Origin of the sequence: Nocardioides panzhihuensis (assembly GCF_013408335.1) — a bacterium.
In the GTDB taxonomy this organism is placed as follows: Bacteria; Actinomycetota; Actinomycetes; order Propionibacteriales; family Nocardioidaceae; genus Nocardioides; species Nocardioides panzhihuensis.
Genome location: NZ_JACBZR010000001.1, coordinates 1,078,351 through 1,134,683, shown reverse-complemented (window position 1 = coordinate 1,134,683; position 56,333 = coordinate 1,078,351). Strand labels below are relative to the sequence as shown.

Below are 56,333 nucleotides of genomic sequence, written 5' to 3'. Positions count from 1 at the left end.
GCGTGGAGTTGACGTCGGAGGTGAGCGTGGTCGTCATCGACTGCACGGAGATGGGGCTCTCGCTGCCCACGCCCACCGACCCGACCTTGATCTGGCGGGTCTTGCGGCGAGGGGCGAGCACCGGGGCGGGTGCCTCCGGCATACCAAGGGGGATCGACGTCATGGGGTCAAGATTACTTTCCGGTCAGGCTTGCAGATGAAGTGGGACGACGAGGTCGGCGACGATCAGGACAACGCCCATCACCAGGAGCGCCGAGGCCACGACGTACGCCACCGGCAGTAGCTTCGCCGGGTCGGCGTGCCCCGGGTCGGGCCGTCGGAAGAGCTTGGCGAACGCGCGGCGTACGCCCTCCCACAGCGCCGTCGCGATGTGGCCGCCGTCGAGCGGCAGGAGCGGGACGAAGTTGAAGATGCCGATGAACAGGTTGAAGCCACCGACCAGGAACGCGAAGCTGGCGACCTTCTCACCGACGTCGAGGCCCTCGTGGGCGGCGATCTCGCCGGCGATGCGGCCGCCACCGACGATGCTGACCGGACTGTCGGCCGAGCGCTCCTCGACACCGACGATCGCGAGCGCGACGTGCCAGACCTTGACCGGGAGCCGCACCAGCGCGTGGACGGCGTTCTCGGCCATCACGCCCATCTCCTTCAGCGCGTAGACCGGCCCCTCCTTGGTGGTGACCACGTGGGACTCGGGTGACATGCCGAAGAAGCCGACCTTCGCGGTCTCGGGGTCGGCGCTGGTGTCGTCGAGGTCCTTGACCCGCTCCTGCACGACGGTCTGGGTGCGCAGCGTCATCCGCTCACCGTCGCGCTCGATGACGATCGTGGCCTCGCCGTCCATGTTGTCGCGGATCAACTTCTGGGCGACCGGCCACGAGGTCAGCTCGGTGCCGTTGAACGAGATCAGCTCGTCGCCCGGCTTCAAGCCGGCGTCGGCGGCCGGGGTCGGCCTGTCGCTCGGACGGCACTCACGGCCCTGGTCCTCCCAGGTCAGCAGGCACTCCTGCAGGCTCGAGACGACCGGATGTCCCTCGTCGACGACGTTCTCACGGACGCCGTAGATGCCGAAGACGCCCCAGAACACGAAGAACGCGATCGCGATGTTCACCGACGGCCCGCCGGCCATCACGATGACCTTCTTCCACCACGCCATCTTGTAGAAGAGCCGCGGCTCGTCCTCGGGACGGATCAGCTCCCACTCGGCCGAGCGGGCATCGCTGATCAGCTGGGTGAACATGCCGGTGTTGGACTTGCGGATCTTCAGGGCGCCGTCGTCGGTGCGCTCCCCCAGCTGGTCGGCGCCGGGCGGCAGCATGCCGACGATCTTGACGTAGCCACCGAGCGGGATGGCCTTGAGGCCGTACTCGGTCTCGCCGACCTGCTTGGACCACACCGTCGGCCCGAAGCCGATGAAGTACTGCGTCACCTTCCCGCCGAACGCCTTCGCCGGGATCATGTGGCCGAGCTCGTGGAGCCCGATCGAGACCAGGATCGCGACGACGAAGCCGATCACGGCGAGCGTGTAGAGCAAGACACTCATTTGGTGGTCTCCAGGATGCGGGTGGCTTCTTCGCGTGCCCAGGCGTCGGCGGCGAGCACATCCTCGATCGAGAGGGTGCTTTCAGAGCGTACGCCGTGATGGGCTGCCATGACCTCCGCAATCGTGTCCACGATGCCGGGGAACGGGATCCGGCCCTCGTGGAAGGCGTCCACGCAGACCTCGTTGGCGGCGTTGTAGACGGCGGGATGGGTGCCACCGCGGGTCCCGGCCTCACGGGCCAGCCGCACCGCGGGGAAGGCCTCGTCGTCGAGCGGCTCGAAGCGCCAGTCGGCGGCTTTGGTCCAGTCGATCGGGGTCTCGGCGTCCGGCACCCGCTCGGGCCAGGCCATCCCCATCGAGATCGGCACCAGCATCGTCGGCAGCCCGAGCTGGGCCACCACGGCGCCGTCGGTGAACTCGACCATCGAGTGGATGTACTGCTGCGGGTGGACGACGACCTCGATCCGGTCGAAGGGTACGTCGAAGAGCAGGTGTGCCTCGATCACCTCGAGGCCCTTGTTGACCAAGGTCGCGGAGTTGGTCGTGATCACCCGGCCCATCGCGAAGTTGGGGTGCTTGAGCGCCTGCGCCGGGGTGACCTGGGCGAGCTCGTCGCGGGAGCGGCCGCGGAACGGGCCGCCGGACGCGGTCAGCACCAGCTTGCGCACCTCCTCGACGCGGCCGGCGCGCAGGCTCTGCGCGATCGCGGAGTGCTCGGAGTCGACCGGAACGATCTGTCCCTCGCCCGTGACCCGCTTGACCAGCGGCCCACCGATGATCAGCGATTCCTTGTTGGCCAGCGCGAGGGTGTTGCCGGCCTCCAGCGCTGCCAGCGTCGGGCGGAGACCCACGGCGCCGGTGATCCCGTTGAGCACCACGTCGGCGGGCTGGGCGGCCGCCTCGATCGAGGCCTCCTCACCCAGCCCGGAGAGCTTGGGCTTGAACTCGGCGACCTGGGTCTCGAACAGCTCCTTGTTGGACCCGCCTGCGGTCAGCCCTACGACCCGGAACCGGTCCGGGTTGGCCCGCACCAGGTCGAGTGCCTGCATGCCGATGGACCCGGTGGAACCGAGGATCACCACGTCGCGTGGTCGCTGCTCATTCACCCGCTCATCCTCCCAGCAGAGGCTGAGAAGGCGCCAAACGGATGCCGATGAGGAGCGGGGAGAACACCGGAAATAGCAACAGCCCCGGACTCCCCCACGGGTCCAGGGCTGCGCATGAAACGTTTTGCAACGTCTGGCCACAATTAAGCCACAACATGCACGCGAAAGCAAATTCCAGGACGCGCGTCCCAGTTAAATCTGCGTCAGATCAGCGGTGCCAGGAGGACGCCCAGGCGCGGGGCGATGTGCCGGACCCAGGACTCGGTCAGGTGAGAGGAGTCGTAGTAGGTGACCTTCTCCCCCACGACCAGCGGGCAGCGGTCCTCGGCACACACGAAGCGCTGGGGGTCGACGTACGCCGCCGCGGTGCCCACCAGCGCCGCCCTCGTGATCTCGTTGCTGCTGGTCTCGCGGGAGTCGGGGTCGCTGAGGCAGGACCGCTGGTCGGCGTCCGGGGCGCTGATGCAGTCGGCGGGCTCGTGGTCGACGGCGGGCACGTCACCGAGGACCACCACCTTGCGGGAGATCTCTCGATAGGCCTCCGCCGTGCTGCGTACGGCCTGGGACCACTGCTCGTCACGGTCCATCCCGGCGTAGCTCTTGGGCATGAAGAGCTGGCCGCGGGCGGTCGAGACGATCGCGTCGGGCTCGAGACGCTCGAGGCGCTCTGCCGACCAGTCCCGGAACTCGTCGCACTCGGCCTGGGTCATCTTCTTGCCCCGGTGCTGGACGGGGTAGGGAGCGCAGCCGACCTTCACCAGCGGCACGACCCGGAAGTCGTTCTCCTTGCCGAGGTCGTCGAAGGCGGTCAGCCACATGCCGGCGTGGGAGTCGCCGACGACGGCGACGGTCTTCTTCGCGTCGGTGTCACCCAGGGTGCAGTGGTCGGCCCGGGTGTCTCCGTAGTTGGCGTAGCAGTCGCCGTACGTCTTCTGCCACCTGTCCTCGGTGATCTCGGCGCCGAGCACGGCCGGCGGGATCGGGCCACCACGGTCGGCGATGTCGAGAGCCGCGCGTAGCTCGCGCTGCACCTGCGGCGCACCGCCGGTCTCGGCAGCGGTGTCGGGGACCTCGTTGGCCGCGAACCACGCCTGCGCCTGGACGGCGCGCTCCTTCTCGGCGTACGCGGCATAGCCGGTCGTCAGCCACCCGCTGCCGACCGCCAGGACGAGCGCTGCCGGCCAGAGGGCCAGCGAGCGCAGCCCGTGGGAGAGCACGGGCACCTGCTTGCGCAGGAACGGGAGCTCGACGAAACGGTGGCTCAGGGCGGAGAGGAGCAGCGCGGCGGCGACCGCGACCGTCATCTCGAGAGCTTCGTTGCCGAGGTGGAGAACCTCGGGGGCGAGCACCATCAGCGGCCAGTGCCACAGGTAGAGGGAGTAGGAGATGTCGCCGACGTACCTCAGCGGCTTGACCGCGAGCAGCTTCGCGGTCGGGGCGTTCGCGCCCGAGGCGAGCAGTGCGACCGCGCCGAGGGTGGGCACCAGCGCCTGCCAGCCGGGGAACGGGGTCGCCTCGCTGAACGCGACGGTGGAGACCACGATCGCCGTGGCTCCGCCGAGGCCGGCGGCGATGCTCGCTGCGCCCTTGAGCCGGCCGCCCCAGCAGGCCAGCAGCGCGCCGGCGGCGAGCTCGTAGGCGCGCGCCGGGGTGGAGAAGTAGGCGGCCGTCGGGTTCTCGGCGGTGGCGTAGATCGACCACGCCAGGCTCGCGACCGCGATCGCCGCGGCGACGATGGTGAAGCCCTTGCGCCCGAGCCTGGGGATGAGCAGGAGCGCCAGCACCGGCCAGACCAGGTAGAACTGCTCCTCCACCGACAGCGACCAGTAGTGCTGGAAGGGCGATGGCTCGCTGGGCTGGAAGTACTGCACCCCCTCGGCCGCAAAGTGCACGTTGGCCAGGAAGAACGCCGCCCAGGTGCCGTCAGCGGCGGCGTCGGTCAGCCGGGTGGCGGGCAGCTGCCAGGCGGCGTACGCCAGGACCACCAGGATCACGAGCGTCGCGGCGGGGAGGATGCGCCGGGCACGGCGCGCGTAGAACTGCGGGATGCTGACCGTTCCCGACGTGTCCGCCTCGCGCAGCAGGAGCGTGGTGATCAGGAAGCCGGAGAGGACGAAGAAGACGTCGACGCCGACGAAGCCACCCTCGGTGTGCGGGACGCCCGCGTGGGCAGCGACGACCAGACCTACGGCAATGGCCCGGAGACCTTGGACATCTGTCCGCCATTGCTTGGCTGACATGTGGGGTGCACCTCGTGTGGGGGATCGACTGCGTCCATTGCTGGCACCGCTTCACGGAGGTACGCGAAACGGCACCCGATGCTTTCACGGACGCCATCGGCCCGCACATCGAGGGTCGCACCCTTGAGTGTTTGTCTAGCGGATTACTCGCCGATGAAGGACATGACGTGCTTGATCCGGGTGTAGTCCTCGAACCCGTAGACGGAGAGGTCCTTGCCGTAGCCGGAGTGCTTGAAGCCGCCGTGAGGCATCTCGGAGATGTAGGGGATGTGGGTGTTGATCCACACCACGCCGAAGTCGAGGCGCTTGCTGACCCGCAGCGCGGTGCCGTGGTCCTTGGTCCATACGCTCGACGCGAGGCCGTAGTCGACGTCGTTGGCGCATCTGAGCGCCTCGGCCTCGTCGGCGAAGCTCTGCACCGTGATCACCGGGCCGAAGATCTCCTGCTGGATCTGCTCGTCGTCCTGGCGGAGCCCGGCCAGGACCGTGGGCTGGTAGAAGTAGCCGTTCTCGCCGCCTTCGACCCTCGCCGGCGCGCCGCCGGCCGCGATCGTGGCGTGGTCGGGGAGACGGTCGACCATGCCCGCGACCCGGGCGAGCTGGCCGGGGTTGTTGAGAGCGCCGACGTCTCGGTTGTCCCCTGGGAGCCCGACGGTGGTGTTGCGGGCCGCCTCGGCGAGCGCGGCGACGAACTCGTCGTGGATGCCCGCCTGCACCAGCACGCGGGTCGCGGCGGTGCAGTCCTGGCCGGCGTTGAAGTAGCCCGCCGCGGCGATGCCGGCGACCGCCTTGTCGATGTCGGCGTCGTCGAAGACGATCACCGGCGCCTTGCCGCCGAGCTCGAGGTGGACGCGCTTGAGGTCCCCTGCCGCGCTCGCGGCGACCTCCATCCCGGCGCGCACCGAACCGGTGACGGCGACCATCTGCGGCGTCTTGTGGCGGATCAGCGCGCGGCCGGTGTCGCGGTCGCCGGTGACGAGGTTGAGCACGCCGGGCGGCAGGAACTCCTGGGCCAGCTCGGCCAGCAGCGACGAGGCGGCCGGAGTGGTGTCGGAGGGCTTGAGCACGATGGTGTTGCCGGCGGCCAGGGCCGGGGCGATCTTCCACGACATCATCGCGAGCGGGTAGTTCCAGGGCGTGACCTGCCCGATCACGCCGATGGGCTCGCGGCGGATCCAAGAGGTGTGGTCGGCGAGGTACTCCCCCGCGCTCTTACCCTCCAGCGTCCGGGCGGCGCCCGCGAAGAACCGGAAGTGGTCGATCGTCGGCGGCAGCTCCTCGTCCAGGGTCAGCTGGTAGGGCTTGCCGGTGTCCTTGACCTCCACAGCGGCCAGCTCCTCGACTCGGGCCTCCATCGCGTCGGCGATCCGGAGCAGAGCCAGGCTGCGCTCCTGGGGTGTGGTCTCGCCCCAGGCCTCGAAGGCCGATGCGGCCGCGGCGTACGCCCTGTCGACGTCCTCCTCCCCCGACATCGGCGCCTGCGCGTAGACCTCGCCGGTGGCGGGGTCTACGACGTCGTACGTCGCGGCGTCGGCTGCCTCGCACAGCTCGCCGGCGATCACGTTCCTGAAGATCTGGTCGGCCATGGGCAAGAGACTAACTCCTTTCCGTAACACTGATGTGACAACCGAATCCGAAGTGATATTGCGCCTAGACTACGGATTCGCTTGCGAAAGCGAGATGCATTGGGCGACCATTGGGGCATGACCGGCAACTACGAGCAGCTTCAGCGCGACGCCAAGGACCATCTCTGGATGCACTTCACACGGCATTCGAGCTACGCCGAGGCCGATGTGCCGATCATCGCCAGGGGCGAGGGCGCCTACATCTACGACATCGAGGGCAACCGCTACCTCGACGGTCTCGCGGGGCTGTTCGTCACCCAGGTCGGCCATGGTCGCGCCGAGCTCGCCGACGCGGGCGCGGAGCAGGCCAAGCAGCTGGCCTTCCATCCGCTGTGGTCCTACGCGCACGAGCCGGCGATCGAGCTGGCCGCACGACTGGCCGCGCTCGCGCCTGGCGACCTGAACCGGGTCTTCTTCACCAACTCCGGCTCCGAGGCCGTCGAGACGGCGTGGAAGCTCGCCAAGAACTACTTCAAGCTGCGGGGCAAGCCGGGCAAGCACAAGGTGATCGGGCGCAACATCGCCTACCACGGCACCACCCACGGGGCGCTGTCGATCACCGGGCTGGCCGACATCAAGGCACCCTTCGAGCCGCTGGTCCCCTCGACCTTCCGGGTGCCGAACACCAACATCTACCGCGCTTCCGAGATCACCGGCGGGCTGATGGACGGGAGCGACCCGGAGGCGTTCGGCCGCTGGTGCGCCGACCAGATCGAGTTCGTGATCCAGGCCGAGGGGCCGGACACGGTCGCCGCCGTCTTCCTGGAGCCGGTGCAGAACTCGGGCGGCTGCTTCCCGCCGCCCCCGGGCTACTTCCAGCGGGTGCGGGAGATCTGCGATGCGTACGACGTGCTGCTCGTCTCCGACGAGGTCATCTGTGCCTACGGGCGGCTGGGCACGATGTTCGGCTGCGAGCGGTTCGACTACGTGCCGGACATCATCACCTCGGCCAAGGGGCTGACCTCGGGGTACGCGCCGCTGGGGGCCGCGATCATCTCCGATCGGCTGATGGAGCCGTTCCTCTCCGGGGACCAGACCTTCTACCACGGCTACACCTTCGGCGGTCACCCCGTCTCCACCGCCGTGGCGCTGGCCAACCTCGATGTCTTCGATGCCGAGGACCTGCTCGGCAACGTACGCCGCAACGAGGCCGCGTTCCTGGCCACGCTGTCGAAGCTGAAGGACCTGCCGGTCGTCGGCGACGTGCGCGGCACCGGCTACTTCTACGGCATCGAGCTGGTCAAGGACCGCGAGACCCGCGAGACGTTCAGTGCGGAGGAGTGCGAGCGGATCCTCTACGGGTACGTCTCCAAGGCGCTGTGGTCCGAGGGCCTCTACTGCCGCGCCGACGACCGCGGAGAGCCCGTCATCCAGCTCTCCCCGCCGCTCACCGTGGGCCAGGCCGAGTTCGACGAGATGGAGCAGATCCTGCGCCGGGTGCTGGAGAAGGCCTCGACGATGCTCTGAGCCCGCTCATGCGGGACGGGTCAGCCGACGACACGGACCTCGCTGCCGAGCACGGCACCGTCCTGGAGGGTCAGGTGGTCCCCGGACCAGAATCGTCCCGGGTCGTAGTAGTTGGTGGGGCGCTCATCGTCGAGCAGGCCCATCTCCTGGTAGGTGGCCGCGACGACCTCGGCACAGAAGACCTGCTCGAGGCCGGCCTTCGAACGGACCCGGCCGCGGGCCCAGCGCCCGGCCAGGGCGGCGGTCGAGGGGAACGGGGTGCCGTCGAGACGCGCGATCGTCCTCAGCAGGGCATCCTCGCGCTTGCGGTCGATGTCGGCGGTGAGCTGACGCAGCCAGACCTGCTGCTCATAGCGGCCCGCCCACTGCTCGACCGCGGCGCGTAGGTCGTGGAGCTGCACGCCGCGGTGGTGAGTGCCGGTGTAGAGGTCCAGCAGCCCTTTGCCGAGCTCGGCGTGCCACATCAGCGGCGGCAGGTCGTCGAGCACGACCGCCATCCCGACATGGTTGACCGGCGCGTTGCTGAGCATCCGGATCGCACGGTCGGCGACCGAGCGGCCGCGGAAGAGCCACAGATCGCCGGTCCGGGTCTGGTCTACGGCGTCTTCGAGGGAGATAGTGGTGTCGTCAGACATCTCGAGCAGGGGGTCCTCATGGGTTTCGGTAGTGCACGCGTGTGGAAGATCGTCGGCCTCGCAGGCCTGGCAGGTGTCACCGCGACCGGTGCCATCATTGCGCGCAACCACCGCCAGCGTACGCAGCGCACGCCGGAGGAGATCCACGCCAAGCTTCGCGAGCGGGTCGCGGAGGCTTACGAGCATCCTGCGGCTTAGGTTCTCGCCGCCATCCCCGCTGGTCGAGCTTGTCGAGACTCTCCCCGCTGGTCGAGCCGCCGGAGCCGCTAGGCGGAGGCGTGTCGAGACCAACACAGCTCCCTGCCGGAACGTCCCACCCGAAGGCTGGTGTGGGCCGCCGACCCGGCTTCGAGGGTCTTCTTGACCTGCCCCGGAGTCAAGGACGCCCTCCGGGCGCCGGCTGCGCCGGCCGCTTCGCGGTCCTTGACACCGGACCAGGTCAAGAAAGATTTGGCTGGCTATCGGGGCGGCGGCCCGGGTGTGGCGCAGCGGAATCTTGCTCCGGAACGGTGGAGTCCGTGGGGTGGCAGAGGTGGCCCTGCGGGCCACTTATCATCCACAGGTTTGAGGCCGTTCGCTCATCGCGAAAACAGGGGTCTGACCTGCGAAGATAAGTAGATTCGGCTGGTCGAAAGGAGTAGAATAAGACCCATCACAACACGCCTCTGAACACACCGGAGAGGAGGGGCGGCGATGAGTCTCGAGCACGAGATCAACCACTGGGGAATCAACCCCGAAGACCCGATCGATGCAGAGCTCGCTGCCCTCGAATCCTCCCTCGACAACCTTCTTGCTAGAGATCCTGCCTATTGGCGCACGGCGGAGAAGAAGGAACGGCTCAAGCGCCTGGAGATCATCCAGGCCAAGCAAGCGGCCCTCAAACTCCGGATCCTCGCTGTCGCGGGCGACATCGCTGAGGAGACCGGCGCGAAAGATGCCTCGGGGTGGATGTGGACCGAACTGCTGGTCGACAAGAAGATCGGACGCGCCGAGGTGAAACTGGCCGCAGGGGTCGCGAGGTACGAGCTCGTCGCCGCCGGCCTCGCCGAGGGTGTGGTGTCTCAGGAGAAGGCCCGGGTGATCGTCAAGGCGCTCGAGGCGATCGAGGCCGACCCTGAAGCCAGTCGTGAGAATCTGATTCTGGCGGAGAAGCTGCTGGTCGAGTACGCCACCGAGATGACCGCTACCAAGCTTGAGATCATCGGGAAGCGGATCCTGGTCGAGGTCGACCCCGAACGGTTCGAGGCAGCCGAAGCCAAAGCACTCCAGCGGGAGGAAGAACGCGCCCAGCGGCGCACCTTCTTCACGTCCCGTGCCAATGGCGACGGGACCGTGGACATCCACGCCCGGGTCTCGTACGCGGTCGGGCTGAGGCTGCGCACGATCCTGGACTCCCTGGCGCAGCCGAGGAAGCTCTCTGCCGAAGACCGAGGCCGCAAGGCCCCCTATGACCGACTGCTGGGCCAGGCCTTCGCCCGGGTCATTGAGACCTACGACGTGGATCAGCTGCCCCGTCATGGTGGTCATGCCACGACGGTGTTCATCACCATGAACGTCGAAGACCTCCGCAAAGACCTCGGCACCGCAGCGTTGGGATTCGACGGGGAGCACATCACCGCGGCGGAAGCTCGCCGGATGGCCTGCAACGCCGACCTCATCCCCGTAGTCCTCGGCACAGGTTCTGAGATCCTCGACTTCGGCCGCACCACCCGACTCGCGCACCCCGTCCAACACCGAGCACTCCGGTTGCGGGACAAGTGTTGCCAAGCCGAGGACTGCGACGCCCCAGCCGCCTGGACCGAAGCCCACCATTTGAAACCGTGGTCCCAAGGCGGGCGAACCGATCTGGCCAACATGGTGTTGTTGTGTTCCAGCGATCATCGCCGGATTCACGACCCGAACTACGGCTATGAGCGCCTCCCGGATGGACGGATCCGCTTCAGCCGTCGCGTCTGATCGCTCCCGGCCCGACGATCTCGACCTTGTGAAATATTCACGAGGTGTCATCGTCTAGTACAGCGCCCCACGGACCCGCCCGTGAGGACCGGCCACCCCGGTCCCCGATCCCGTGCCAACCCCAAACCGCTGCGCCACACCCCGCCGCCGACCCGATAGCCAGCCAAATTTCTCGCCGGATCCCGGTGTCAAGGACCGCGATAGCGGCCGGCGAAGCCGGCGGCCGAAGGCCGTCCTTGACTCCGGGATCCGGCGTGAACACCATCCACAACGGGTCGGCGGCCCCAACCCAACGAAGACGACCAGCACCGAGCCGCTCTAAGCCCTAAGAGTCGAACCCAAGCCCCAGCCGATCCATCGTCCGCAGGAAGAGATCACGCCGACCCCCATTCGCATCAGCCTTGCCGAGCGACCGGACCATCATCTGGATCCCGGCGTAACGCACCGGCTCGGGCGGGAACGGCAACGGCTTGGAGCGCACCATCTCCAGCGACGTACGTTCCGTCTGCTCGCCGCTGAGGAGGTCGAGCATCACCTGGGCGCCGAAGCGGGTGGCACCGACGCCGAGACCGGTGTAGCCGAGGGCGTAGGCGACGCGGCCGGCGTACGCCTTCCCGAAGAAGGCCGAGAAGCGGGTACAGGTGTCGATCACGCCGGCCCAACGGTGGGTGAAGCGCAGGCCCTCCAGCTGCGGGAAGGTCTCGAAGAAATGGCCGGCAAGGCGGTCGTGGGTCGCGCCGGTCTCCAGCTCGGGTGAGATCTTCGAGCCGAAGTGGTAGATCGCGTCGTACCCGCCCCACAGGATCCGGTTGTCCCTGGTCAGGCGGTAGTAGTGGAAGTGGTTGGCGGAGTCGCTGACGCCCTGCCGGTTCGCCCAGCCGATAGCGGCCAGCTGCGCGGCGGAGAGCGGCTCGGTCATGAGTACGTAGTCGTAGACCGGCACGGTCATCATCCGCAGTCGCCGCAGCAACGGCGGGAAGGCGTTGGTCGCGAGCGCGACACGACCGGCGCGCACCGATCCCATGATCGTCGACGCCTTCATCCCCGCCCCGTCGCTGACGAGACCGGTGACCGCGGAACCCTCGTGGATCACCACCCCCGCCTCCAGACAGGCCTGCCGCAACCCCCAGGCAAGCCGCGCCGGCTCGACGGTCGCGGTGTCCCCGAGCACCTCGAGGCCACCGAGGTAGGTCGGCGAGCGGAGCTCACCTCGCACCGCGGACTCGTCCAGCAGCCGGTGCTTGACGCCGTGCTCGGACAGCGCCGTCGACCACTCGGCGAGGTCGTCGACCTCGTGCGGACGGGTGGCGACGTTCAGCGCACCGGTCATCTGCCAGTCGCAGTCGATGCCGTGCTGCTCGATGGTCGCGGCCATCTCGGCCAGGTTGTTCTGACCGAGCCGGTCCAGCGTCGCGAGCTCGTCGGGCCAGCGCTCCAGGCCGTTCCAGAAGCCGTGCGTCAGGGACGCCTCGGCGAAGCCGCCGTTACGGCCTGAGGCCTGGTCGCCGCACTGCCCGGCCTCGAGGACCATGACCGACCACGACGGAAACCGCATCCGGGCCAGCAACGCCGTCCACAGTCCCGAGTAGCCGCCGCCGACGACCACGAGATCGGCTTCGGCCACCCCGACCAGCGGCGGTAGCGGCGCGGGCCTCTCGGGATCGTCCAGCCAGTAGACGGCTGGCTTGGCATCGGTCAGCGACACGTGGCTCACGCGTCAACTATTGCAAGTCTGCGCGCCTCAAACCACCCCGATGTACGGAATCATGGAAATAGTTCGTCACACACGACGGATTTCGTTGCAACTCGACAGGCGCAAAAGGTTGACTGACACCATGACTCGCAAGCACAACGGGGGCGCTCACCTCGATGAGGTCAACAAGCTGATCATCGAGCAGCTCCAGCAGGACGGCCGTCGCAGCTATGCCGCGATCGGCAAGGAGGTCGGCCTGAGCGAGGCCGCGGTGCGACAGCGCGTACAGCGCCTCGTCGACAGTGGCGTCATGCAGGTCGTCGCGGTCACCGACCCGCTCGAGCTCGGCTTCGCCCGGCAGGCGATGATCGGCGTACGCACGTCCGGCCCGATCGAGGGGATCGCCGACGAGCTCGGCAAGCTCGACGAGGTCGACTACATCGTCATCACCGCCGGCTCCTACGACCTGCTCGTGGAGGTCGTCGCCGAGAGCGACGAGGCCCTCCTCAACCTCATCTCCAGCAAGATCCGCGCCATCGAGGGCGTGGTGAGCACCGAGACGTTCATGTACCTCCACCTCCACAAGCAGACCTACGCCTGGGGCGTCCGGTGAGCAGTGACGGCTACGCCGGCATCAGCCTGTGGCACGAGACCGCGGGCGAGACCTGGGAGCCCCGTCCGGCGCTGATGGGCGACCTCGAGGTGGACGTCGCGATCGTCGGCGCCGGCTACACCGGACTGTGGACGGCCTACTACCTGACCGAGGCCAGGCCTGACCTGCGGATCGCGATCCTCGAGGCCGAGGTCGCCGGGTTCGGGGCATCGGGCCGCAACGGCGGCTGGTGCTCGGCGCTCTTCCCCGCCTCGCTGGACAAGGTCGCGGCGGCCTCGAGTCGGGAGGCAGCGCTCGCCCAGGACCGGGCCATGCGCGCCACCGTCGACGAGGTGATCCGGGTCGCCGAGGCAGAGGGCATCGAGGCCGACATCGCCAAGGGCGGCACGATCACCGTGGCCCGTACGCAGGCCCAGCTCGAGCGCGCTGAGGCCGAGGTGGAGCACGCCAGGTCCTGGGGTCTCGGCGACGCCGAGCTCGCCCTCCTGGACCGGGCCGGCGCCGAACAGCGCCTCGCCGCGACCGGCACCCTGGGCGCGACCTACACCCCCGACTGCGCCTCGATCCATCCAGCCAAGCTCGTGCGCGGCCTGGCCCGTGTGGTCGAGAGCCGCGGCGTGACGATCTACGAACAGACCCGCGCCACCGCGATCGAGCCGCACCGGGTGTTGGTCGAGCACAGTCTGGACCAGCACAGTCCAGCCGAGCGCGACGTGGTCACCGCAGACGTCGTCGTACGCGCGACCGAGGGCTACACCCCGACGCTGGCCGGCCTGGAGCGCGAGGTCATCCCGGTCCGATCCCTCATCATCGCCACCGAGCCGCTCTCCGACCTGGTCTGGTCGAGCATCGGTCTGGAGGAGCGCGAGACCTTCTCCGACGGCCGGCACCTGCTGATCTACGGGCAGCGCACCGCGGACGACCGGCTGGTCTTCGGCGGGCGCGGCGCTCCGTACACCTTCGGGTCGAGGATCACCGACGCAGACGCCTCCGACCTGCGCACCCACCGCCGCCTGCTGACGACCCTGATCGAGCTGTTCCCGGCCGTACGCGGCCACCAGGTCACCCACCGCTGGGGTGGTGTCCTCGCCATCCCGCGAGACTGGCACGCCTCGGTCGGCTACGACCCGGCCAGCGGGCTCGCGCACGCCGGCGGCTATGTCGGGGACGGCGTCGCCACCACCAACCTCGCCGGACGTACGCTGCGAGACCTGATCCTCGGCACCCCCTCCGACCTCACCGCCCTCCCCTGGGTCGGGCACGTCTCACCACGCTGGGAGCCCGAGCCGCTGCGCTGGCTCGGCGTCAACGCCGGGCTGCGCGCGATGACCCTGGCGGACGCGGAGGAGTCCGCCACCGGCAAGGGCTCTCTGGTCGCCCGCGCCGTCGCTCCGCTCGTCGGCGGCCACTGACCTGCGGACACTCTCCGTCACCACAGGTCACGAATAAACCCGTTGCATACGCCGGTCGCGGTCCGCCACCATGGACCACGACCGGCGTTCCTCGTCCACGAGGCGCCCTTGATCGAGAGGAGCAGACCATGACTGTCGTTGTCCTGTGCCTGCCCACAGACCACATCTCTCGTATCAGGAGCACCCGTAGTGACTCAGGAGAACCTCTCCGCTGATCCCGCCGTATCCGATCCTCTGGCGGGAATCGACCCCGACTTCGTCTTCGACTTCCAGGCTTACGGCGACGACCTGGAAGACGGACAACGCTGGTCCACCTGGCTCTCGGTCGAGCCGCTCTCCCGTGGACCGGAGCCGCGCCCGGACTGGGTGGTGACCTCTCAGGGTGCCATCGACACCGATCTCGGCATCCTCAAGACCGGCAAGGAGGCCGACGCCTTCCTGATCGTGCGGGCCGACCCGTTGGCCCCCGAGCAGGAGGCGCTGATGGTCGCCAAGCGCTACCGCGATGCCGACCATCGCACCTTCCACCGGGCCGCGACCTATACCGAGGGCCGCTCGGTCAAGCGATCCCGAGACGAGCGCGCCCTGAAGAAGGGCTCGACCTTCGGCCGTGAGGTCGCCAAGGCCGAGTGGGCCAACGCCGAGTGGAACGCGCTCGTACGCTGCTGGCAGCTCGGTCTTCCGGTCCCCTATCCCGTGCAGATCGACGGGACCGAGATCCTGATGGAGTGGATCGCGGTCGACGACGGCAACGGGGAGCTCGAGACGGCACCCCGGCTCGCCCAGACCCGGCCGGAGCGGCACGTCCTGGAGATGTGGTGGGACGGGCTGGTCGACTCACTGGCCACGATGGTGCAGGCGGGGATGGTCCACGGCGACCTCTCCCCCTACAACATCCTTGCCCAGCAAGACCGGCTCGTCATCATCGACCTCCCCCAGATCATCGACCTGGTCGGCAACCCTCTGGGTTTCGACTTCCTGCTCCGCGACGTCGCCAACGTGGCGAAGTGGTTCCAGGCCAGGGGCCTCGAGATCGACGAGCAGGAGGTCTACGCCGACCTGATGGCCCACGCCTTCTAGCGGGCCAGCCCCCGCATCAGGGTCTCGACGACGTCGCGCACCATCCCCTGCGACTGCTCGGGCGTCACGAAGCCGGAGCCGACGAAGGTGGCCAGACCCTGGAGCGCCGCCAGGACGGTGACCCCGATGACCTCGGGGTCGCCGTCGGCGACCTCACCACGGACCTGGCCGTCGGTGAGCAGGGCGGTGGGATGGGCGAAGGCGGCGGCGACGGCCCCGGCGATCTCGGCGCCGGCGGTCTCGCTGTGCTTGCGCGCGAACATCACCGAGAGCAGCGCGGGGTTGTCGGTGGCGAACCCGAGGTAGGCCGAGGCGAAGGCGACCAGGTCGTCGGTCAACGAGCCGCGGGTGGCTAGCGCGGCGTCCGTCACTTCGCCCAGCCGCCGGAATCCGACGACCGCGAGCGCGTCGAAGAGCGCGTTCTTGTCGCGGAAGTGGGCGCTCGGCGCGGCGTGGCTCACGCCCAGATCGCGGGCGATGCCGCGTAGCGAGAGCGCATCGGTGCCCGACTCGCGCAGCACCTCCTCCGCTCGGCGGAGCACCGCGGCGCGCAGATCGCCGTGGTGGTAGCGGGGCATCGTCTCGGTCATCAGGGCACACCCTATCGAGATTTGACTGATATTGTCATTGTCAAGATTCTTGTCAGCGTCTAGATTGAACCCATGAACGAACAGAAGTGGACTTCCCAACGACTGCCGTCCTTCGAGGGCCGCACCGTGATCGTCACCGGCGCGACCAGCGGCCTGGGCCGCATCGTCGCCACCGAGCTCAGCGCGAAGGGAGCTCACGTCGTCCTGGCCGTACGCAACGTCGCCGTCGGCGAGGAGGTGGCTGCCACGATCGGCGGCAAGACCGAGGTGCGGTCGCTCGACCTCGCCGACCTCGGCTCGGTGCGACAGTTCGCCGACGCGTGGACCGGAGAGATCGACGTACTCATCAACAACGCCGGGATCATGATGGTGCCGAAGCGTCTCACGACCGACGGCTACGAGAGCCAGCTCGCCACCAACCACCTGGGGCACTTCGCGCTCACCAACCTGCTGCTCCCCCACATCACCGACCGCGTCGTCACCGTCGCCTCCTCGGCCCACCGCTGGGGCGGCTTCGACCTCGACGACCTCAATTGGGAGCGACGCGACTACCAGCCGCAGAAGGCCTACGGGCAGTCGAAGATCTCCAACCTGCTCTTCACCCTCGAGCTGCTGCGACGCCTGGAGGGCACCGGGATCCGGGCGTACGCCGCCCACCCGGGCTACGCCGCCACGAACCTGCAGAGCCACACCGGCAACCGCCTCAAGCACACCCTCATGGCACTCGGCAACCGGGTCGTCGCGCAGTCCGCCGAGGCAGGCGCCCTCCCGACTCTGTACGCGGCCAGCCAGGATCTTCCGGCGGGAAGCTATGTCGGACCGGACGGGTTCGGCGAGTACCGCGGCAGCCCGACGCTCGTCGGGCGCACCGCGATCGCCTCCGATCCCGACCTCGCCCGCAAGCTGTGGACGGAGTCCGAGGCGATGACCGGAGTCTCCTGGCCGATGTGAGTCGGTAGGTTTCTCGGTATGAAGCATCACCGGGGACGGCATGTCGACATCGAGTCGGTGGAGGAGCTCGACAGGCACCTGGCGGCGGGAGCGGGGAGCCTGCGGGGCTGGCGGCTGCGGTCGCTGGACCTGAGCTCGCGTTCCACCGTCCTGCGGGAGGCCGAGCTCGCCGGGGCGACATTCCTGGGTTGCAGGTTCGCGCCCGGCGACGGGGTCTACGCCGAGGCCGAGGGCGCGCTGGTGATGCCGGTGATCTCGGAGGCGCCGGTGGACGCCTACCGCTCCAGGCTCTACACCGCCGACGAGCTCTACGACGACCCCGTCTATGCGCGGAGCCTGGACGCGAGGGCGTACGCGTGGCTGCAGCAACCGCTCGATGCCGACGACGAGCTCGCGATCGCCCTCCACGACCACGCGATCGACGCCGCGCTCGAGGCGTGGGTGCGCGCACGACACGACGAGGGATCCCGGATCGTCGGGGTGATGGGCGGGCACGCGCTGCAGCGGGGCGAGGAGGCCTACACGACCGCCGCCCACCTGGGCCAGCAGCTGGCGAGCCACTATGTGGTCGCCACCGGCGGCGGCCCGGGCGCGATGGAGGCCGCCAACCTCGGGGCCTTCCTCGCCGGAGCACCGAAGACGACGCTGGAGAACGCGCTCGAGTCGCTGGCCTCGGTGCCGTCCTTCCGGCCCTCGATCCGGGCGTGGGCACAGGTCGCCCTCCGCGTACGCGAGGAGGGCGAGGGCAGACCCGGGAGATCGCTGGGGATCCCGACGTGGCACTACGGGCACGAGCCGCCCAACGTGTTCGCCGGATCGATCGCGAAGTACTTCCGCAACGCCACGCGCGAGGCGGTGCTGCTGGAGGTCTGCGACGGCGGGATCGTCTTCCTGCCGGGCGCCGGCGGCACCGTGCAGGAGGTCTTCCAGGACGCCTGCGAGAACTACTACGCCGATGCCAGCGCGATCGCGCCGATGGTGCTGGTCGGACGGCGCTACTGGACCGAGACGCTGCCGGTCTGGCCGCTGCTGCAGGCACTCGCGCGCGGGCGCGTGATGGAGCCGTACGTCCACCTCGTCGACACCGCCGAGGAGGTGGTCGACGTCATCGCTGCTGGCGTGCCCGGATGACGTCGCGGTAGTGGTCCACCAGGGCCGCGTTCACCGAGCCCCAGGACTTGTGCGCGACGCTCTTGCGGGCCTCGCGTCCCATCCGCAGCCGCAGCTGCGGGTCGTTGTGGAGCAGCGCGACGTGGGAGCCGAGATCGTCGCGGCTGCCCGGCTCGTAGAAGAACCCGGTGACGCCGTCGGCGACCAGGTCCAACGGCCCGCCGGAACGCGGCGCGACCACCGGGACCCCGGAGGCGAGCGCCTCCTGGACCGCCTGGCAGAACGTCTCGTGGGAGCCGGTGTGCACGAAGATGTCGAGCGAGGCGTACGCAGTCCCGAGCTCCTCCCCCTGCAGCACGCCCATGAAGGTGGCGTTCGGGAGCAGCTGGCGCAGCTCTCGCTCCTGCGGACCCCCGCCGACGAGCACGACCTTGTACACCGGGTTGCGGGAGAGCGCGGCGAGCAGGTGCAGCTCCTTCTCCTGCGCCAGCCGACCGACGTAGCCGACGATCGTCTCCCCGTTCGGCGCGAGCTCGGCGCGCAGGTCGTGGTCGACGCGGCTCGGGTGGAACAGCTCGACGTCGACACCCCGGGGCCACAGTCCCGTACGCTGCACGCCGAGGCCCTCGAGCTGGGTGAGGGCCGACGAGCTCGGCGCCAGGGTGCGGTCGGCGGCCGAGTGGGCCTGGCGGGTGAGCATCGCGGCCGCCTGCGGACCCCCGACCGCCTTGTACTTGTCCCAGAAGCCCACCAGGTCCGTCTGGTAGATCGCCACGCTCGGGATGCCGAGCTCCTTGGCGACCAGCACTGCCTGCCGTCCGAGCAGGGCTGGTGAGGCGACGTGGACGACGTCGGGGTTGAACCGGCGCATCACCGCGCGCAGCTTGCGTCGCGTCTCGAGTCCGACGCGGAAGTCCTTGTAGACCCAGAAGGTCGCGCCTCTGGTCCGGGTCACCGGGAACCCGGCGTACTCGGCGGGCCCGGTGGGCGCCACGACCTCGACGGTATGGCCGTCGACCGCGAGATGCTCCAGCACACGGCGTACGGAGTTCGTCACGCCGTTGACCTGGGGCAGGAACGACTCCGTGACGATGAGGACGCGGAGCGGCTCTGCGTTGGCGGCGACCAGCGGGACCCGATCGAGGCTGATGCTCATGTTTCTGATCGTGAGCGCCCTCCGGCAACGTGATCCCCGACTTGGTTGACGGGTCGGTGAACCTCCCGTGGCCAGAACTCTGTGCCGGGTGACAGATAGTCCGCCCGGCGTCATCAGCGGAAACGTCGCGTGACTCTCAGAAATCTGTCACCGCTCCGCGGCTTACGACAGAAGCCGGTGAGCCGACGTCCCTAGGCTCGCGGCGTTGGGCTGGCCCGGGCTGATCGGGGCAGCGTGTCGAAGCCGGCGGCCGCGCAGGGGGTTGCCGCCGGCCCGCTCATTTTGCCACGATCGCGGCATGACCACCGATGAGGAGCACATCCGGCCCGATGGCGTCGACGACCTCACCGTCGAGGCGCTCGGCTCCATCAGCGAGGCACTCGAAGCGATCGAGATCGCCCGCGGTCATCTGTACGCACTGCATCGCATCACCGGCACGGCCGACCTCACCCTCGGCAAAGGTGTCCAGCAGCTGCGCGAGGCCGGCCACACCGAGCTGGCGGACACGTTCGAGCGAGAGCTCGTGGGACGCAACGTGCTCTACGGCAGGTGGACGTTTCAGATCGTCGAGGAGTACGACGACGGCTACTACGCCACTTTCAAGCGATTGGAGAAGGAGGCTCGCGACGCTCTCGTCCAGGGCAAGCGACACCTCTACGAGTCGGAGATGAAGGAGGCCCGCCGCACCCAGGGCCGCCGCGGCCACGAGCAGCGGCCCGTGCCAGGGGCTTGAGTCGTCTCATACCGCCCATGGCCGCGGGCCGGGGCGGCCGGGGCTACCGAGCTCGCGACTGCCGCGCCGTCTCATAGGCGGGCGCTCGTAGGCGGCGGTGCCATTCGTAGATCTCGAGTCCGGGTGGCGTTGAGCGGGTCGGGTCGAAGGAGAGCAGCAAGTCGCGGTCCGACTCGATGGTCAGCTCGAGCGTCGCGAACCACGTCCAGTCCGTCCCTGGCCGTGCCCACGCCATTCGCCACGTGGCTTCGCCGACGAACTGCGCTCCGAGCCAGACCGGCCCGGTGGGCGCGCGGTACGGGAGCAGCGTGCTGAAGAACCCGTCGGACAGACGGGTACGGGGAACCAGCAAGAACCTGGTCCATCGACCGTGACCGGTGGTGGCGAGCAGGAGGTCGGCGTGTTCACCGGGGGCGGTGGGAACGCGCACGGCAAGCCCGTTGACGTCGGGCACCTTCTCAGGCAGGCCCACCGCGCGGGAGAGTCGTACCACCACCTCGTCCGACCCACCTTCATCGAGGAACGCTGCGCCCGTGGTGGCTCCCGGGTGCCGCCGCAGCAAGGCCGTGTGCACTTTGCCGTGCGGGTGCAGAGGCTTGTCAGCGGGTCGCAAGTGGGCGAGCACGCCGACACCGGCCTGCAGCACACGTCCGCCAGCGCGCGCCATCGTTCCCGTGACGGCGGGAGCCAGTCCGCGCCTGCTCGGACGGTCGTCAGCAGGCCCTACGACATCGACTGGGTTCACTCGGTTGGCCTTCCTGAGGAGGCGCCGTGCTGTGCCTTGGTGACCCGCCGGCGGGTCGTTGTCGACCGTCCAAGACGGCGATCACCCCATCGAAGACGATCGTGCAGGATGGCGGCCCGGGCTGCGTTGCTGCCGGCCGCGCCGTGCACGCCTCCGCCTGGGTGGGCTGAGGCGGACCCGAGGAACAGCCCGGTGATGCCGGTCTCTGCCCGCCCCATGCCTGGCACGGGTCGAAAGACCAGCTCTTGGTGGAGCTGAGAAGTGCCGCCGCCGATCGCCCCACCGATGAGGTTGGCGTCGAGAGCCTCGAACTCACGGGGCCCGAGAACGCGTCGTGAGGCGACGGCGCTGCCGAAGCCGGGCGCCAGGCGCTCGATGCGCGCCTGCATGCGATCGGCGAAACGCTCACACTCCTCCTTGTCCCACCGCCCGCGCAGCCCGTCAGGTCCCGCATCGCGCAGCACCGTCTGCGGCACGTGCGTGTAGGCCCACACCGACTCCGTCCCCGGCGGCGAGCGGGTCGGGTCGGTGGTGGTCATCTGACCTGCCAGGAGGAACGGAGCATCGGGGATGACGCCGGCAGACACCTGAGACATGGACTGGGTCATCTGCTCGACCGAGTCGGCGACGTGGAAGGTGCCGGGCGCATACGCGGGCTCGGTGAGCCATGGAATGGGCTTGTGCAGGGCCCAGTCGACCTTGACCGTGCCTGGGTCCAGCTGGAAGTTCGCCATGCCGGCTGCGACGCGTCGCGGCACGTCTGCGGGATCGAGGAGCCGGCCGTACAGATGGGGCGCCGCGACGGCGGCGATCACGGCCCGGCCCACCTTGATCCGGTGGCCGCCACGGGTGCGAACCTCGGTGATGCGACCGTCCTCGACACCGAGGCGGGTGACCTCGGCACCGCAGCGGACGTCACCACCACGCTCACGGAAGCGGCGCTCCAGTGCGGCGGCGAGCATGCCAGCACCCCCTGCTGGGACGGGGAAGCCGACGGTCTGGCCCAGCATCGCGAGCAGAAGTCCCATCGTGCCGGAGCCCGGCGCGTCCAACGGGATGTCGGCATGTCCGGCGTTGCCGGCCAGGAGCAGACGCGCAGCCTCGCCCCGAAAGCGGTTGCGTCCGAGGTCTCCGGCTGGCGTGAGCAGGGTACGCACGGCCGCCAGGCCCCCGGCACGACGCAGGGCGTTGAGCAGACGGGCCCCCGGCCGCAGGGGCGGGAACGGGGTCAGCAGGGCCTGCACGAGGGGATCGCCGATCTGGTCCCAGAGACCGCACAGCTCCAGCCATGCCTGGCCGTCGCCGGCATGCTGGGCATCGAGCAGCTCTGCGGTGACGTGCCGGTCGCGGTGCAGCAGCGCCCAGCTGCCGTCCTGCATGGGGTGGCCCAGGACTGCGGGAGCATGCGTCCACCGCAGCCCGTACTCGTCCAGACCGAGCCCACGGATGGTGGCGGAGGCGGCCGCAAGCGGATAGAACGCGCTGAAGGTGTCGTGGATGAACCCCGGGTGGACGTCCTCGGAGCTGCGGACCGCTCCACCTGTGGTGGGTTGGGTCTCGAGCACCAGCACCGACCAGCCCTTGTCGACCAGCAGGTTGGCCGCGACCAGGCCGTTGGGTCCGGAACCAACGACGACCGCGTCGTAGAAGGCGTCGTAGGAGGCGTCACTCATGGGCGGTGTTCGACGATGTAGGCCAAGCGCCGGAGGGCCTCCACGTTTCGCCAGCTGAGAAGGGGATCCTGCACCAGCCGTGGAACCAGAGCTCCCGGGCCATCGACGGCCTGTTCTCGAATCACGATCTCGGTGCCGTCTTCTGCTTCCTCCAGAGTGATCTCGACATGCGCGGCACCCACGGGCCAGCCGCGCGCACGGAGCAACAGCCTGCTCCCGGGTGAGCACTCGAGCACCTCGGTGCTGTCGTCGAGCAGCAGCGGCCAGATGCCGACGGAGTGATGCAGCTGCGCGCCGACGTTCGGCCAGTCCTTGTCGGCATCGCGCAAGCGAGACGCGCCGACCACCCAGAGCGGGTAAAGCCAGCCGTCCGAGAGGACGTCCCACACGTGCTGGGGTGATGCGTGGACCAATCTGCGGTTTGTACTCATGGAGATGTCCTCGGCGACTTGGGGTCACTGGACGTAGCGGTACCCCGCCCCCGGCGCGTTATGCGGACGGCCAGGTTGCGCGCGAGCCCCAGGACGGTGTTCTCGCGGCGGCCGCGCATGGCGTTCTCGCCTTTCATGCTGGTCAGGACGTTCCCCGGATGTGGGTCCACGGGGCGGGCGAGGTCAGCGACCAGGAAGCCGATGATCGGCGCGACCACCCGGTCATGGACGAGGGGCGCCGCGAATACGAGCCGTGTCACGTCGTTGGCCATGCTCAGCTGTGGCCGGCCGCGGCCGCGGTCGACCCGGCGCAGGATCTGTCGGGCTGCTCGTTGAGGGCTGGAGACCGGAGGCGGGGGCCGACCCTCATGACCGATGACACTCGCGGCATGGTGATAGATGGGGGTGTCCACGCCGCCCGGCGCGACGTACAAGATCGCGACGTCAGGTCGGTCGCGGTTCTCCAGGCGCAGCTGATGAGCCAACGCGCGAACACCCCACTTGCTGATGACGTAGGGACTCATCGAAGGCACCGTGATGTGGCCGAGGGCTGAGCCAACCAGGACCAGCGTTCCGCTGCCCTGACCGCGCAACACAGGCACCACGTGACGTGCCACATTGGCCGAGCCGAGGAGGTTGGTACGCAGCACACCATCGAAGATCTCGGGCGGCAGGGACTCCGTGCGACCGAACGCAACCACTCCGGCGCAGTGGATGACCGTGTCGATCCGCCCATGTCGATCGAGCACTGCCCCGATACAGTCCCCCACCGCATCGTCGTCTCCCACATCGAGCGGGAGCACCATGGTCGATGCGGCACCCAGCCGCTCACACCCACGAGCGGTGGCGTCCAGCGACTCACGACCCCGGGCGACCAGGACGACGTGGTCTCCGCGCGTGGCGGCGAGGCGCGCTACAGCCAGACCAATCCCGCTCGACGCTCCGGTGACGAGGATGATCGACATGCTCATCCGGCCGATGCGATCCTCGTCGGGTTGTCCTGATCTGGTGCGGATGGCTGGCTGGACATGGTCACCTCTAGTGGGCGCAGGATGAATGTCGACGCTCGGACCGGTACCCGTGAACGACGACGTCATGCGACGGCCCGACCGGCGGCTCAACCGGGATCATCCTCGCGGGCTCAGCGCTGCTCGGCCGCGGCCGAAGCCGCTCGGTGGCGGTGGGCTCAGCGCCGATCAGACACTTTCCGCATCCTCATCCAGCCGTGCCCGGTCGAGGCCCGCGAGAATCGCGTCGACGGTCTCCTCGACCGTCAGCTCCGAGGAGTCGAGCCACAGCCCGATGCGCGGAGTGTCCTCACGCATCCCCCGGTCAAGGGCCTCCACGGTCCACTCGCCGTACCCCGTCTTCGCACGGCCGCTCTCACGGACGGCGACGGCGTCCGGGCGCGGCGCGAGCACGACGACGTACAGCGGCCGCGTGCGAACGCTCTCCGTGTAAGTCCTCAGCTCATCGCCGAGCACGATGTCCTGGACGACGGCGGTCAGGCCCGCCGCCGCGTACTCGTCGGCGACCATCGCTGACAGCCGGTAGCGCAGCCGGAGCTGGTTCACGGCCTCCTCGTCCGCGTCCGGCGTCATTTCACGCTGACCTGACACGATCATCCGCCGGAAGGCATCGCCCCGGACATGCGCGGCGGCCGGCAGCCGCTCGGCGAGGGCCTGTGCGACGGTGGACTTGCCGGCCGCCATCACACCGGTGATGAGGACGACGGCGGACTCGAGCTCATCGGTCATGGGCCGAGATTATCGGGGCCCCCGGAACCGGGCAGGACGACCGGCTGTAGGTCCGGCTAGGAGACCGACTGAGCAGCGAGCTGGCCGCAGGCGCCGTCGATCTCGCGGCCGCGGGTGTCGCGAACGGTGGTGGAGATGCCCTTGGCCTCGAGGCGGCGTACGAACTCGCGCTCGTCGGCCGGGTCGCTCGCGGTCCACTTCGAGCCCGGGGTCGGGTTGAGCGGGATCAGGTTGACGTGGACCCAGCCCCAGTCGCCGTAGGAGTTGAGGACGTCGGCGAGGAGGTCGGCGCGCCAGGCCTGGTCGTTGATGCCGCGCATCATCGCGTACTCGATGCTCACCCGGCGCTTCGTGACGCGGGCGTAGTTCCAGGCGGCGTCGACGGTCTCGGCGACCGAGAAGCGGGTGTTGATCGGGACCAGCTCGTTGCGCAGCTCGTCGTCGGGAGCGTGCAGCGAGAGGGCGAGGGTGACCGGGATGCCCTCCTCGGTGAGCTGCTTGATCCGCGGCACGAGGCCGACGGTGGAGACGGTCACGTGGCGCGCCGAGAGGCCCAGGCCCTCGGGAGCCGGCGAGGTGAGACGACGGACCGCACCCATCAGGGCCTTGTAGTTGGCCATCGGCTCGCCCATGCCCATGAAGACCACGTTGGAGAGACGACCAGGACCACCGGGGACCTCGCCGCTGGCCATCTGCCGGGCCGCGACAACGACCTGGTGGACGATCTCGGCCGTCGACATGTTGCGCTCGAGGCCGCCCTGGCCGGTGGCGCAGAACGGGCAGGCCATGCCGCAGCCGGCCTGCGAGGAGATGCAGACCGTGGCGCGGTCGGTGTAGCGCATCAGGACCGACTCGACCAGCGCACCGTCGAAGAGCTTCCACAGCGTCTTGCGGGTGGTGCCCTTGTCGGCCTCCTGCTGACTGATCGGCGTCATCAGGTCGGGCAGGAAGGTGTCGACCAGCTCCTGACGCTGGTTCGCGGGCAGGTCGGTCATCTTCTCCGGATCGTCGACCAGGCGCTCGAAGTAGTGCACCGAGAGCTGCTTGGCCCGGAACGCCGGAAGTCCGGCCTCCTTCGCCGCGTCCTGGCGGCCGGCCAGGTCGAGGTCGGCGAGGTGGCGCGGCGGCTTGCCGCGTCCCTTCGGCGGCGCCATCACCAGCGGCAGACGGCGCCCCTCCATCGCGGCGGCCTCAGCCTCGGGGCTGTGCGGGGCCGGTACGGTCACAGGGTCGGGCTCGGTCACCGCTCCAGTGTCCCACCGGGGTGCGGCGTACGGCGAACCCTCGATCCGCTCAGCCCGAGTCAGCCCGTCTTCAGCAGGATCCAGAACACCAGGGCGCCGACGCCGACGACCACCAGCACGGTCAGGATGATCCCCAGCCAGACGAACTGGGCCAGCCGGCGGGTCTTGCGCGGGATGAGCAGGGCAAGCGGCACGAGCAGGGTCAGCGCCACCCACGGGAACAGCTCCTCGGCCCGCTCCTGCCCGGCCACCCACGTCAGCAGAGCACCCCAGGTGCCGGGCACCAGGATCGCGTAGGCCAGGCCGATATAGAACCCGACCAGGGCGGCCACGGTCGGATGCGAGTCGTGGAGCCATGCCCACAGCCCGTTCGACCCTGGGGACTCCCCCTCCGGGTCGTGATCTGCCTCGACGTCTGGATCGGAGTCCACGTCGAGGTCCGTGGGCCGCTCGGTCACGCTTCAACCGTAACGCTCGACCCCGTGCTCGTTGGGCAAAGAATCGCGGAAGTGCCGTATCTCAGACCTGGATCACGTCAGGCATGCCGAGCGCCCGCCATCGCACCAGGTCAGCAGGCTGGCCGGTGACCTCGCTCGCAAGGACGTCCAGGCAGTCCCGTGGCCGACGAGCACGACGTCCTCGCCCGCGTGCGCCGACAGGATCCCGGACACGGCCTTCGTCACCCGCTCTCGACATGTCACGAGCGGTTCCCAGCCCTCGTACGCAGGGACGGACGGCTCCGCGAACGCTCTCTCGACGGTGGCCTGGAAGTCCTCGACCCAGGCGGCACCTCGGACCTGCTCGCGCAGTGCGTCCACCACGCCGACGTCGCCATCGGTGAGCAGCTGAGCGGTCTGCTGTGCCTTCGGCTCGGGCGAGGAATACCACGTCGCGCCGGCCGGGAGCCGGTCTCGCAACGCCCAGATGTCGTCGAAGCCGGCCGGGTCGAGCTCCCAGTGCTCCGCGGCGACGCCCGGGACCGGGGTCGGTCGCCCGTGGCGTACGAGGAAGAGCCTCAGAAGACGGCGTAGTGGAGGATCAGCCAGACGGGGGCGACGGTGGCCAGCAGCGAGTCGAGGCGGTCCATCAGGCCGCCGTGGCCCGGGACGATCTGGCTCATGTCCTTGACGCCGAGATCGCGCTTGATGACCGACTCGACCAGGTCGCCGAGGACGGCCATCACACAGACGACCACACCCAGCGCGACGCCGATCCACCAGGCTCCGTCGAGCAGCCACACGACCAGGCCGACGCCGGCGGCCACGGTGAAGACCATGGATCCGACGAAGCCCTCCCACGACTTCTTCGGCGAGATCACCGGGGCCATCGGGTGCTTGCCGAAGAGGACGCCGGCGACGTAGCCGCCGATGTCGGACATGATCGTGAGCAGAACCCAGACGATGATGCCGCGTACGCCGTCGTCCGAGAGCCCGCCCGAGGTCCAGCCGCCGCCCTCGCCGAGCATGAGCCCGACGAACGAACCCAGGAACGGCAGGTAGAAGAGGGTGAGGACGGCTGCGGCGGACGTGCGTACGTAACCGTCGACGCCGCGCCGCAGGACCCACAGCATGATCACCAGAGCCGAGACCGCGGTGGCGGTCACCAGCGCGTCGGCGCCGAGGAAGTAGGCGACCAGGACCATCACCGTGCCGCCGATCATCAGCGGCTGCTCGGGGACGTCCATGTCCTTGGCCATCAGGCCCCGGTGGAGCTCCCAGACCGCGGCCACGACACAGCCGACGACGATCAGCATGAACGCAGTCTTCACGAACAACAGGCTCAGCGCGATGGCGACCAGGAGGACGACGGCGGAGCCGACCGCGGCGGGCAGGTTGCGGCCGGCGCGGCCGTAGTCCTTCTTCGGCGGCTCGGGGGCCGGGGAAGAGGGCTGCGGCGTCTGGGTCATGGGAAGCTCAGTCATTCGTCCGTGGGTGGTAGGCCAGCAGTAGGCCAGCAGTCTGGGGCCTCAGATCTCGGCGAGATCGTTCGCTGAGGAGTAGATCTCGACCCGCTTCGCGGCTTCGCAAGCTCAGCCGCTGCGCTCGCTCGATCTTTTCGCGTTGTGACCCTGCTCGCTTCGCTCGCAGGGTCACAGGCTCAAACCTCCAGCAGCTCGGCTTCCTTGGACTTGAGCATCTCGTCGATCTCGTCGGTGTGCTTCTTGGTGAGGCCGTCGAGGCGCTTCTCGGCGCCGGTGACGTCGTCCTTGCTGGCCTCGCCGTCCTTCTCGAGCTTCTCGAGGCCCTGCTTGGCCTTCTGGCGCACCTGGCGCACCGAGACGCGGCCCTGCTCAGCCTTCTCCTTGGCGAGCTTGATGTACTCCTTGCGGCGCTCTTCGGTGAGCTCGGGGAAGACCGCCCGCAGGATCTTGCCGTCGTTGGACGGGTTGACGCCGAGGTCGGAGTCGCGGATGGCCTTCTCGACGTTGGCCATGGCGCCGATGTCGAACGGGGCGATGTTGATGATCCGCGCCTCGGGGCTGGTGAACGAGGCCAGCTGCTGGATCGGCGTCGGGGTGCCGTAGTAGTCGACCAGGATCTTGCTGAACATCTGCGGGGTGGCCCGACCGGCACGGATGGTGGAGAAGTCCTCACGCGTGGAGTCCACCGACTTCACCATCTTGCTGTCGGCCTCGTTGAGGATGTCGTTGATCACCGGTTGCTCCTGTGGCTCGTAAGTGATTTGGGTGTGGGGTGGCGTGTGGGCTCGTGCCGCTCAGCCAGCGGTGACGAGCGTACCGATCTTCTCACCCTGGACGATCCGGAAGATCGCCCCCTCGTCCTCCGCGCCGTAGACCACGATCGGCATCTTGTTCTCCATACAGAGGGCGAACGCGGTGGCGTCGGCGATCTTGAGCTGCTTCTGCAGCGCCTCGTTGAAGGTGAGCTCGTCGTACTTCGTCGCCGTCGGGTCCTTCTTCGGGTCGGCGGTGTAGACACCGTCGACGCCGTTCTTGGCCATCAGGACGACCTCGGCGTGAACCTCCATCGCACGCTGGGCGGCGACGGTGTCGGTGGAGAAGTAGGGCATGCCTGAGCCCGCGCCGAAGATCACGACGCGGCCCTTCTCGAGGTGACGCATGGCCTTGCGCGGGATGTAGGGCTCGGCGACCTGACCCATCGTGATCGCGGTCTGCACCCGGGTGTCGACTCCCTCCTTCTCGAGGAAGTCCTGCAGCGCGAGGCAGTTCATGACGGTGCCGAGCATGCCCATGTAGTCAGCGCGGGACCGGTCCATCCCGGCCTGCTGCAGCTCGGCGCCGCGGAAGAAGTTGCCGCCACCGACCACGATCGCGACCTGCACGCCGGAGGCGGCGACAGCAGAGATCTCCTTGGCGATCGAGGCCACTACGATGGGGTCGACGCCGACCTCGCCGCCGCCGAAGTTCTCTCCGGACAGCTTGATCAGAATGCGCTGGTAGCGGGTCATACCGTGGCCTTTCCTCGGGCGACGTCGTGCGGGGCTGTGCCGGTGTTCTCGGTGTACGAAAGAGCCGGTCCGATGATGACCAGATGGATCATCGGACCGGCTCCTTTCGTCGTACGTTGCTGCTCAACCTAACGGATCGCGCGGTGTCCGCGCGGGCCAGGCTCTGGTCAGGCGCCGACGTCGAAGCGGGCGAACTGCTTGACCTGCGTGTTGGCGGCGTCCAGGACCTGCTTGACGGACTTCTTCGACTCGAAGACCGACTCCTGGTCGAGCAGGACGATCTCCTTGAAGAACGCCTTGATCCGGCCCTCGACGATCTTGGCGACGGCAGCCTCGGGCTTGCCCTCCTCGAGCGTCTTCTTGGTGAGGACGTCCTTCTCGGCCTCGACCACGTCGGCCGGGACCTCGTCGGAGGTGAGGAACTGCGCCTTGAGCGCGGCAGCCTGCTGGGCGGCCTGCCTGGCGGCCGCCTCGTCACCCTCGTAGGAGACCAGGACGCCGAGGCTCGGCGGCAGGTCGGAGGCCTTCTTGTGCAGGTAGACCGTGGTCTCACCCTCGAAGTAGGCCACCTGGCCGAGCTCGATCTTCTCGCCGATGGTGCGGGCGAGCGCCTCGACGGTCTCGCCGACGGTCTTGTCGCCGAGCGAGACGGCCTTGAGGGCCTCCCGGTCGTTGACCTTGTTGGCGTCGGCAGCCTCGGCGATCTGCTGGGCAGCCGCGACGAAGCCCTCGTTCTTCGCGACGAAGTCGGTCTCCGAGAGGAGGCTGACCAGCGCGTTGCCGGACGCGGCGACGAGGCCCGCCGAGGTGGTGCGCTCCGCGGCGCGGGCGGCGGCCTTCGCCGTGCCCTTGACGCGAAGGATCTCGACAGCCTTGTCGAAGTCGCCGTCAGCCTCGTCGAGCGCCTTCTTGCAGTCCATCATGCCGGCCTGGGTCAGCTCGCGGAGCTTCTTGACGTCGGCAGCGGTGTAAGCCATGTGTGTCTTCCTCTGACTGTTAAGTGGCTCTTAAGTGGACGATGAGGCTCAGGCCTCGGCCGGCGCCTCGGTGGACTCGGCAGCCGGGGTCTCCTCGGCCTTGGTCTCCTCAGCGGGCGCCTCGGTGGACTCAGCAGCCGGGGTCTCCTCGGCCTTGGTCTCCTCGGCGGGCGCCTCGGTGGACTCAGCAGCCGGGGTCTCCTCGGCCTTGGTCTCCTCAGCGGCCGGGGTCGCCAGCAGCTCGCGCTCCCACTCGGCCAGCGGCTCCTCGGCGGTGGCGCCCTCGGTGCCCTCGGACTTGCCACCGGAGCGGGCGATGAGGCCCTCGGCGACGGCGTCGGCGACCACGCGGGTCAGCAGACCGACGGCGCGGATGGCGTCGTCGTTGCCCGGGATCGGGAAGTCGACCAGGTCGGGGTCGCAGTTGGAGTCCAGGATGGCGACGATCGGGATCCGCAGCTTGCGGGCCTCCTCGACTGCGAGGTGCTCCTTGTTCGTGTCGACGATCCACACGGCGGACGGCGTACGGCCCATCTCGCGGATGCCGCCGAGGGTCTTGTCGAGCTTGTCGCGCTCCCGCTTCATCTGCAGGAGCTCCTTCTTCGTGCGACCCGAGCCGGCCACGTCGTCGAAGTCGACCTCGTCGAGCTCCTTGAGGCGGTTGATCCGCTGGTGCACGGTCTGGAAGTTGGTGAGCATGCCACCCAGCCAGCGCTGGTTGACGTAAGGCATCCCGACGCGCGTCGCCTGCTCGGCGATGGCCTCCTGGGCCTGCTTCTTGGTGCCGACGAACATGATCGTCCCGCCCTTGGCCACGGTCTCCTTGACGAAGGCGAAGCTGCGGTCGATGTAGGCCAGCGACTGCTGCAGGTCGATGATGTAGATGCCGTTGCGGTCGGTGAGGATGAACCGCTTCATCTTCGGGTTCCAGCGACGGGTCTGGTGTCCGAAGTGGACGCCGCTCTCGAGGAGCTGGCGCATGGTCACGACTGCCATGATGTTTTTTCTCCTAGGTGGTGGCCCGCGTTTGCACCGCTGAGGCTCGACCTTGCGTTTCTCGAGGTCGGGCGGGTGTCGGCGCGAGCCGATCGGTTTTCAGTTTCGCGCCCATCGGTGGTGATGGGCCCTGACGCCTGCACGCGGTCCGACCTGAGCGTGCTGCTCGGGACTGAGGGCCGCGCCCGCGGGCGATCGGCCTCTCGGAGCGAGAAACCGTCGCGGTCTGCTGGCGTGCGAAGTCAGCCCACAGGGGGCTGCCGATCCAAGACTAGCCGCCGACCGGCATCTCGGGCCAATCCGCCGGGAATGACTCCGGTGCGGGCCGATCAGTGTCCACAGGGGTATCTCGAAACAGGGTTATCCACAGGGCGTACGAAGCCCGTTGTGCCGGTCGTCGATCCGGGGTTGTCTGCTCGGCATGACCTCGTATCGCCTCTCCGACCGGGCTCGCACCCTCGTCGCGGCCCTGTTTCTCGTCGTCCTCATCGCCCCGACAGGCCCAGCTCTCGGAACGCCGCGTGCCGAGGTGGCGCCGTCCGGCGCCTCGTTGGGTGGGGCAGCGGGTCACGACGAGGGTCCGAGTCCGGTCGGTGTGTCTGACGAGGTCCCCCAGGGCGAATGGCCGCTGGCACCACAGCCGGAGGTGGTGCGGCGCTTCGACCCTCCAGACGCCCAGTGGGGTGCCGGCCACCGCGGCGTGGACCTGGCCGGATCGCCGGGTGCGGTGGTTCGCGCCGCGATGGCTGGGACGGTCGCATTCGCCGGCGTCATCGCCGGCAAGCCGGTGGTGAGCGTCGACCACGATTCCACACGGACCACCTATGAGCCGGTCGTGGCCACGGTGAACGTCGGGGAGCCGGTCGCCGCCGGTGCGCCACTGGGCCGTCTCGGCGTCGCCGGCTCCCACTGCTTCCCGGCCGCCTGTCTGCACTGGGGCTGGATCCGCAACGCGGACGAGGTCTATCTCGACCCGCTGCTGCTCGTCGACGCACCGCGACCGGTCCGGCTCCTCCCCCTCTGGCGGGGCGACCCGGTCCGATAGGCACGTTCACCGAAGCGGGTGCGTCCCCAGGGCCTGTAGACCGAGAGCACGACCGCGATCGTCAGCGCGGTCAGCGAGACCGCCGGCGGAAATCGCAGACTGCTCACGTCTCCGGTCAGCTCACCGGTCGCTGCCAGGACCTCGCCGATGGTCCGGACCTCGGCCATCCCCGGCAACAGTACGAAGACGATCAGCGCGACCAGCACCACATTGACGACCAGCTTCACCGCAACCCACCAGAACCGCACCAGGCCCCACTTGGTCCCCCAGCCGAGCACCAGCCCGGTCACCAGCACGATCACCCCCGCGGCGAGCATCGGCCCCGCCAGATACGTACCGATCACCTGTAGCGCCAGGGCACGATCGGCGGCTTCCGCCGATCCCGTCGCGACGGCGGCCAGGATCCCGACCACCACGTCGATGCCGAGCCATGCGCCTACTCCGAGGAGGTGGAGCACGAGCACCGCCTTGCGTACGCCGGGCCGCAGCCGCGCCGGCTTGCCGATCGTCGAGTTCTTGGACATGCCCTCACCCTCGCCGACACGGGGTGCCCTCGCGTCCGCGCGACAGCGTGAGCGGCGTACGTGATCTGGCGTACGCCCCGGCGAATCGGTCCGCGACATCCGCTGTCCCGGCAGGTCAGGCGCGGGGATGGGCCTGGCGGTAGGCCTTGCGGAGCCGGTCGCTGCTGACGTGGGTGTAGATCTGGGTGGTGGCCAGGCTGGCGTGGCCGAGGAGCTCTTGGACCGAGCGGAGGTCGGCGCCACCCTCGAGGAGGTGGGTAGCGGTGCTGTGGCGGAGTCCGTGGGGGCCGAGGTCGGGGGCCCCTGGGACGTCGGCGAGGCGTCGGTGGACGAGGGTGCGTACCGCGCGCTGGTCGAGGCGACCGCCGCGAGCCCCGAGGAACAGCGCTGGGCCGGAGGACTCGGTCAGCAACTGTGGGCGACCACGGACGACCCAACGATCGAGCGCTCGCACCGCGGGACCACCGAAAGGCACCATCCGCTCCTTGCGCCCCTTGCCGAGCACCCGCACGACCCGCCGCTCATAGTCGACGTCGTCCAGGTCGAGGCCGACCAGCTCGCCGACTCGGGCACCGGTCGCGTAGAGCATCTCCAGCACAGCGACGTCGCGCATCCCGACGGCGGTGCCGTCCTCGGCGGCCGTTGTGGCAGCGGCGATGAGCGACTCGACCTCGTCGGGACGGAGCACGGGCGGGAGCGTCCGATGGGCTTTCGGTGAGCCGAGTGCGGCGCCGGCGTCGACCTGCGCCCGGCCCGTGCGTACCAGCCACGCGCAGAAGACGCGGGCCGCGGTGGCCCGCCGGGCAAGGGTCGTCCGCGAGTGGCCGGTGGTCTGCTGCTTGGCCAGCCAGCTGCGCAAGGTGCGCAGGTCGATCGCCTCCGGACCGGTGCAGCCCATCCGGCCGGCGTGGTCGAGCAGGCTGCGGACATCGCCCAGATAGGCCCTGACCGTGTGGGCGGAGAGGCCGCGCTCGGCGCCGAGGTGTCGCTCATAGTCCCCCAGCAGGGCGGCGTAGACCTCGGGGAGATCCGCATCCGCGGACCCACCCTCCTGGTCTTCCTCTGGATCTGCGCTCACCCGAGCCAGAGTAGATGTTGGGCGGAGCCTCAGGTGCGAGCCGCGCCCGGCGCCAGCTGCCACCCGTCGGGGAACCGCTCGGCGAGGCCGAGCGCCTCGAGCCGGGTCAGCGCGGTGCCCGCGGTCTTGGGGTGAAGGCACGCCGACCTCGCGATGTCGAGCTGAGACGAAGGTCTGGTCACCGGGACCGCGTCGAGGACCTGTTTCTCGATGGAGGTGAGCGAGTCGCGGCGACGTACGGGCCCACGGGGCTCCGCGGGGAGAGCCTCGCCGGCGTCGCCGACGAGCTCGCGTACGTCGAGGCCGTCGGTCACCAGGACACCTGTGCCACTGCGTAGGAGTTCGTGGGTCCCGACGGAGGTCATCGCTCCCACCTGACCCGGAACGGCCATCACGGGCGTGTTGATGCTGTAGGCCCAGTGGGAGGTGTTGAGGGACCCGCTGCGCGCCGCCGCCTCGACGACCACGGTGCCGCGGGCAAGGGCGGCGATTATCCGGTTGCGGGATAGGAATCGATAGCGGGTGACCGGGAACCCGGGCGCGATCTCCGAGATCACCGCTCCGCTCTCGGCGATCGCGTCGATCAGGCGCTCGTTGCGCAGCGGATAGGGAACGTCGACACCGCCGGCGAGCACGGCGACGGTGCTCCCGGGCGGACCGGTGAGGGCACCGCGATGCGCGGCCGCGTCGATGCCGACCGCTGCCCCGGAGACCGTCACGAAGTCGTTGACCGCGAGGTCCGCGGCGATCCGCGCCGCGGCGTCGGCGCCGTAGGCCGTCGCCTCTCGGGACCCGACGATGGCGACCGAACGGTCCAGGTCGCTGAGCAGGAGCGGCCCCCGCACCCACAGGCCGAGCGGGGTGCCGGTGCGGTACTGGAGAGGCTCCTGCCCGGCGAGCCGCTCGACCTGGATGGGCCACTCCTCGTCCCCGGGGATGACATAGCGGAACCCGGCGTTGGTCGCCCGCTCCAGGTCGCGGTCGGGGTGGATCTGGGCCAGGCGAGCTCTCGCTTCGAGTCCGTCCTCGCCGAGATCGGGATCCTCCTCGGCGAAGCGTCGGTACACCTCGGTCGCGGTGGCTCCCACCATGCAGCTGTCGAGCAATGGGGTGCCGGGCTCGATCAGCTGGGTCAGCGCGATCCGGGCCAGACGCTCGCGCTCGAGGTCGGTGAAGGATGGGGCGGCGGACGCCGTGGTCATGCCGACCTCCCCTCGTAGGACGCGACCGTGAGCGACCCGCCGTTGCGCAGCGCGAGCGCCGTCTCGGCCTCGGCCACGCCCGGCCAGTCGACCCCGGCCAGGTCCGCCACCGTCCAGGCGAGCCGGTGCACTCGCACCGCGCCGCGGCGGGTCAGGGCACCCGAGAAGATGCGTGAGTCGATCAGCGCCTCGGCCGATGGCGGCAACGGCCAGTTGTCGCGCAGCGCGATCCCGCTGGCCTGACCGTTGAGCCGCCACCCGAAGTCGGCGTAGCGCTCGCGTTGTCGACGCCGGGCCTGCGTGACCCGTTCGCGGATGTCGGCGCTGGCCTCCGAGCCCCACGGGTCGTGGTTCTGCTCGGACATCGGTCGCAGCGTGCGGCTGATGTCGATGCGGTCGGTGATCGGTCCGGAGACCTTGCGCGCATAGGCCTGTCGCTCGTTGGACCGGCAGATGCAGCCGTCCTTGGTGACCGAGGCGTCGAAGTTCCCGCACGGGCACGGGTTGGCGGCGAGCACCACCAGGGCGCGCGCCGGGAGCGTCACTGACTCCTCCCCGCGGGAAACCGTGATGTCGCCGCTCTCCAGCGGCTCGCGCAGGCACTCGATGACGTCGCTCTTGAACAACGGGAACTCATCGAGGAAGAGGACGCCGGCGTGAGAGAGCGAGACCTGACCCGGACGGACTCGGCCGCTGCCGCCACCGACGATGCCCGGCTTGGAGGCGTCGTGATGGGGAGCCGCGAACGGGGGCCGAGTGAGGAGCCCTTGGTCCACGTCGATCACTCCGGCCAGCGACTGCACCGCCATCACCTCGAGCGACTCCTCACGAGACAGGTCGGGAAGGATCGTCGGGATCCGCTCGGCGATCGAGGTCTTGCCGCAGCCCTTCGGTCCTTTGAGCAGCAGGTGATGTCCGCCCGCGGCCGCGACCTCGACCGCGTAGCGGGTCTCGGGCATGCCTCGAAGGTCGGACATGTCCATGTCGTCGAGCCTGCGGTCTCCTCGCCAGCCGAGCAGGCTGCCGCCGGTGCCGGTCGCGACCGGCGGCGCGTCGGGCACCGGCTCGCCGCGCAGCTCCGCGACCACCTGGCCCAGCGACCGGAACCCCAGGATCTCCATCCCGGGAACCATCCGCGCCTCGGCCACCTGCGGCTCCGGCACCACGACCCGGGCGATCCCGGCATGGGACGCGGCGAGGACCATCGGGAGCACTCCGGAGGTCGGCCGCAGCCCTCCGTCCAGAGCCAGCTCGCCGATGAAGACCGTGCGTTCGAGACCGACGGGCTCGATCTCGCCGCTCGCCGCGAGGATCGCCAGCGCCATCCCCAGGTCGTAGTGCGAGCCGCCCTTCGGAAGGTCAGCAGGCGAGAGCAGCACCGTGATCCGCTTGGTCGCGGCCCACTCCAGCTCGGAGTTGATGATCGCCATCCGCACCCGGTCCCGGCCCTCGGCCAGCACGCTGTCGGCGCGACCGACCAGCGTCACCCCCACCAGACCCGGCGAGACATCGGCCTGCACGTCGACCAGATGGCCGACCGCGCCGCGAAGCGCGACGCCGTGAGCTCGCGCGTACCCCATCACAGGCCCCTGACGTGCTCGACCAGCGCCGAGCCCCGGGGCGCATGCATCACCGCGACCAGATCGATCCGGATCCCGGGCGCTTGCGCGTCGTGCTGCTGCAGCCAGGCCATCCCCAGCCGCTTCAACCGGTCGAGCTTGGTCTTGTCGACCGCCTCGTGCGGCGTCCCGCACCCGTCGTGGCTGCGGGTCTTCACCTCGCAGACGACGAGCGTGTCGTCCTCACGAAGGACCAGGTCGATCTCTCCGTCGGCGCACCGCCAGTTGCGGTCGAGAACGGTCATGCCGGCCTCGACCAGATACCTCTCGGCGACCGATTCGCCGTAGTTTCCCAGCGCGATCCGCGCCGGTGCCGTTGAACTCATCATGGACCTCCTGCCATTCGGCTTCGAGGTCCACACTCATCGCGAGCACCGACAGTCCGAGTCGGTTCCAGGACGCTTGGGGATAACCCAGGATCGAGATCACCCTGTGGACGGCAACTGGCCCGAGATCAGTCCAGCGGCTCGTCGATGTCGGTCGGGTTGAGCGTCTCCACGTTCACATCCTTGAAGGTGAGCACCTTGACCGCCTTTGCGAACCGGGCCGGCCGATACATGTCCCACACCCAGACGTCGTTCATCGACACCTCGAAGTAGACGTCCCCCGAGTCCGTACGCGCCCGCACGTCGACCTGGTTGCACAGATAGAAGCGGCGGTCGGTCTCGACGACGTACTTGAAGATGCCGACCACGTCGCGATACTCGCGGTAGAGGGTCAGCTCCATCTCGGTCTCGTACTTCTCGAGATCCTCCGCGCTCATGCCGCCGCCTCCGTGGAGGACAGCGAAGAATACGGACGCAGCGGCCTGAGGTCATCGGTCGCTCGCTGGCGCTCGCTCATGTCACGACTCTAGAGCCAGTTCCCGTGTAGAACCGGGAAGACTCCACGAGCGCCGGTGATACGCCGAGGGTCCGAGGCGCTCGAGCGCGGCGATGTGGGCGGGCGCGGAGTAGCCCTTGTTGTCGGCCCACGCGTAGTCCGGGTGCTCCTCATGGAGCGCGACCATCAGCGCGTCGCGCGAGGTCTTCGCCAGGATCGAGGCGGCGGCGACCGCGGCACACTTCATGTCTGCCTTGATCATCGTCGTGACCGGCGGCACCTCGACCTCCTCCACCATCGCGGAGACCTCACCGAAGAGCCCCTCCTGCACCGGTGGGGTCAGATAGTTGTGGTTGCCGTCGAGGAGCAGCGCATCGGGACGTACGTCCAGGGCACCCAGCGCTCGCTGCCCCGCCAGCCGCATCGCCGCCATGATCCCGACCTCGTCGATCTCGGAGGCCAGGGCATGTCCGACGGCGGAGTCGACGGCCCAGCGGCGCACCTTCGGCGCGAGCGTCTCCCGGGCGTCGGGCGTGAGCAGCTTGGAGTCGCGTACGCCCTGGGGCGCTGTCCGTGTCGCCGCCGAGATCACCACGATCCCGATCGAGACCGGTCCGCAGAGAGCGCCACGCCCCACCTCGTCGACGGCGCCGAGATGGGTGATGCCATCGCGAAGCATGGAGCGCTCGACTCGCAAGGTAGGTGCAATGCTCACTGTGCCGGCACGTCCTCGAAGCTCTCGGGCCGGTGGATCCACTTCGCGCGGTCCAGCGGCCAGCCCAGCGCGACGACCTTGCCGACCACGTTGTCCTCCGGCACCCAGGGGACCATCGCGCAGTCGGTCTCGTTGGCGGTGCACATGTGAACCGTCGAGTCGGCGGAGTTGGCCCGGTTGTCACCCATCACGAACAACGACCCGGCGGGCACCGGACCGACCTCCCAGTGGCGGGTGCCGGGCATCGGCCCGAAGCACTCGCCCTCCTTGTTGGGACGGCCGCACTTGGTCTGGGAGGGCCGGGCGTACGCCTCGTCGATCGGGACGCCGTTGACGATCAGCCGGCCCTGCTTGTCACAGCACTCGATGACGTCACCGGGGACTCCGATCACGCGCTTCACCAGATGGCCGCCCTCGGGATAGAGGCCGATGACCGCAAGCCCCTTGCCGAGCATGTTCTCGGGGCCGCCCGACTCCTCGGCCCCGAGCCACGAGCCGGGATCGGAGAAGACCACGACGTCACCGCGCTGGGGTGTGCCAGAGAGCCAGTAGGAGGGCTTCTCCACCAGCACCCGGTCGTCGGTCGCCACCGACGGACCACCCTGCAGGCCCGGCTCCATGGACTCGGAAGGGATGTAGAAGGCCTGGACGAACAGGGCCTTCACGACGATCGCGACCAGCACTGCCAGCACGACCAGGACGATGCCCTCCTGCCAGGCCGACAGCCGAGGCTTGGTCTCCTCCTCGCGGGGCGGACCGGTTCTCAGGCGATGCTGCTCGGAGGCTCGGCGCGGAGCCTGGGGCGAAGACGAGAACGACCGCGATCCCCCTGTCTCGGGCCCGTCCCAGCGGGCCTGGGGCCCGACGCCGACGGAGGGATCGCGGTCGTTCGAAGTCACGCGGTGAGTCTAGAGACTCCCTCCACAACGAGCCTCATCGACTCGCAATGCTCAGGAACCTCAGACCTCCCGACTCACGCCTCGCGGCGCTCCTTGATCTTCGCCTTCTTGCCGCGCAGGTTGCGCAGGTAGTAGAGCTTCGCGCGACGGACGTCACCACGGGTGACGACCTCGATCTGCTCGAAGATCGGCGAGTGCAGCGGGAAGGTGCGCTCGACGCCCACACCGAAGGAGACCTTGCGGACGGTGAAGGTGCGGCCGATGCCGGACCCGTGGACGCGGATCACGACGCCCTGGAAGATCTGGACGCGGGACCGGCTGCCCTCGACGACCTTGACGTGGACCTTGACGGTGTCACCGGCGCGGAACGCCGGCAGGTCGTCGCGCTTGGAGGCGTTGCCGACCTCAGCGAGTACGTTGCTCATCTTTTCTCCTCACGCTCGCCACAGGTCGATCGCGGTCATCAGTGCCCTGGTCAGGGCGATCTTTGGAGGTGGCCCAGCCGCACTGGCCGGCGGCGCACGGCTCCCCCTGTGGCAGGAGCCCGGCGCGACACCTCCGGGTGTCTTCTTCGGAGCGTGCTTTCGGCCGACTGGACCGGCCCACAAGTCTGCCACAGCGCCGTGGACCGCCGAGAATCGAGACGACCGAGCGAGGTCGAGCGGCGAGCTTGCTCGTCCGCTCGCGCCGAGCGAGGGAGTAACCGCGCGAAGCGCGGAGACGATCGAGCGAGGGTGCGACCGCGTGGAGCACGGAGACGTACGCAGCGCCGGTGACATGGAAGGATGCATCCGTGACCGACACCGACTGGGCACCGCACACCTACGTGACGCGACCCTATCGGCAACGGATCCCGCGAGGTCCCCGCGCTGACCGGATGCTTCGTGAGGTGACGGTGGCGCTGCCGCCCCACATCGCCGATCTCGACCTCGCTCTGGAGCGGCCGGTGGCGGCGATGACGACCGCCAGCGCGGGCGCGCTGCGTCACCTCGACCTGGTCCACGGGCGGACGATGGCCGGCCTCAACCACCTGCAGCTGCGCACCGAGGCGATCGACTCCTCCAAGATCGAGCACGTCGAGGCCAGTCTGGCCGACTACGGACGGGCGCTGCTGGGGATCGGGGCCAACGCCTCGGCGGTCTCGATGGCCTCCGCCACCCAGGCGATGGAGCGGCTGATCCGGGAGGCCGACACCACCCGCAAGATCACCTCCGACGCGATCTTGCGCGCTCACGGCGACCTGTTCGGCCGTCACCCCGACGAGGCGGCCACGGCGGGCAGGTTCCGCACCGTTCAGAACTGGGTCGGAGGCTCCGACTACGCCCCCCGCGACACCCTCCACGTGCCGCCCCCGCCGGAGACGGTCGTCGACTACATCGAGGACCTGGTCGCCTTCGCGAACCGCGACGATCTCGCTCCCATCGCCCAGGCGGCGATCGCGCACGCGCAGTTCGAGTCGATCCACCCCTTCATCGACGGCAACGGCCGTATCGGTCGAGCCCTCATCCACGCCGTCCTCCGCCGGCGTCGCGCCTCCCGCCACCTGGCCGTGCCGATCGCGTCGGCGCTCGTCGCCCACCGCGACCGCTACTTCGCCGCTCTCGGCGACTACCGGGCCGGCACCGCGGCCACGATCATCGCGATGCTCGCCGCCTCGACGACCATCGCCACGACCGAGTCGTGGAAGACGGCCGAAGCGCTGGACGGTATCCGACGCGGCTGGGGCGGGGCGGCCGGCGACCCACGGCCGGGGTCTGCCACGTACCGTCTTCTCGACCTGCTCACCGAGGAGCCCATCCTCAACGCCCCTCTCGTCGCCGAGCGCCTCCGCCTCGAGGACGCCACCGAGACGATCGAGGCTCTGGAGCGGGCCGGTGTCCTCGTCGGCGCGAAGCGCAGCCGCCGCTCCCCCGTGTGGCTCGCCCCGGCGGTCCTGGGTGAGGTCGAGGACCTCAGCGCCCGCATCCAGCATCAGGCCCGGCAGCTGCCGTACGGGCCGCGGTGAGATCTGCTCCTTCGTCAAGGTATGCAGCCGAAGGAACACCCCCGTACGCCGCGAGGCCCGCCCCGGCGAACCAGGACGGGCCTCGGAGTCGAGGTGATCGATCAGCCGAGCTCGGAGTAGCCCGGCTCGTGGAGAACGGTGTCGATACCGGCGACCTCGTCCTCCTCCTTGGCGCGGAAGCCGATGGTCTTCTCGATCGCCATACCGATGACGAAGGCCACCACGAACGAGAAGGCGATCACGGTGAGCGAGGAGAGGACCTGGGCGCCGAGCAGCTTGAAGCTGCCGCCGAAGACCAGGCTGCCACCGGTGAGCGCCTCGATGCCGAAGATGCCGACCCACACGCAGCCGATGAACCCGGCCACGAGGTGGATGCCGACGACGTCGAGGGTGTCGTCGAAGCCGAGCTTGAACTTGAGCTCCACGGCCAGGGCGCAGATGGCACCGGCGACGAGGCCGAGGACCAATGCCCAGACCGGGCTGACGAACGCACAGGCCGGCGTGATGGCGACCAGACCGGTGACGATGCCGGACGCGGCGCCGACGGCGGTCGGCTTGCCGTCCTTGAACTGCTCGACGACGATCCAGCCGATCAGACCGGCGGCCGGGGCGACGATGGTGTTGAGGAAGATCAGCGAGGTCTGGCCCTCGTCGGCACCGAAGACGCCGGTGTTGAAGCCGAACCAGCCGAACCAGAGGATCGCGGCGCCGATCAGCACGAGCGGTACGTTGTGGGCGACCGTCTCCTCCTTGGAGAAGCCGACCTTGCGTCGACCGAGCACGAGGGCGAGCGCGAGCGCCGCGGCACCGGCGGACTGGTGGATCACGGTGCCGCCGGCCCAGTCGAGGGAGCCCCCGAGGCCGTAGACGTTGTTGGCGAGCCAGCCGTAGAAGTTGCCCTCGGCGTCGACGCCCCAGATCCAGCGGAAGGTCGGGAACACGACGAAGGTCGAGAAGAAGACCGCGAAGATCATCCACGGCCAGAAGCGCGCACGGTCGGCGACCGCACCCGAGACCAGCGCGACGGTGATGATGCAGAAGGCGACCAGGAAGGCGTGTCCGCCGAAGAGGTTGCCGGCGTCACCGCTGCCCGCGGTCGCGACCAGGTCGGTCATCCCGAAGTCCTCGAAGGGGTTACCGAAGAGCTTGGTGCCACCGCTGGTGCCGTTGCCGGCGATACCGGTGCCGCCGTAGAGGACGTAGAGGATCGTGACGACGGCCATCGAGCCGAAGCTCAGCATCATCATCGAGACGACGGACTTGGCCTTCACCAGACCGCCATAGAAGAAGGCGAGGCCGGGGGTCATGAAGATGACCAGGGCCGCGCACAGGAGTTGCCATGCTAGTTCGACAGACATTCAGTGCCTCATAGAAGTCTCGGGACCGGGCTGTGACGTCACGCGAGCCACGTCGCTCGTCGTACGCATTGCCCGGAATCGTCGCGATGCTTCGTTTCAGAGACCGATGCCTGGTGTTACAGGAAAGTAACAGTGTTGTCGGTTGCCGAACCGCTACCGGCGAGATCCATGGGTCTTCGTCAAGATGACGGCGCCCGGCGGGGCCTCGAGGTCCCGGCGCAGCCGGAAGCCCGCCTTCTTGTAGATCCGGTGGTTGCGCTCGCTCTTGGCACCGGTGAAGAGCTGGTGGGTCCTGGTGCCGGCCGGAGCGACCGCCTGGATGTGGTCCAGCAACTGACGACCGAGACCGCGCCCCTGCATGTCCGGGGCGGCCATCAGCCGTCCGATCTCCCAGACATCACCGATGAGCCGGGCACGGACCGAGCCGACCAGCCGCCCGGCGGAGCGGACCACGTAGACGTCGTGGGTCTCCAGCGCGCGCACGGTGTCCTCCAGCGACTCGTGCAGCGGCGGGATCGGGACCCCGGGGTTGTCGTGCATCTCCTGCACCCAGCAGGCGAGCTGCAGCGTGTGCAGCTCCGGCACGTCGGCGCGTACGGCGGGCACGATCTCCCACTTCTCCCCCTCACCGAGCCCGGTCGCCTGGGAGGCGTGGAGCAGGTCGGGGCGGCGTACGGAGGTCCGGACGACCGCCTGCTCGTGGCGCCACTGCGCGATGCGCTTGTGGTCACCGCTCAGCAGGACCTTCGGGACCTCGAGATCACGCCAGGAAGCGGGCTTGGTGTAGACCGGGTATTCCAGCAGGCCGTCCTCGTGGGACTCCTCGAGGAGCGACTTGGCATTGCCCATGAAGCCGGGAAGAAGACGTACGACGGCCTCCGTGATCGCCATGGCGGCGACCTCTCCCCCGTTGAGCACGTAGTCGCCCAGGGAGATCTCGCGGACCTCGGCGCGGGTGGCCGCGTGGTCGAGCACGCGCTGGTCGATGCCCTCGTAGCGGCCGAGCAGAAAGACCAGCCGGTCGCGGGTCGACAGCTCGCGGGCCAGAGCCTGGGTGAACGGCTCGCCGCTGGGGGTCGTCACGATGACGGTCGCGCCGTCGATCGCCAGCTCGTCGAAGGCCTCACCGAACGGCTGCGGCTTCATCACCATCCCGGCGCCACCGCCGTAGGGGGTGTCGTCGACGGTGCGATGCCTGTCGTGCGCCCACTCGCGCAGGTCGTGGACCTGCAGGTCCAGCAGCCCGGACTCGATCGCCTTGCCTGGCAGGCTCAGCCGGAGCGGCGCGAGATAGTCGGGGAAGATGGTGAGGTAGTCGAGCCTCACTTGGCCCCGTCCTCGTTCTCCTCGTCCTCGGCGAACGGCGTGACCAGGCCCGGCCGGTCGGCGATGACGACCTTCTTCTCGGCGAGGTCGACGACGGGCACCAGCGCCTTCACGAACGGAACCAGCGCGTCGCGGCGGTCAGGGGTGCGGATCGTCAGCAGGTCCTGGGCGCCGCCGTGGACCAGCGCCTTCACCGTGCCCAGCTCGCGGCCCTCCTCGTCGAAGGCGGTCAGACCGATGAGCTGGTGGTCGTAGTACTCGTCGGGGTCCTCGGGAGTCTCCTCGGCCGGGACGTCGGCGAAGAGCAGGGTCCCCCGGGCCGCCTCGGCCTCGTTGCGGTCGGTGATCTCCTCGAAGGCGACCTGGAGCACCTGGCCGTGCCAGCGGGCACCCTCGACGGTCAGCTGCTCGGCTGCGTACGCTGATCCCTTCTGCGGCCGTGCCCGCAGCACCGTGCCCTCGGCGAACCGCCGGTCAGGCTCGTCGGTGCGCACCTCGACGGTCACGAACCCACGGATCCCATGCGGCTTGCCGATCCGTCCGACCAGCACCTCGATCAACTCCACGAGGTGAGCCTAGAGGGTGGCGTACGCCGGGCTGAACTCCTCGGTGCGGGCGGCCGCGCTCGGGGGTAACACGCTGTTCGTAGGACTGTCCGGTCGTTCTCATAGGGCGAGTAGTCCTACGAACGACGTGTTACCCGCAACCGGTCGCCGAAATGAGCAACGGGCGCCACCCCCGAGGGAGTGGCGCCCGTCGTGAGCTGGAACAGCCGGTGCTCAGCGACCGCCGTCGACGTCGACGAAGTCGATCCGCGCGCCGCCCTTGCCGGCAAGAGCCGAGACGACGGTGCGGAACGCGCTGGCGGTGCGTCCGCCGCGGCCGATCACCTTGCCGAGGTCGTCGGGGTGGACCCGGACCTCGAGGACGGAACCGCGACGAAGCTGCTTGTCACGCACGCTCACCTCGTCCGGGTTGTCGACGACTCCTCGGACGAGGTGCTCGAGAGCTTCAGAGAGCATGCTGCTCAGGCCTCGGCCTCAGCGGCGGCCGGGGTCTCCTCGGCCTTGGGCTCCTCAGCCTTGGGCTCCTCGACCTTCGGCTCTTCGGCCTTGGGCTCCTCGACCTTGTCGGCCTTCTCGTCCTTCTTGGCCTTCTTGGTGACAGCCTCGGAACCAGCCGACGCGTGCGCCTCGGCGAGAGCCTTGTTGAAGAGCTCGAGCTTGTCGGGCTTCGCCGGGGCGAACCGGAGGGTGCCCTCGGCGCCCGGGAGGCCCTTGAACTTCTGCCAGTCGCCGGTCACCTTGAGGATCGCCTCGAGAGCCGGGGTCGGCTGGGCGCCGACGCCGAGCCAGTACTGGGCGCGCTCGGAGTCGACCTGGATGAAGCTCGGCTCCTCCTTGGGACGGTAGAGACCGATCTCCTCGATGACAGCGCCGTCGCGCTTCTTGCGCGAGTCGACGATGACGATGCGGTACTGCGGAACCCGGATCTTGCCCAGGCGCTTCAAGCGGATCTTGACAGCCACTGTTGGTGGTATTCCTTTGGAATCGAATATGGGTGAAGAGGCCCGTGTCGGTGTGGGGACACCCGTCAGGCACCTTCGGCGGGCACTGCTGCGCTGGGTGAGAGGGTCCCTGCGCACAGGACACATATCTCAGTTTGCCAGAGGTCCCCGGAACCGACGAAATCTCAGCCGGGTCAGGCGTAGATCTTCCCCCGGAGTACGACGGCAGCCGGCCGCGCGAGGACGGCCAGGTCATCGAGGGGGTTGGTGTCGTAGACGACGAAGTCGGCAGGGTCTCCCTCGGCGAGGCCGGGGTTGTGACCGAGCCACTCCCGGGCGCGCCAGGAGGCGGCGCCGAGGACGACGTCGGCCGGAAGCCCGAGCCGGTGCATGGCGAGGATCTCTGTCGGGAGGACGCCGTGCAGCTGGGCCCCTGCTCCGTCGGAACCGGCGTAGAGGGCGACGCCTGCCTCGTAGGCGCTCATGATCGTCTCGCGACGGCGGGCGTAGAGGTCCTCCATGGTGGCGGCGTACGTCGGGAACTTGGGTGCCGCGGCGGCGGCCAGGTCGGGGAAGATCTCCAGCTGGGCGACAGTGGGGACCAGCGCGGTCCCCTGCTCGGCCATCGTCTCGACGAGGTCGGGGGTCAGCCCCGTGCCGTGCTCGATGCAGTCGATCCCGGCCTCGATCAAGCCCGGCAGCACCTCGCTGCCGAAGCAGTGCGCCGTCACGCGGGCGTCGTTGTCGTGGGCGACCTTGATCGCCTCGGCGAACGACTCGGCGGGGAAGGACGGCTTCAGGTCTCCCTCGGCACGGTCGATCCAGTCACCGACGAGCTTGACCCAGCCGTCCCCGGAGCGGGCCTGCCGCTCGACGGCCTCGACGAGGCCGTCGGGCTCGACCTCGTCGGCGTAGTTGCGCATGTAGCGCTTCGTACGTCCGATGTGGCGGCCGGCGCGGATCAGCCGGGGCAGGTCCTCGCGGGCCTGGACCCAGCGGGTGTCGGCGGCGGAGCCGGCGTCGCGCAGGAGCAGCGCGCCGGCGTCACGGTCGGCGATCGCCTGGGCCTCGGCCGTCTCCTGGTCGACGGCGCCATCAGGCCCGAGGCCGACATGGCAGTGGGCGTCGACGAGACCGGGCACGATCCAGCCGGAGGCGCCCGTCTCGGCCCCCGACGGCCGCTCGTAGGTGATGCGGCCGTCGAGGACGTAGAGGTCACGCACCTCTCCATCGGGAAGGACCGGGCCGGAGAAGCGCAGAGCAGTCATGTGACGCAGGCTACCTACTTCGAGCCAGACCCGGCAGGCACCTTCACCCCGGCCGCCTCGAGGATCGGGAAGTGCTGGGCCAGCGGGATGACCTGGCCGGTGACGACGTTGCTCTCGTCCCACCCGATGGAGGTCGGTACGCCGACGAGCTCACCGTCGTCGTTGACCGCGGCGCCACCGGAGTTGCCGCTGGAGATCCGGGCGGTGACGTCGAAGACGGCCCGCTCCTCCCCTTCGAAGGAGAGGATGGTCGCCACGTTGCCCTCCGCGACGGTCGGCGGCTGGAAGAGCACGCCCTTCTTGTCCGCGAAGCTCTCCTTCGGCAGCATCGGGAAGCCGATCGTGGCGATGTAGTCGCCGCGGTCGACCGCGTCCGAGTCGCCGAGCGAGATCGTCGGCAGGTCCAGCGAGGACGGGTTCACCGGGTCGCCGTTGCCGTCGGCGATGATCTGCACGACCGCGCTGTCGACCTCGCCGTCGGACTCGATGACCTTGGCGATGTAGTCGGGCTCGCCGACCTTGTAGCCCTCGGCCGGGTCGGTCATGTGGATGTTGACGACCTCGGGCGAGACCTCGCCCTTGGCGGCGTACTCCGGGATCTGCGCCGGGTCGGCGACGTGCGCGTTGGTGAGGATCTTGCCGTCCTCGGTGACGATCGACCCCGATCCCATCGCGATGGTGTCCTCGGTCGGCGCGTAGGTGATCCAGACAGCTGCCCGCTGCGCGCTGTTGAGCTCGTCCTTGGTCAGTCCGGTGTCCTGGGCGGCCGGGTCGCCGCCGGGGACCACGAACATCGCCACCACCAGTCCGATGACCACCACCGCGGCCGCGGCCCCGATCCCGCTCCACATCAGGAGCTTGTTGCGGCGCTTCGCGGCCGCGCGAGCGACCTCGATCTCGGCCGCGTAGATCGGGATGACCTTGAGGATCTCGCCGGCGACCGGGTGCCCGAGGCGGATCTCGGTCTCCTCGTCGATCTCCTCCCGGACCAGCGGCTTCCCCTTGAGGAACGAGCCGGTCTGAGAGCCGTTCTCGAAGGTCCAGCCGCCCGGTTTGGCCACCAGCCGGGCGTGCTGGCGCGAGACGCCCTGGTCCTCGAGCACGACCGAGTTGTCCGCGGCTCGACCGATGGTCACCGTGTTCGGATGGCGGAAGCGATGCTCCTTGCCCTCGGCCACCAGCAGCAGGTCAGGCCCGCTCGGCGGCGTCGGCGCCTGGCCGGGGGCGGCCGGGCGCGCCATCCCCGGGGCGATCGTCATCTCGGAGATGTCCTGGGTGGCCGCGTGGCTCGCGGGCGGCAGGTTGGCCGGCGGCGGCACCGGCGCCACCTCCGGGCGCGGAGCAGCCGTCGCGCCTGGCATCGCCGGCGGCGGGGGCGGAGCGGGTGCCTGGGCGCGCGGGGCACCGGCCGCCACCGGGGCGTCGTCGAGGGAGACGGTGATCGTCGATCCCGGTCCCGCCGGGCCGAGCTGGATCTGCGTCGCCCCGGTCAACGGCACCTCGGTGACGCGGCTTCCGGCGACGTACGTCCCGCCCGCGGAGCCCACGTCGACCAGCTTCCATCCAGAAGGGTCCGGACGGAGCTCGGCATGAGCACGCGAGACCGAGGTGGACGCGAGCACCACGTCAGCGTCGATCGAGCGCCCGATCCGGACGATCTTGTCGGGTGGGAAGCTGAGCGCACGTCCCGATACGTCTACGCGAAGCGTCTGCATGGACGAATCATGCACTGAAATGGCTCGATCCCCGCGTCGCGAATCGAAGATTCGGCCAACTCGGACCCGACAATTCGATCCCGCCGCAGCTTCTCGACCCATGACTGCACGCAAACGGCGGTTCACGGCCCCGATCGCCAATGTCAACCGGGGCCGCCCGGTTCGTGGGGCCGGGTCAGATCTGGTCGAGCAGCCAGGTGGGACCGAGCGCGGTCGCCCCGCCGCAGCGTGCCTGCAGCATCCGGTCCGCGCTCACCAGCGTCACCCGGTCGCCCTTCTCCAGCGCCTCACGGACGACGCCGACGATCGCGGCGTCGCCGTCCTTGGGCGCGTGGACGGTGAGCACGTGGGCGTCCCTGCCCGGACGTACGCCGCCCTTGGCCTGTCCCTCCAGGACCAGGACGATCCGGTCCTGCGGGAGATCGGCGACCAGCAGCGCCTCGTGCAGACGGCGCGCGGCGCCGGCACGATCCTTCCACCAGCCGTCGGGACGGGCACCGACGACGTTCGCGCCGTCGACGACCAGGACCGTCGCCACCAGGGCCTCGGTTACTTGAGGAACTTCGAGAAGTCCGCCGGCAGGTTGAGGTCGGCGGCCGCCTTCTCGTAGTCGATGTCCTCTCCGCCCGGCATCCCGAACGGGTTGGCGGCGGCCGGCTTCTTCTCAGCGTCAGCCTTGGCCTGCTGGGCGGCCTTGGCCGGGTTGCCGGACTTGCGCGCGCCCTTGCCCTTCTTCTTCTGGCTGACCTGCTTGGCGCCGGCCCGCTTGCCGAAGCCGGCGCCGGGTGCGCCGGGCATCCCGGGCATGCCGCCGCCGGAGGCGAGCTGCTTCATCATCTTCGACGCCTCGGTGAAGCGCTGGATGAGCTGGTTGACATCGGAGACCTGACGTCCCGAGCCCTTCGCGATGCGGGCGCGGCGGGAGCCGTCGAGGAGCTTCGGGTTGGCGCGCTCGGCCGGGGTCATCGACTGGATGATCGCCTGGATCCGGTCGATCTCGCGCTCGTCGAAGTTGTCGAGCTGTTCGCGGAACTGGCCCATCCCCGGCAGCATGCCCATCAGCTTCGACATCGAGCCGAGCTTGCGCAGCTGCTGCATCTGCTTGAGGAAGTCCTCGAGCGTGAACTCGCCGGTCGCGATCTTGGCCGCGTCCTTCTCGGCCTGCCCCTGGTCGAAGGTCTTCTCGGCCTGCTCGATCAGGGTGAGCATGTCGCCCATGTCGAGGATGCGGCCGGCCATCCGGTCGGGGTGGAACAGGTCGAAGTCGGTCATCTTCTCGCCGTTGGAGGCGAACATGACCGGCTTGCCGGTGATCTGGACGATCGAGAGCGCCGCGCCACCGCGGGCGTCACCGTCGAGCTTGGTGAGGACGACCCCGTCGTAGCCGACACCGTCGAGGAAGGCCTGCGCGGTGTTGACCGCGTCCTGACCGATCATCGCGTCGACGACGAAGAGGACCTCGTCGGGGTTGACCGCCGCCTTGATGTCGGCGGCCTGCTTCATCAGCTCCTCGTCGATGCCGAGACGGCCGGCGGTGTCGACGATGACCACGTCGTGGAGCTTGCGCTTGGCCTCTTCTACGGCGTCACGGGCCACGTCGACCGGGTTGCCGACGCCATTGCCCGGCTGGGGTGCGTAGACCGGGACGCCGACGCGCTCACCGTTGACCTGGAGCTGGTTGACCGCGTTGGGCCGCTGCAGGTCGGCGGCCACGAGCAGGGGCGCCTTGCCCTGCTCCTTCAGCCACAGCGCGAGCTTCGCGGCCAGGGTGGTCTTACCGGCACCCTGCAGACCGGCGAGCATGATGACGGTCGGGCCGGTCTTCGCGTAGCGGAGCCGGCGGGTCTCGCCACCCAGGATCGTGACCAGCTCGTCGTTGACGATCTTGACGATCTGCTGGGCGGGGTTCAGCGCCTGGCTGACCTCTTCGCCGCGCGCCCGCTCCTTGACCCGGCCGACGAACTCGCGCACCACCGGCAGCGCGACGTCGGCCTCGAGCAGCGCGATGCGGATCTCGCGAGCGGTGGCATCGATGTCGGCGTCGGTGAGACGGCCCTTGCCCCGGATGTTCTTGAACGTCGTGGCGAGCCGGTCGGAGAGCGTGGCGAACAAAGCGGTCCTTCAGCAGTTGCGAGATGTGCCTCATAGCCTAACGAACAGACCCATCTCATACGTCATCCAGCGTCCGCCTGGGTGGACTGGACGGGCACTTCATGGACTTGAAGGGTGTTTCAGTGCCCGTCAAGTCCATGGATACCCGGTCGACCGGGTATCCCACAGATACCCCACCCGGCACCCGCCCCCTCAGCGCGCCAGCGCAGCACGCACAACATGCGCCGCCTCGGCGGCCCGCTGCTCGGCGAGGGCGCCGGCAGAGGCCTCCTGGAGATAGAACACGTCGACGGCCTGCGGGCCGAGGGTGGAGATGTGGGCGGAGCGGACGGCGATCTCCATGCGTGCCAGCGAAGCGGCGACGGTGTAGACGACCCCGGGGCGGTCGATGGTGCGCACCTCGAGGACGGTGGCCTTGCTGGATGCCTCAGGACGCACCTCGATCGAGGGTTCGCTCCCCCGCGCGGCCGCGCTCGGCGCCAGCCGGGAGGCCGGGTCGAGGCGGCCCTCGGTGATGGCCGAGAAGCGGGTACGCAGCACCGCGGCGTCGACATAGGAGTCGTCGAGGTCCCACACGCTGACCCCGAACCCTCCCTGCGACCAGGCACGGCAGGCCCGCACCGGAAGCCGCGCGACGGCGAAGGTGGCCGCCAGATCGGCGAGCAGGCCGAGCCGGTCGGGCGCGATCGCCCACACCCGGGCGCCGCCGGCGAGCGGCTCGGCACGGAAGGAGGCCGAGCCCGAACGTACGCTCTCGGGGATCTCCACCGCGGGCTGCGGCCGCTCCCCCGCCGCGATGCCGGTGTCGAGGACGCGCGCGGCCCGCCGGGCGAGGTCGAGGACGAGCCGGGCCCGCCAGCTGGTCCAGGCCTGGGCGCTCGTCGCACGCGCGTCGGCCTCGGTGAGCGAGGTGAGCAGCGCGAGCGCCTCCGCGTCGCCCATTGTGTCGACCACGAGATCGACCGTCGCCGGGTCGTCGGGGTCACGCGTGGTCGCGGTCGTCGAGAGCAGCAGGTGCTGGCGCACCAGCAGCGAGATCAGGGCGACCTCGTCGTCGGGGAAGCCCATCCGGGTGGCGATCCGGCGGGCGATCGGCTCTCCCGCGACGCAGTGCTCGGTCAGCGACCCCTTGCCGATGTCGTGGAGCAGCGCCGCGACCAGCAGCACGTCCGGACGGGCGACCCGCGGCAGCAGCGCGACCGACTCGATGCAGGCCTCGACGGTGTGTCGGTCGACGGTGAAGCGATGGATGATCGAGGCGTGCGGGAGCAGCCGGATCCGTTCCCACTCGGGCAGGATCCGCGAGACCGCGCCGGTCTCCTCCAGGGTCTCCCAGACCGCGAGCAGCCCGCGCCCGGCGCCCAGCAGCCGTACGAAGAGCCGACGCGCCTCCTCCGGCCACGGATCGGGCAGCGCCGGGGTCTCCCGAGCCAGTCGTGCCGCGGTCGGCGGCGCGAGCGCGACACCGTGCTCGGCGGCCAGCGCCGAGGCCCGAAGCAGCATCAGCGGGTCCCGCGACGGACGAGCCCCCGGCGCGAGCACCACCTCGCCGGAGGCCAGCGCCAGGCCTTGGCCCAGCGGCGCGAGCCGCGGGCGGCGCGGCGCACCGGGGCGCGAACGCTCCAGGACGCCGTCCACTCGCCGCCAGGCCAGCCGGGAGAGATGGGTGAGACGGCGGCCGATCGTGCGTACGTGGGCGTGCGCGGCGCGCCCGTCGGGCAGCTCGAGCCGCTCGGCGAGCTGGTCCCACATCTCCGGCACGACCCGGTCGGTGGACCGGCCGGCGATCTCCTGCACGTGGTCCCGCACGTCGAGCATCGCCCGGCGCGAGGTCTCCAGGTCGACCGCGGGCACGTCGATCAGCCAGGTGGCCACGATCGCCTTGATCACCACCGCGTCCCGCAGCCCGCCGTACATCTCCTTCAGGTCCGGGACCGAGGCGTGCGCGAGCTCACCGGCGCGCTGGTGGCGCTCCACGTTCATCGTCCGCAGCTCGGGCAGCAGCGCACGGGCATGCTTTCGCCAGTGCGCCAGCATGGTCGTACGCAGCCGCAGCACGAGCCCACGGTCGCCGGCCAGGTGCCGGATGTCGAGCAACCCCAGGGCTACCCGCAGGTCCCCGGTCGAGGCCGAGAGGATCTCGGAGAAGGAGCGCACCGAGTGGTCGAGCCTGGGCGCGGCGTCCCAGAGCGGATACCAGACCTGCTCGGCCACGGATCCCGGGGAGATGGCATCGTCGTGCACCAAGACGACGTCCCAGTCGGAGAACGGAGCGAGCTCGCCCCGGCCGTATCCGCCGACCGCGACCAGGGCGACCCCGACCTCGGGGCCGCCGGCCGACACGTACGCCTTCGCGCACTGCTCATCGGCAGCGGCCGTACGCGCCGCCCGGCTCTCCGCGGTCACACGCTGCCGGACTCAGATGGCGGCGTCGTCGCGGTCGCCGGTGCGTACTCGCACGATGGTCTCCAGCGGGGAGACCCAGACCTTGCCGTCACCGATGCGCTCGGTCTTCGCCGAGGTCTCGATGGCGCTGACCACCGACTCGACCTCCTCGTCGGGCACGGCGATCTCGATGCGGATCTTCGGCACCAGGGCGACGTCGTACTCAGCACCGCGGTAGACCTCGGTGTGACCCTTCTGCCGGCCGTAGCCGGAGACCTCGGAGACGGTCATGCCGGTGACACCGACAGCCTCGAGGGCGACGCGGACGTCCTCCCACTTGTGGGGTTTGATCACTGCGGTGACGAGCTTCATTTCTCTCCTCCGGTGGGATTCGGTGGACCGACACTCGGACGAAGCCTAGTGGTCGTGAGCCGGCAGACCCGCGCCGACCGGGGATCAGAGGGCCTCGACGTCCCGCGCACCGGTCCGTACGCGGACCACGGAGTCGATCGGGCTGAGCCAGACCTTCCCGTCGCCGATCCGTCCGGTCTGGGCGGACTTCACGACGATCTCGACGACCTCCTCGGCGTCCTGGTCGTCGACCACGATCTCGATGCGGATCTTCGGCACCAGGGCGACGTCGTACTCAGCACCGCGGTAGACCTCGGTGTGACCCTTCTGCCGGCCGTAGCCGGAGACCTCGGAGACGGTCATCCCGGTCACGCCGAAGGCTTCCAGGGCCTCGCGGACGTCCTCCCACTTGTGGGGTTTGATCACTGCGGTCACGAGCTTCACGAGAGGGCGCCTCCAGAGGTCGTTGATCCTGCCATCTTCGCTGCCACCCTCACCCGGAGAAGTTTCGACACCCCGACAAGTCTGTCTCCAGCGTGTAACGGAGCGTTTCCCTGTACGTCGCCGAAGCATAGAAACAGCCGACAAATCACCCGTGCCGGACCCGCGTGGCGCAGCCAAAGGTCGCTACCCTCGTCGCATGTCGCACTACGCCGTCGAGATCGACCTCGATCACCGCAACACCAGCCACGTGCAGGTCCTCGACCTGGCTGAGTCGGCCCCGGCGGCGGGCAGCGGGAAGAACGTCCTCGATGTCGGCTGCTGGACCGGCGAGGTCGGCCGGATCCTCACCGAGCGCGGCTGCACCGTCACCGGCATCGAGCTCGACCGCGAGGCCGCGAGCCTGGCCGAGAAGGTCCTGGAGAAGGTGATCGTCGCCGATCTCGACGCGACGCCGCTGACCGAGATCGTCGAGCCCGGCTCGTTCGACGTGGTGATCTTCGCCGACGTCCTGGAGCACCTCACCGACCCTCGGGCTGCGCTCGAGCAGGCCCGTGACCTGCTCACCCCAGGCGGCAGGGTGGTCATCTCGATCCCCAACGTGACCCATGGCTCGGTCCGCCTCGCCCTGCTCCAGGGCCGCTGGCAGACCACCGACACCGGCCTCCTGGATCACACCCACATCAAGTTCTACTCCCGTGAGGGCCTTCTCGCGCTCTTCGCCGAGGCCGGGTACGCCGTCGAGGAGCTGCGCGGCACCACCGCCGACCCGCTCAACGTCGAGGTCGCAGTCGACCCGGGGCCGCTGCCCGAGGTGGCCGTGGAGTGGGTGCGCCAGCAGCCCGACGCGCTGGTCTACCAGTTCCAGCTCTCCGCCCGGCCGCTCGCCGACGGCGAGCTCCCCCCGGCCGCGCCCGAGCTCGTCCAGGCCGCCCCGGCCGACGAGGTCAGGGTCCGCGACGTCCACACCACGAGGTTCGAGGAGGCCACCCGCTCCCGGCTGGCCACCCGCGACCACATCCTCGGCATCCAGGCCTCCGCCAACTCTGCCCAGGCTCGGGTCGGCACCCTCTCCAAGCAGCTGCGCGAGGCCCGCGAGGTCAACCGGCGCCGCCGCGAGCGCATCGAGCGGCTGCGCGGCAAGGTCGCCGGCCTCGAGGCCGACCTGACCTACGCCACCCGCCACCCGGTGCGGAACTTCTGCCGCCGGGTCATCCGCCGGCTCCGCCGCGCGGCCCAGGGCTGATCCTGGCCGGCTCGGCGTCGAGGTCTGAGACCGTGGCGCCGGGTCAGCGCACGCCGTTGGAGTAACCCTCGCGGACCTGCAGGTAGTTGCCCCAGCGGTTGTTGATGAAGTCCTTCTCCCAGTCGTGGACCGCGTTGTCGCGGCTGACCGACTCGAAGTGGAAGAGGACCACGTCGTGGAGCCAGACCAGCCGCAGGCCGAGCGAGCGGCGGACCTTCAAGGAGAGGTCGACGTCGTTGTAGTTGATCGGGAGGCGCTCGCTGAACCCGCCGGCGTCGAAGAAGACCTCGCGCCGCATCGCGACGCAGGCGCCGGTGAGCGCGGAGGTCTCCCGGTTGATGTGCAGCTCACCGTGGTTGCCCCGCTCCTCGGGACGCGCGCGGTAGTAGGCGTGCGTGATGGTGCCGCTGCCGTACACCAGCCCGGCGTGCTGGATGCGGTAGTCCTCGAAGAGCAGCTTCGGCCCGGTCATCCCGACGTCGGGCTCGCGCAGCGGGGCGATCAGCTGCTCGATCACGCCGTCGGAGTAGGCCTCCATGTCGTCGTTGAGGAAGATCAGCACGTCACCGCGCGCGTGCGCAGCGCCGACGTTGCACTTGGCGCTGAAGCTGAACTTCTCGGTGAACTCGACCAGCTTGATGTCGGCGCCCTCGATCGCCCGCAGCGCGTCCAGGACCGGCGCCGGGGTCGGGGTGTCGTAGACGATCACGAACTCGACGTCGCGGTGCTTGGTGGAGGCGACCACCGAACGTACGGTCTCGACGACCATCGCGCGCATCGAACCCCACACGATCGCGCTGGTCCCGATGGTCGGGATGATCACGCTGACCGGAGTGTCCAGGTCGGGCTCTCGCTCAACGCGGTAGAGCCCGGGCGAGACGCCGCGTGAGGCCGTCGCCCGGATCCCCAGCCGGTCCAGCTGACCCTGCACCGCGCGTACGCCGGCGTCCCAGGCGTACGGCTTGGCCTGGTTGTCGGCGGCGGCCGAGCCGGGCACCTGACGCCAGTGGTAGAGCGCGCCGGGGACGTGGACGATACGTCGCGCCCGCTCGCTGACGCGCAGCACGAGGTCATGGTCCTGGGAGCCGTCGAACCCCTCCCGGAAGCCGCCGACCTCCTCCACGACGGAGCGGCGGAAGACCGAGAAGTGGGTGCAGTAGTTGTGGTGGCGCAGCCGCTCGGGGGACCAGTCGGGCTTGTAGTAGGCGTCGCGGAGCTCGCCCGCGTCGCTCATCAGGTCCTGGTCGCTGTAGGCGTAGTCGAGGTCCTCGAACCTGTCGTAGGCACGGACCATCTTCTCCAGCGCGTTCGGCTCGAGCACGTCGTCGTGGTCGAGCAGGGCGACCAGCTCACCGGTCGCCTCGGCCAGCGACGAGTTCGATGCGGCCACGATCCCGCCGTTCTCGGCACGCTCGACGATCCGCACCCGCGGCTCGGTCGCGGCCAGCTGGCGCAGCCGCGGCAGCACCCAGGAGTCCGGCGAACGATCGTCGCTGAGGATCCACTCCCAGTCCTCGTACGTCTGGCCGAGGACCGACGCGATCGTGTCCTCG

The 56,333-nt window shown here is 69.3% G+C and carries 56 protein-coding genes (2 of these 56 only partly in view); 12 read left to right on the top strand and 44 right to left on the bottom strand.

What is annotated here, in order from left to right; translation table 11 throughout:
• The 5 genes from ispG to BJ988_RS05235 all read right to left on the bottom strand — a co-directional run.
• A protein-coding gene (gene ispG, locus BJ988_RS05255) for a flavodoxin-dependent (E)-4-hydroxy-3-methylbut-2-enyl-diphosphate synthase (RefSeq protein WP_179657048.1) crosses the window boundary here: on the bottom strand, positions 1-163 show its start. Its footprint begins 992 nt before the window's first position; 163 of the gene's 1,155 nt are visible here — the first part of the coding sequence; its start codon is at positions 161-163; its stop codon lies beyond the left edge, outside the window.
• Between the two features lie 21 nt (positions 164-184).
• On the bottom strand, positions 185-1,543 hold the full coding sequence (locus BJ988_RS05250) for a M50 family metallopeptidase (protein ID WP_179657047.1): 1,359 nt from the start codon (positions 1,541-1,543) through the stop codon (positions 185-187).
• On the bottom strand, positions 1,540-2,649 hold the full coding sequence (gene dxr, locus BJ988_RS05245) for a 1-deoxy-D-xylulose-5-phosphate reductoisomerase (RefSeq protein WP_343051477.1): 1,110 nt from the start codon (positions 2,647-2,649) through the stop codon (positions 1,540-1,542). Before dxr ends, BJ988_RS05250 begins: the two co-directional genes overlap by 4 nt.
• Before the next feature lie 203 nt (positions 2,650-2,852).
• Positions 2,853-4,889: an acyltransferase family protein gene (locus BJ988_RS05240; protein WP_179657046.1), complete on the bottom strand. Its 2,037-nt coding sequence runs from the start codon at positions 4,887-4,889 to the stop codon at positions 2,853-2,855.
• A 143-nt stretch (positions 4,890-5,032) separates the two neighbouring features.
• A complete protein-coding gene (locus tag BJ988_RS05235; RefSeq protein WP_179657045.1) occupies positions 5,033-6,475 on the bottom strand; it encodes a gamma-aminobutyraldehyde dehydrogenase in 1,443 nt (480 codons plus the stop codon).
• 117 nt (positions 6,476-6,592) lie between these two features.
• Between BJ988_RS05235 and BJ988_RS05230 the strand changes: the two genes are divergently transcribed.
• On the top strand, positions 6,593-7,981 hold the full coding sequence (locus tag BJ988_RS05230; RefSeq protein ID WP_179657044.1) for an aspartate aminotransferase family protein: 1,389 nt from the start codon (positions 6,593-6,595) through the stop codon (positions 7,979-7,981).
• Between the two features lie 20 nt (positions 7,982-8,001).
• Here BJ988_RS05230 and BJ988_RS05225 read toward each other — a convergent pair whose 3' ends face one another.
• Positions 8,002-8,616: a hypothetical protein gene (locus BJ988_RS05225; protein WP_179657043.1), complete on the bottom strand. Its 615-nt coding sequence runs from the start codon at positions 8,614-8,616 to the stop codon at positions 8,002-8,004.
• Positions 8,617-8,634: 18 nt separating this feature from the next.
• Between BJ988_RS05225 and BJ988_RS05220 the strand changes: the two genes are divergently transcribed.
• Both BJ988_RS05220 and BJ988_RS05215 read left to right on the top strand, forming a co-directional pair.
• Complete coding sequence (locus tag BJ988_RS05220) at positions 8,635-8,814, top strand: hypothetical protein (protein WP_179657042.1); 180 nt, start codon at positions 8,635-8,637, stop codon at positions 8,812-8,814.
• 495 nt (positions 8,815-9,309) lie between these two features.
• Positions 9,310-10,572, top strand: a complete 1,263-nt coding sequence (locus tag BJ988_RS05215; protein ID WP_179657041.1) for an HNH endonuclease signature motif containing protein — start codon at positions 9,310-9,312, stop codon at positions 10,570-10,572.
• A 325-nt stretch (positions 10,573-10,897) separates the two neighbouring features.
• Here the strand turns inward: BJ988_RS05215 and BJ988_RS05210 are convergent, their stop codons facing one another.
• Positions 10,898-12,286, bottom strand: coding sequence for an FAD-dependent oxidoreductase (locus BJ988_RS05210; RefSeq protein ID WP_179657040.1), 1,389 nt, complete (start codon positions 12,284-12,286; stop codon positions 10,898-10,900).
• A gap of 121 nt (positions 12,287-12,407) precedes the next feature.
• Here BJ988_RS05210 and BJ988_RS05205 point away from each other — a divergent pair, with 121 nt between their 5' ends.
• From BJ988_RS05205 to BJ988_RS05195, 3 genes are all read left to right on the top strand, one after another.
• On the top strand, positions 12,408-12,878 hold the full coding sequence (locus tag BJ988_RS05205; RefSeq protein ID WP_179657039.1) for an Lrp/AsnC family transcriptional regulator: 471 nt from the start codon (positions 12,408-12,410) through the stop codon (positions 12,876-12,878).
• The gene (locus tag BJ988_RS05200) at positions 12,875-14,290 is read left to right on the top strand and encodes an NAD(P)/FAD-dependent oxidoreductase (RefSeq protein WP_343051476.1); all 1,416 of its coding nucleotides are present in this window, start codon (positions 12,875-12,877) and stop codon (positions 14,288-14,290) included. The genes BJ988_RS05205 and BJ988_RS05200 overlap by 4 nt, the downstream gene beginning before the upstream one ends.
• 189 nt (positions 14,291-14,479) lie before the next feature.
• A complete protein-coding gene (locus BJ988_RS05195; protein ID WP_179657038.1) occupies positions 14,480-15,370 on the top strand; it encodes an RIO1 family regulatory kinase/ATPase domain-containing protein in 891 nt (296 codons plus the stop codon).
• Here BJ988_RS05195 and BJ988_RS05190 read toward each other — a convergent pair.
• Entirely contained in the window at positions 15,367-15,960 is a 594-nt protein-coding gene (locus BJ988_RS05190; protein ID WP_179657037.1) for a TetR/AcrR family transcriptional regulator, read from the bottom strand. The genes BJ988_RS05195 and BJ988_RS05190 overlap by 4 nt on opposite strands.
• Before the next feature lie 72 nt (positions 15,961-16,032).
• Here BJ988_RS05190 and BJ988_RS05185 point away from each other — a divergent pair, with 72 nt between their 5' ends.
• The gene (locus BJ988_RS05185; RefSeq protein WP_179657036.1) at positions 16,033-16,911 is read left to right on the top strand and encodes an oxidoreductase; all 879 of its coding nucleotides are present in this window, start codon (positions 16,033-16,035) and stop codon (positions 16,909-16,911) included.
• A gap of 18 nt (positions 16,912-16,929) precedes the next feature.
• Positions 16,930-18,042 (top strand): LOG family protein, encoded by a 1,113-nt coding sequence (locus BJ988_RS05180; RefSeq protein WP_179657035.1) that lies wholly within the window; start codon positions 16,930-16,932, stop codon positions 18,040-18,042.
• Here the strand turns inward: BJ988_RS05180 and BJ988_RS05175 are convergent.
• Complete coding sequence (locus BJ988_RS05175; RefSeq protein ID WP_179657034.1) at positions 18,017-19,177, bottom strand: glycosyltransferase family 4 protein; 1,161 nt, start codon at positions 19,175-19,177, stop codon at positions 18,017-18,019. The genes BJ988_RS05180 and BJ988_RS05175 overlap by 26 nt on opposite strands.
• 298 nt (positions 19,178-19,475) lie before the next feature.
• Between BJ988_RS05175 and BJ988_RS05170 the strand changes: the two genes are divergently transcribed.
• Positions 19,476-19,910: a hypothetical protein gene (locus BJ988_RS05170; RefSeq protein WP_179657033.1), complete on the top strand. Its 435-nt coding sequence runs from the start codon at positions 19,476-19,478 to the stop codon at positions 19,908-19,910.
• 43 nt (positions 19,911-19,953) lie between these two features.
• Here BJ988_RS05170 and BJ988_RS05165 read toward each other — a convergent pair whose 3' ends face one another.
• The 13 genes from BJ988_RS05165 to rpsB all read right to left on the bottom strand — a co-directional run bounded on the left by BJ988_RS05165 (position 19,954) and on the right by rpsB (position 31,162).
• Positions 19,954-20,577 carry a hypothetical protein gene (locus BJ988_RS05165; RefSeq protein WP_179657032.1) on the bottom strand — a complete coding sequence of 208 codons (624 nt, stop codon included), beginning with the start codon at positions 20,575-20,577 and terminating at the stop codon, positions 19,954-19,956.
• A gap of 74 nt (positions 20,578-20,651) precedes the next feature.
• The gene (locus BJ988_RS05160; RefSeq protein WP_179657031.1) at positions 20,652-22,328 is read right to left on the bottom strand and encodes a phytoene desaturase family protein; all 1,677 of its coding nucleotides are present in this window, start codon (positions 22,326-22,328) and stop codon (positions 20,652-20,654) included.
• A complete protein-coding gene (locus tag BJ988_RS05155) occupies positions 22,325-22,759 on the bottom strand; it encodes an SRPBCC family protein (protein ID WP_179657030.1) in 435 nt (144 codons plus the stop codon). The genes BJ988_RS05160 and BJ988_RS05155 overlap by 4 nt, the downstream gene beginning before the upstream one ends.
• Positions 22,756-23,730, bottom strand: a complete 975-nt coding sequence (locus BJ988_RS05150; RefSeq protein WP_179657029.1) for an SDR family NAD(P)-dependent oxidoreductase — start codon at positions 23,728-23,730, stop codon at positions 22,756-22,758. Before BJ988_RS05150 ends, BJ988_RS05155 begins: the two co-directional genes overlap by 4 nt.
• 225 nt (positions 23,731-23,955) lie before the next feature.
• Positions 23,956-24,516 (bottom strand): AAA family ATPase, encoded by a 561-nt coding sequence (locus tag BJ988_RS05145; RefSeq protein WP_179657028.1) that lies wholly within the window; start codon positions 24,514-24,516, stop codon positions 23,956-23,958.
• Between the two features lie 56 nt (positions 24,517-24,572).
• Positions 24,573-25,697, bottom strand: a complete 1,125-nt coding sequence (gene rlmN / locus BJ988_RS05140; protein ID WP_179661336.1) for a dual-specificity RNA methyltransferase RlmN — start codon at positions 25,695-25,697, stop codon at positions 24,573-24,575.
• A gap of 122 nt (positions 25,698-25,819) precedes the next feature.
• Positions 25,820-26,218: a hypothetical protein gene (locus tag BJ988_RS05135; protein ID WP_179657027.1), complete on the bottom strand. Its 399-nt coding sequence runs from the start codon at positions 26,216-26,218 to the stop codon at positions 25,820-25,822.
• 72 nt (positions 26,219-26,290) lie between these two features.
• Positions 26,291-26,779, bottom strand: a complete 489-nt coding sequence (locus tag BJ988_RS05130; protein WP_246321741.1) for a histidine phosphatase family protein — start codon at positions 26,777-26,779, stop codon at positions 26,291-26,293.
• Positions 26,776-27,681, bottom strand: a complete 906-nt coding sequence (locus BJ988_RS05125; RefSeq protein WP_179657026.1) for a phosphatidate cytidylyltransferase — start codon at positions 27,679-27,681, stop codon at positions 26,776-26,778. The genes BJ988_RS05130 and BJ988_RS05125 overlap by 4 nt, the downstream gene beginning before the upstream one ends.
• A gap of 176 nt (positions 27,682-27,857) precedes the next feature.
• Positions 27,858-28,412 (bottom strand): ribosome recycling factor, encoded by a 555-nt coding sequence (gene frr / locus BJ988_RS05120; RefSeq protein WP_343051833.1) that lies wholly within the window; start codon positions 28,410-28,412, stop codon positions 27,858-27,860.
• A gap of 63 nt (positions 28,413-28,475) precedes the next feature.
• The gene (pyrH, locus tag BJ988_RS05115; RefSeq protein ID WP_179657024.1) at positions 28,476-29,189 is read right to left on the bottom strand and encodes a UMP kinase; all 714 of its coding nucleotides are present in this window, start codon (positions 29,187-29,189) and stop codon (positions 28,476-28,478) included.
• A 167-nt stretch (positions 29,190-29,356) separates the two neighbouring features.
• Positions 29,357-30,166, bottom strand: coding sequence for a translation elongation factor Ts (gene tsf / locus BJ988_RS05110; protein WP_179657023.1), 810 nt, complete (start codon positions 30,164-30,166; stop codon positions 29,357-29,359).
• Positions 30,167-30,214: 48 nt separating this feature from the next.
• Positions 30,215-31,162, bottom strand: a complete 948-nt coding sequence (gene rpsB, locus BJ988_RS05105) for a 30S ribosomal protein S2 (RefSeq protein WP_179657022.1) — start codon at positions 31,160-31,162, stop codon at positions 30,215-30,217.
• A 421-nt stretch (positions 31,163-31,583) separates the two neighbouring features.
• On the opposite strand from rpsB, the gene BJ988_RS05100 reads away from it, so the two are divergent.
• Positions 31,584-32,207: a M23 family metallopeptidase gene (locus tag BJ988_RS05100; protein ID WP_179657021.1), complete on the top strand. Its 624-nt coding sequence runs from the start codon at positions 31,584-31,586 to the stop codon at positions 32,205-32,207.
• On the opposite strand, the gene BJ988_RS05095 is transcribed toward BJ988_RS05100, so the two are convergent.
• The 9 genes from BJ988_RS05095 to rplS all read right to left on the bottom strand — a co-directional run bounded on the left by BJ988_RS05095 (position 32,126) and on the right by rplS (position 39,491).
• The gene (locus BJ988_RS05095) at positions 32,126-32,731 is read right to left on the bottom strand and encodes a hypothetical protein (RefSeq protein ID WP_179657020.1); all 606 of its coding nucleotides are present in this window, start codon (positions 32,729-32,731) and stop codon (positions 32,126-32,128) included. The two genes, BJ988_RS05100 and BJ988_RS05095, sit on opposite strands and share 82 nt — an antisense overlap.
• Before the next feature lie 115 nt (positions 32,732-32,846).
• Positions 32,847-33,809: a tyrosine recombinase gene (locus BJ988_RS05090; RefSeq protein ID WP_179657019.1), complete on the bottom strand. Its 963-nt coding sequence runs from the start codon at positions 33,807-33,809 to the stop codon at positions 32,847-32,849.
• A 29-nt stretch (positions 33,810-33,838) separates the two neighbouring features.
• The gene (gene dprA, locus BJ988_RS05085) at positions 33,839-35,011 is read right to left on the bottom strand and encodes a DNA-processing protein DprA (protein ID WP_179657018.1); all 1,173 of its coding nucleotides are present in this window, start codon (positions 35,009-35,011) and stop codon (positions 33,839-33,841) included.
• The gene (locus BJ988_RS05080) at positions 35,008-36,591 is read right to left on the bottom strand and encodes a YifB family Mg chelatase-like AAA ATPase (protein ID WP_179657017.1); all 1,584 of its coding nucleotides are present in this window, start codon (positions 36,589-36,591) and stop codon (positions 35,008-35,010) included. Before BJ988_RS05080 ends, dprA begins: the two co-directional genes overlap by 4 nt.
• Complete coding sequence (locus BJ988_RS05075; protein WP_179657016.1) at positions 36,591-36,956, bottom strand: YraN family protein; 366 nt, start codon at positions 36,954-36,956, stop codon at positions 36,591-36,593. The genes BJ988_RS05080 and BJ988_RS05075 overlap by 1 nt, the downstream gene beginning before the upstream one ends.
• 128 nt (positions 36,957-37,084) lie before the next feature.
• The gene (locus BJ988_RS05070; RefSeq protein WP_179657015.1) at positions 37,085-37,393 is read right to left on the bottom strand and encodes a DUF2469 domain-containing protein; all 309 of its coding nucleotides are present in this window, start codon (positions 37,391-37,393) and stop codon (positions 37,085-37,087) included.
• Positions 37,394-37,474: 81 nt separating this feature from the next.
• A complete protein-coding gene (locus BJ988_RS05065) occupies positions 37,475-38,167 on the bottom strand; it encodes a ribonuclease HII (protein ID WP_343051473.1) in 693 nt (230 codons plus the stop codon).
• Entirely contained in the window at positions 38,164-39,066 is a 903-nt protein-coding gene (gene lepB / locus BJ988_RS05060; protein WP_179657014.1) for a signal peptidase I, read from the bottom strand. Before lepB ends, BJ988_RS05065 begins: the two co-directional genes overlap by 4 nt.
• A 74-nt stretch (positions 39,067-39,140) precedes the next feature.
• Positions 39,141-39,491 (bottom strand): 50S ribosomal protein L19, encoded by a 351-nt coding sequence (gene rplS, locus BJ988_RS05055; RefSeq protein WP_179657013.1) that lies wholly within the window; start codon positions 39,489-39,491, stop codon positions 39,141-39,143.
• Positions 39,492-39,859: 368 nt separating this feature from the next.
• Between rplS and BJ988_RS05050 the strand changes: the two genes are divergently transcribed.
• Positions 39,860-41,071 (top strand): Fic family protein, encoded by a 1,212-nt coding sequence (locus BJ988_RS05050; RefSeq protein WP_179657012.1) that lies wholly within the window; start codon positions 39,860-39,862, stop codon positions 41,069-41,071.
• A gap of 101 nt (positions 41,072-41,172) precedes the next feature.
• Here BJ988_RS05050 and BJ988_RS05045 read toward each other — a convergent pair whose 3' ends face one another.
• The 12 genes from BJ988_RS05045 to BJ988_RS04990 form a co-directional block, all read right to left on the bottom strand.
• Complete coding sequence (locus tag BJ988_RS05045) at positions 41,173-42,429, bottom strand: ammonium transporter (protein WP_179657011.1); 1,257 nt, start codon at positions 42,427-42,429, stop codon at positions 41,173-41,175.
• A 153-nt stretch (positions 42,430-42,582) separates the two neighbouring features.
• Positions 42,583-43,755, bottom strand: a complete 1,173-nt coding sequence (gene trmD, locus BJ988_RS31260) for a tRNA (guanosine(37)-N1)-methyltransferase TrmD (protein ID WP_179657010.1) — start codon at positions 43,753-43,755, stop codon at positions 42,583-42,585.
• Positions 43,752-44,321, bottom strand: a complete 570-nt coding sequence (gene rimM, locus BJ988_RS05035; protein WP_343051472.1) for a ribosome maturation factor RimM — start codon at positions 44,319-44,321, stop codon at positions 43,752-43,754. Before rimM ends, trmD begins: the two co-directional genes overlap by 4 nt.
• Positions 44,322-44,534: 213 nt before the next feature.
• Entirely contained in the window at positions 44,535-44,777 is a 243-nt protein-coding gene (locus BJ988_RS05030; protein WP_179657009.1) for an RNA-binding protein, read from the bottom strand.
• Positions 44,778-44,782: 5 nt separating this feature from the next.
• Positions 44,783-45,283 (bottom strand): 30S ribosomal protein S16, encoded by a 501-nt coding sequence (gene rpsP, locus BJ988_RS05025; protein ID WP_179657008.1) that lies wholly within the window; start codon positions 45,281-45,283, stop codon positions 44,783-44,785.
• 173 nt (positions 45,284-45,456) lie between these two features.
• On the bottom strand, positions 45,457-46,530 hold the full coding sequence (locus BJ988_RS05020; protein ID WP_179657007.1) for an amidohydrolase family protein: 1,074 nt from the start codon (positions 46,528-46,530) through the stop codon (positions 45,457-45,459).
• 14 nt (positions 46,531-46,544) lie between these two features.
• Positions 46,545-48,245, bottom strand: a complete 1,701-nt coding sequence (locus BJ988_RS05015; RefSeq protein WP_179657006.1) for an FHA domain-containing protein — start codon at positions 48,243-48,245, stop codon at positions 46,545-46,547.
• A gap of 175 nt (positions 48,246-48,420) precedes the next feature.
• Positions 48,421-48,783, bottom strand: coding sequence for a hypothetical protein (locus tag BJ988_RS05010; protein WP_179657005.1), 363 nt, complete (start codon positions 48,781-48,783; stop codon positions 48,421-48,423).
• 11 nt (positions 48,784-48,794) lie between these two features.
• Positions 48,795-50,357 carry a signal recognition particle protein gene (gene ffh / locus BJ988_RS05005; protein ID WP_179657004.1) on the bottom strand — a complete coding sequence of 521 codons (1,563 nt, stop codon included), beginning with the start codon at positions 50,355-50,357 and terminating at the stop codon, positions 48,795-48,797.
• A gap of 192 nt (positions 50,358-50,549) precedes the next feature.
• Positions 50,550-52,763, bottom strand: coding sequence for a [protein-PII] uridylyltransferase (locus BJ988_RS05000; RefSeq protein WP_179657003.1), 2,214 nt, complete (start codon positions 52,761-52,763; stop codon positions 50,550-50,552).
• A gap of 12 nt (positions 52,764-52,775) precedes the next feature.
• Positions 52,776-53,114, bottom strand: coding sequence for a P-II family nitrogen regulator (locus BJ988_RS04995; RefSeq protein WP_008363338.1), 339 nt, complete (start codon positions 53,112-53,114; stop codon positions 52,776-52,778).
• Between the two features lie 84 nt (positions 53,115-53,198).
• Positions 53,199-53,537 (bottom strand): P-II family nitrogen regulator, encoded by a 339-nt coding sequence (locus BJ988_RS04990; RefSeq protein ID WP_179657002.1) that lies wholly within the window; start codon positions 53,535-53,537, stop codon positions 53,199-53,201.
• Between the two features lie 196 nt (positions 53,538-53,733).
• Between BJ988_RS04990 and BJ988_RS04985 the strand changes: the two genes are divergently transcribed.
• Positions 53,734-54,780: a class I SAM-dependent methyltransferase gene (locus tag BJ988_RS04985; protein ID WP_179657001.1), complete on the top strand. Its 1,047-nt coding sequence runs from the start codon at positions 53,734-53,736 to the stop codon at positions 54,778-54,780.
• Positions 54,781-54,823: 43 nt separating this feature from the next.
• On the opposite strand, the gene BJ988_RS04980 is transcribed toward BJ988_RS04985, so the two are convergent.
• Positions 54,824-56,333, bottom strand: partial view of a glycosyltransferase family 2 protein gene (locus BJ988_RS04980; protein WP_179657000.1) — the 3' portion only. It continues 59 nt past the right edge of the window; 1,510 of the gene's 1,569 nt are visible here — the last part of the coding sequence; the start codon falls outside the window, past its right edge — the gene reads right to left on this strand; the stop codon is at positions 54,824-54,826.

Coding starts and splice junctions, on each gene's coding strand:
- BJ988_RS05250 (WP_179657047.1), bottom strand. CDS start 1,543: ATGAGTGTCTTGCTCTACACGCTCGCCGTGATCGGCTTCGTCGTCGCG.
- BJ988_RS05240 (WP_179657046.1), bottom strand. CDS start 4,889: ATGTCAGCCAAGCAATGGCGGACAGATGTCCAAGGTCTCCGGGCCATT.
- BJ988_RS05235 (WP_179657045.1), bottom strand. CDS start 6,475: ATGGCCGACCAGATCTTCAGGAACGTGATCGCCGGCGAGCTGTGCGAG.
- BJ988_RS05230 (WP_179657044.1), top strand. CDS start 6,593: ATGACCGGCAACTACGAGCAGCTTCAGCGCGACGCCAAGGACCATCTC.
- BJ988_RS05225 (WP_179657043.1), bottom strand. CDS start 8,616: ATGTCTGACGACACCACTATCTCCCTCGAAGACGCCGTAGACCAGACC.
- BJ988_RS05220 (WP_179657042.1), top strand. CDS start 8,635: ATGGGTTTCGGTAGTGCACGCGTGTGGAAGATCGTCGGCCTCGCAGGC.
- BJ988_RS05215 (WP_179657041.1), top strand. CDS start 9,310: ATGAGTCTCGAGCACGAGATCAACCACTGGGGAATCAACCCCGAAGAC.
- BJ988_RS05205 (WP_179657039.1), top strand. CDS start 12,408: ATGACTCGCAAGCACAACGGGGGCGCTCACCTCGATGAGGTCAACAAG.
- BJ988_RS05190 (WP_179657037.1), bottom strand. CDS start 15,960: ATGACCGAGACGATGCCCCGCTACCACCACGGCGATCTGCGCGCCGCG.
- BJ988_RS05185 (WP_179657036.1), top strand. CDS start 16,033: ATGAACGAACAGAAGTGGACTTCCCAACGACTGCCGTCCTTCGAGGGC.
- BJ988_RS05180 (WP_179657035.1), top strand. CDS start 16,930: ATGAAGCATCACCGGGGACGGCATGTCGACATCGAGTCGGTGGAGGAG.
- BJ988_RS05175 (WP_179657034.1), bottom strand. CDS start 19,177: ATGAGCATCAGCCTCGATCGGGTCCCGCTGGTCGCCGCCAACGCAGAG.
- BJ988_RS05170 (WP_179657033.1), top strand. CDS start 19,476: ATGACCACCGATGAGGAGCACATCCGGCCCGATGGCGTCGACGACCTC.
- BJ988_RS05165 (WP_179657032.1), bottom strand. CDS start 20,577: ATGGCGCGCGCTGGCGGACGTGTGCTGCAGGCCGGTGTCGGCGTGCTC.
- BJ988_RS05160 (WP_179657031.1), bottom strand. CDS start 22,328: ATGAGTGACGCCTCCTACGACGCCTTCTACGACGCGGTCGTCGTTGGT.
- BJ988_RS05155 (WP_179657030.1), bottom strand. CDS start 22,759: ATGAGTACAAACCGCAGATTGGTCCACGCATCACCCCAGCACGTGTGG.
- BJ988_RS05150 (WP_179657029.1), bottom strand. CDS start 23,730: ATGAGCATGTCGATCATCCTCGTCACCGGAGCGTCGAGCGGGATTGGT.
- BJ988_RS05145 (WP_179657028.1), bottom strand. CDS start 24,516: ATGACCGATGAGCTCGAGTCCGCCGTCGTCCTCATCACCGGTGTGATG.
- rlmN (WP_179661336.1), bottom strand. CDS start 25,697: ATGGAGGGGCGCCGTCTGCCGCTGGTGATGGCGCCGCCGAAGGGACGC.
- BJ988_RS05125 (WP_179657026.1), bottom strand. CDS start 27,681: ATGACTGAGCTTCCCATGACCCAGACGCCGCAGCCCTCTTCCCCGGCC.
- pyrH (WP_179657024.1), bottom strand. CDS start 29,189: ATGACCCGCTACCAGCGCATTCTGATCAAGCTGTCCGGAGAGAACTTC.
- tsf (WP_179657023.1), bottom strand. CDS start 30,166: ATGGCTTACACCGCTGCCGACGTCAAGAAGCTCCGCGAGCTGACCCAG.
- rpsB (WP_179657022.1), bottom strand. CDS start 31,162: ATGGCAGTCGTGACCATGCGCCAGCTCCTCGAGAGCGGCGTCCACTTC.
- BJ988_RS05100 (WP_179657021.1), top strand. CDS start 31,584: ATGACCTCGTATCGCCTCTCCGACCGGGCTCGCACCCTCGTCGCGGCC.
- BJ988_RS05095 (WP_179657020.1), bottom strand. CDS start 32,731: ATGTCCAAGAACTCGACGATCGGCAAGCCGGCGCGGCTGCGGCCCGGC.
- dprA (WP_179657018.1), bottom strand. CDS start 35,011: ATGACCACGGCGTCCGCCGCCCCATCCTTCACCGACCTCGAGCGCGAG.
- BJ988_RS05080 (WP_179657017.1), bottom strand. CDS start 36,591: ATGGGGTACGCGCGAGCTCACGGCGTCGCGCTTCGCGGCGCGGTCGGC.
- BJ988_RS05075 (WP_179657016.1), bottom strand. CDS start 36,956: ATGAGTTCAACGGCACCGGCGCGGATCGCGCTGGGAAACTACGGCGAA.
- BJ988_RS05070 (WP_179657015.1), bottom strand. CDS start 37,393: ATGAGCGCGGAGGATCTCGAGAAGTACGAGACCGAGATGGAGCTGACC.
- rplS (WP_179657013.1), bottom strand. CDS start 39,491: ATGAGCAACGTACTCGCTGAGGTCGGCAACGCCTCCAAGCGCGACGAC.
- BJ988_RS05045 (WP_179657011.1), bottom strand. CDS start 42,429: ATGTCTGTCGAACTAGCATGGCAACTCCTGTGCGCGGCCCTGGTCATC.
- BJ988_RS05030 (WP_179657009.1), bottom strand. CDS start 44,777: ATGCTCTCTGAAGCTCTCGAGCACCTCGTCCGAGGAGTCGTCGACAAC.
- BJ988_RS05020 (WP_179657007.1), bottom strand. CDS start 46,530: ATGACTGCTCTGCGCTTCTCCGGCCCGGTCCTTCCCGATGGAGAGGTG.
- BJ988_RS05015 (WP_179657006.1), bottom strand. CDS start 48,245: ATGCAGACGCTTCGCGTAGACGTATCGGGACGTGCGCTCAGCTTCCCA.
- BJ988_RS04995 (WP_008363338.1), bottom strand. CDS start 53,114: ATGAAGCTCGTCACCGCAGTGATCAAACCCCACAAGTGGGAGGACGTC.
- BJ988_RS04985 (WP_179657001.1), top strand. CDS start 53,734: ATGTCGCACTACGCCGTCGAGATCGACCTCGATCACCGCAACACCAGC.